This window comes from Nocardia sp. CA-136227 (assembly GCF_050955695.1).
Lineage (GTDB): Bacteria > Actinomycetota > Actinomycetes > Mycobacteriales > Mycobacteriaceae > Nocardia.
In genome coordinates, this window is record NZ_CP192081.1 from 2,517,630 (window position 1) to 2,571,810 (window position 54,181).

Annotated in this window: 59 protein-coding genes (2 of these 59 only partly in view); 25 read left to right on the top strand and 34 right to left on the bottom strand. The window is 67.8% G+C overall.

The window, feature by feature from the left end; translation table 11 throughout:
• Positions 1 to 261, bottom strand: partial view of a Type 1 glutamine amidotransferase-like domain-containing protein gene (locus ACQP06_RS11380; protein WP_433672183.1) — the start only. The gene continues 402 nt to the left of window position 1, outside the view; the window shows 261 of its 663 coding nt (coding positions 1–261); it begins with the start codon at positions 259 to 261; its stop codon lies beyond the left edge, outside the window.
• 100 nt (positions 262 to 361) lie between these two features.
• Positions 362 to 763 (bottom strand): winged helix-turn-helix transcriptional regulator, encoded by a 402-nt coding sequence (locus ACQP06_RS11385; protein ID WP_433673293.1) that lies wholly within the window; start codon positions 761 to 763, stop codon positions 362 to 364.
• Between the two features lie 113 nt (positions 764 to 876).
• Between ACQP06_RS11385 and ACQP06_RS11390 the strand changes: the two genes are divergently transcribed.
• Together ACQP06_RS11390 and ACQP06_RS11395 are read left to right on the top strand one after the other, a co-directional pair.
• A complete protein-coding gene (locus ACQP06_RS11390; protein ID WP_433672184.1) occupies positions 877 to 1,812 on the top strand; it encodes an alpha/beta fold hydrolase in 936 nt (311 codons plus the stop codon).
• 181 nt (positions 1,813 to 1,993) lie between these two features.
• Complete coding sequence (locus tag ACQP06_RS11395; protein WP_433672185.1) at positions 1,994 to 2,164, top strand: hypothetical protein; 171 nt, start codon at positions 1,994 to 1,996, stop codon at positions 2,162 to 2,164.
• A 7-nt stretch (positions 2,165 to 2,171) separates the two neighbouring features.
• Here ACQP06_RS11395 and ACQP06_RS11400 read toward each other — a convergent pair whose 3' ends face one another.
• Positions 2,172 to 3,023 carry an alpha/beta fold hydrolase gene (locus tag ACQP06_RS11400; RefSeq protein WP_433672186.1) on the bottom strand — a complete coding sequence of 284 codons (852 nt, stop codon included), beginning with the start codon at positions 3,021 to 3,023 and terminating at the stop codon, positions 2,172 to 2,174.
• 85 nt (positions 3,024 to 3,108) lie between these two features.
• Between ACQP06_RS11400 and ACQP06_RS11405 the strand changes: the two genes are divergently transcribed.
• Positions 3,109 to 3,888, top strand: a complete 780-nt coding sequence (locus ACQP06_RS11405; RefSeq protein ID WP_433672187.1) for an MBL fold metallo-hydrolase — start codon at positions 3,109 to 3,111, stop codon at positions 3,886 to 3,888.
• A gap of 60 nt (positions 3,889 to 3,948) precedes the next feature.
• Here the strand turns inward: ACQP06_RS11405 and ACQP06_RS11410 are convergent, their stop codons facing one another.
• The 8 genes from ACQP06_RS11410 to ACQP06_RS11445 form a co-directional block, all read right to left on the bottom strand.
• Positions 3,949 to 4,473, bottom strand: coding sequence for a DUF4334 domain-containing protein (locus ACQP06_RS11410; protein WP_433672188.1), 525 nt, complete (start codon positions 4,471 to 4,473; stop codon positions 3,949 to 3,951).
• Between the two features lie 167 nt (positions 4,474 to 4,640).
• Entirely contained in the window at positions 4,641 to 5,546 is a 906-nt protein-coding gene (locus ACQP06_RS11415) for an ADP-ribosylglycohydrolase family protein (protein ID WP_433672189.1), read from the bottom strand.
• A 94-nt stretch (positions 5,547 to 5,640) separates the two neighbouring features.
• The gene (locus tag ACQP06_RS11420; protein ID WP_433671461.1) at positions 5,641 to 6,804 is read right to left on the bottom strand and encodes an IS30 family transposase; all 1,164 of its coding nucleotides are present in this window, start codon (positions 6,802 to 6,804) and stop codon (positions 5,641 to 5,643) included.
• A 144-nt stretch (positions 6,805 to 6,948) separates the two neighbouring features.
• Positions 6,949 to 7,692 carry a hypothetical protein gene (locus ACQP06_RS11425; RefSeq protein ID WP_433672190.1) on the bottom strand — a complete coding sequence of 248 codons (744 nt, stop codon included), beginning with the start codon at positions 7,690 to 7,692 and terminating at the stop codon, positions 6,949 to 6,951.
• 111 nt (positions 7,693 to 7,803) lie between these two features.
• Entirely contained in the window at positions 7,804 to 8,163 is a 360-nt protein-coding gene (locus ACQP06_RS11430) for a winged helix-turn-helix transcriptional regulator (RefSeq protein ID WP_433672191.1), read from the bottom strand.
• Positions 8,164 to 8,165: 2 nt separating this feature from the next.
• Positions 8,166 to 8,549 (bottom strand): hypothetical protein, encoded by a 384-nt coding sequence (locus ACQP06_RS11435; RefSeq protein WP_433672192.1) that lies wholly within the window; start codon positions 8,547 to 8,549, stop codon positions 8,166 to 8,168.
• Positions 8,550 to 8,587: 38 nt separating this feature from the next.
• A complete protein-coding gene (locus ACQP06_RS11440; protein ID WP_433672193.1) occupies positions 8,588 to 9,493 on the bottom strand; it encodes a class I SAM-dependent methyltransferase in 906 nt (301 codons plus the stop codon).
• Positions 9,494 to 9,555: 62 nt separating this feature from the next.
• Positions 9,556 to 10,458 (bottom strand): LysR family transcriptional regulator, encoded by a 903-nt coding sequence (locus ACQP06_RS11445; protein WP_433672194.1) that lies wholly within the window; start codon positions 10,456 to 10,458, stop codon positions 9,556 to 9,558.
• Between the two features lie 79 nt (positions 10,459 to 10,537).
• Here ACQP06_RS11445 and ACQP06_RS11450 point away from each other — a divergent pair, with 79 nt between their 5' ends.
• Complete coding sequence (locus tag ACQP06_RS11450; protein WP_433672195.1) at positions 10,538 to 11,194, top strand: SDR family oxidoreductase; 657 nt, start codon at positions 10,538 to 10,540, stop codon at positions 11,192 to 11,194.
• Between the two features lie 81 nt (positions 11,195 to 11,275).
• Here ACQP06_RS11450 and ACQP06_RS11455 read toward each other — a convergent pair whose 3' ends face one another.
• Positions 11,276 to 11,593 (bottom strand): DUF222 domain-containing protein, encoded by a 318-nt coding sequence (locus tag ACQP06_RS11455; RefSeq protein WP_433672196.1) that lies wholly within the window; start codon positions 11,591 to 11,593, stop codon positions 11,276 to 11,278.
• A gap of 55 nt (positions 11,594 to 11,648) precedes the next feature.
• Here ACQP06_RS11455 and ACQP06_RS11460 point away from each other — a divergent pair, with 55 nt between their 5' ends.
• Entirely contained in the window at positions 11,649 to 12,059 is a 411-nt protein-coding gene (locus tag ACQP06_RS11460) for a tRNA-dependent cyclodipeptide synthase (protein WP_433672197.1), read from the top strand.
• 26 nt (positions 12,060 to 12,085) lie between these two features.
• Here ACQP06_RS11460 and ACQP06_RS11465 read toward each other — a convergent pair whose 3' ends face one another.
• Positions 12,086 to 12,382 carry a putative quinol monooxygenase gene (locus tag ACQP06_RS11465; RefSeq protein WP_433672198.1) on the bottom strand — a complete coding sequence of 99 codons (297 nt, stop codon included), beginning with the start codon at positions 12,380 to 12,382 and terminating at the stop codon, positions 12,086 to 12,088.
• 175 nt (positions 12,383 to 12,557) lie between these two features.
• On the opposite strand from ACQP06_RS11465, the gene ACQP06_RS11470 reads away from it, so the two are divergent.
• Positions 12,558 to 13,865, top strand: a complete 1,308-nt coding sequence (locus ACQP06_RS11470) for a nitric oxide synthase oxygenase (RefSeq protein WP_433672199.1) — start codon at positions 12,558 to 12,560, stop codon at positions 13,863 to 13,865.
• Between the two features lie 83 nt (positions 13,866 to 13,948).
• On the opposite strand, the gene ACQP06_RS11475 is transcribed toward ACQP06_RS11470, so the two are convergent.
• Entirely contained in the window at positions 13,949 to 14,536 is a 588-nt protein-coding gene (locus ACQP06_RS11475) for a hypothetical protein (protein WP_433672200.1), read from the bottom strand.
• Positions 14,537 to 14,714: 178 nt separating this feature from the next.
• Here ACQP06_RS11475 and ACQP06_RS11480 point away from each other — a divergent pair, with 178 nt between their 5' ends.
• Entirely contained in the window at positions 14,715 to 16,073 is a 1,359-nt protein-coding gene (locus tag ACQP06_RS11480) for a lipase family protein (protein ID WP_433672201.1), read from the top strand.
• A 14-nt stretch (positions 16,074 to 16,087) separates the two neighbouring features.
• Here the strand turns inward: ACQP06_RS11480 and ACQP06_RS11485 are convergent, their stop codons facing one another.
• Complete coding sequence (locus tag ACQP06_RS11485; RefSeq protein ID WP_433672202.1) at positions 16,088 to 16,933, bottom strand: hypothetical protein; 846 nt, start codon at positions 16,931 to 16,933, stop codon at positions 16,088 to 16,090.
• Positions 16,934 to 17,020: 87 nt separating this feature from the next.
• On the opposite strand from ACQP06_RS11485, the gene ACQP06_RS11490 reads away from it, so the two are divergent.
• Positions 17,021 to 18,127 (top strand): serine/threonine protein phosphatase, encoded by a 1,107-nt coding sequence (locus ACQP06_RS11490; protein ID WP_433672203.1) that lies wholly within the window; start codon positions 17,021 to 17,023, stop codon positions 18,125 to 18,127.
• On the opposite strand, the gene ACQP06_RS11495 is transcribed toward ACQP06_RS11490, so the two are convergent.
• Positions 18,084 to 19,523, bottom strand: coding sequence for a carotenoid oxygenase family protein (locus ACQP06_RS11495; protein ID WP_433672204.1), 1,440 nt, complete (start codon positions 19,521 to 19,523; stop codon positions 18,084 to 18,086). The two genes, ACQP06_RS11490 and ACQP06_RS11495, sit on opposite strands and share 44 nt — an antisense overlap.
• A 90-nt stretch (positions 19,524 to 19,613) precedes the next feature.
• Between ACQP06_RS11495 and ACQP06_RS11500 the strand changes: the two genes are divergently transcribed.
• Positions 19,614 to 20,243: a TetR/AcrR family transcriptional regulator gene (locus ACQP06_RS11500; protein ID WP_433672205.1), complete on the top strand. Its 630-nt coding sequence runs from the start codon at positions 19,614 to 19,616 to the stop codon at positions 20,241 to 20,243.
• 209 nt (positions 20,244 to 20,452) lie between these two features.
• Here ACQP06_RS11500 and ACQP06_RS11505 read toward each other — a convergent pair whose 3' ends face one another.
• From ACQP06_RS11505 to ACQP06_RS11530, 6 genes are all read right to left on the bottom strand, one after another.
• Entirely contained in the window at positions 20,453 to 20,653 is a 201-nt protein-coding gene (locus tag ACQP06_RS11505; protein WP_433672206.1) for a DUF5988 family protein, read from the bottom strand.
• Positions 20,654 to 20,699: 46 nt separating this feature from the next.
• Positions 20,700 to 20,894, bottom strand: a complete 195-nt coding sequence (locus ACQP06_RS11510; protein WP_433672207.1) for a DUF1918 domain-containing protein — start codon at positions 20,892 to 20,894, stop codon at positions 20,700 to 20,702.
• 125 nt (positions 20,895 to 21,019) lie between these two features.
• Complete coding sequence (locus ACQP06_RS11515) at positions 21,020 to 21,949, bottom strand: DUF808 domain-containing protein (protein ID WP_433672208.1); 930 nt, start codon at positions 21,947 to 21,949, stop codon at positions 21,020 to 21,022.
• Between the two features lie 115 nt (positions 21,950 to 22,064).
• Entirely contained in the window at positions 22,065 to 22,952 is an 888-nt protein-coding gene (locus tag ACQP06_RS11520; protein ID WP_433672209.1) for a patatin-like phospholipase family protein, read from the bottom strand.
• 111 nt (positions 22,953 to 23,063) lie between these two features.
• Complete coding sequence (locus ACQP06_RS11525) at positions 23,064 to 23,996, bottom strand: alpha/beta hydrolase (RefSeq protein WP_433672210.1); 933 nt, start codon at positions 23,994 to 23,996, stop codon at positions 23,064 to 23,066.
• Positions 23,996 to 25,069, bottom strand: coding sequence for a saccharopine dehydrogenase NADP-binding domain-containing protein (locus tag ACQP06_RS11530; protein WP_433672211.1), 1,074 nt, complete (start codon positions 25,067 to 25,069; stop codon positions 23,996 to 23,998). Before ACQP06_RS11530 ends, ACQP06_RS11525 begins: the two co-directional genes overlap by 1 nt.
• Positions 25,070 to 25,131: 62 nt before the next feature.
• Between ACQP06_RS11530 and ACQP06_RS11535 the strand changes: the two genes are divergently transcribed.
• The gene (locus ACQP06_RS11535; protein ID WP_433672212.1) at positions 25,132 to 25,740 is read left to right on the top strand and encodes a TetR/AcrR family transcriptional regulator; all 609 of its coding nucleotides are present in this window, start codon (positions 25,132 to 25,134) and stop codon (positions 25,738 to 25,740) included.
• A gap of 28 nt (positions 25,741 to 25,768) precedes the next feature.
• Here the strand turns inward: ACQP06_RS11535 and ACQP06_RS11540 are convergent, their stop codons facing one another.
• Positions 25,769 to 26,383 carry a TetR/AcrR family transcriptional regulator gene (locus ACQP06_RS11540; RefSeq protein WP_433672213.1) on the bottom strand — a complete coding sequence of 205 codons (615 nt, stop codon included), beginning with the start codon at positions 26,381 to 26,383 and terminating at the stop codon, positions 25,769 to 25,771.
• Positions 26,384 to 26,445: 62 nt separating this feature from the next.
• On the opposite strand from ACQP06_RS11540, the gene ACQP06_RS11545 reads away from it, so the two are divergent.
• Positions 26,446 to 27,726: an oxygenase MpaB family protein gene (locus ACQP06_RS11545; protein WP_433672214.1), complete on the top strand. Its 1,281-nt coding sequence runs from the start codon at positions 26,446 to 26,448 to the stop codon at positions 27,724 to 27,726.
• Here the strand turns inward: ACQP06_RS11545 and ACQP06_RS11550 are convergent.
• On the bottom strand, positions 27,723 to 28,592 hold the full coding sequence (locus tag ACQP06_RS11550; protein WP_433672215.1) for a class I SAM-dependent methyltransferase: 870 nt from the start codon (positions 28,590 to 28,592) through the stop codon (positions 27,723 to 27,725). The two genes, ACQP06_RS11545 and ACQP06_RS11550, sit on opposite strands and share 4 nt — an antisense overlap.
• 175 nt (positions 28,593 to 28,767) lie before the next feature.
• Between ACQP06_RS11550 and ACQP06_RS11555 the strand changes: the two genes are divergently transcribed.
• Complete coding sequence (locus tag ACQP06_RS11555) at positions 28,768 to 29,229, top strand: PaaI family thioesterase (RefSeq protein WP_433672216.1); 462 nt, start codon at positions 28,768 to 28,770, stop codon at positions 29,227 to 29,229.
• 3 nt (positions 29,230 to 29,232) lie between these two features.
• Here ACQP06_RS11555 and ACQP06_RS11560 read toward each other — a convergent pair whose 3' ends face one another.
• A complete protein-coding gene (locus tag ACQP06_RS11560; protein WP_433672217.1) occupies positions 29,233 to 29,970 on the bottom strand; it encodes a nuclear transport factor 2 family protein in 738 nt (245 codons plus the stop codon).
• Between the two features lie 60 nt (positions 29,971 to 30,030).
• Here ACQP06_RS11560 and ACQP06_RS11565 point away from each other — a divergent pair, with 60 nt between their 5' ends.
• On the top strand, positions 30,031 to 30,630 hold the full coding sequence (locus ACQP06_RS11565; RefSeq protein WP_433672218.1) for a TetR/AcrR family transcriptional regulator: 600 nt from the start codon (positions 30,031 to 30,033) through the stop codon (positions 30,628 to 30,630).
• Between the two features lie 8 nt (positions 30,631 to 30,638).
• On the opposite strand, the gene ACQP06_RS11570 is transcribed toward ACQP06_RS11565, so the two are convergent.
• Positions 30,639 to 31,784: an RNA polymerase sigma factor gene (locus tag ACQP06_RS11570; protein ID WP_433672219.1), complete on the bottom strand. Its 1,146-nt coding sequence runs from the start codon at positions 31,782 to 31,784 to the stop codon at positions 30,639 to 30,641.
• Positions 31,781 to 32,188: a YciI family protein gene (locus tag ACQP06_RS11575; RefSeq protein ID WP_433672220.1), complete on the bottom strand. Its 408-nt coding sequence runs from the start codon at positions 32,186 to 32,188 to the stop codon at positions 31,781 to 31,783. The genes ACQP06_RS11570 and ACQP06_RS11575 overlap by 4 nt, the downstream gene beginning before the upstream one ends.
• A 1,120-nt stretch (positions 32,189 to 33,308) precedes the next feature.
• On the opposite strand from ACQP06_RS11575, the gene ACQP06_RS11580 reads away from it, so the two are divergent.
• The gene (locus ACQP06_RS11580) at positions 33,309 to 34,031 is read left to right on the top strand and encodes an SDR family oxidoreductase (protein WP_433672221.1); all 723 of its coding nucleotides are present in this window, start codon (positions 33,309 to 33,311) and stop codon (positions 34,029 to 34,031) included.
• An 18-nt stretch (positions 34,032 to 34,049) separates the two neighbouring features.
• Here the strand turns inward: ACQP06_RS11580 and ACQP06_RS11585 are convergent, their stop codons facing one another.
• The gene (locus tag ACQP06_RS11585; protein WP_433672222.1) at positions 34,050 to 34,322 is read right to left on the bottom strand and encodes a hypothetical protein; all 273 of its coding nucleotides are present in this window, start codon (positions 34,320 to 34,322) and stop codon (positions 34,050 to 34,052) included.
• A gap of 178 nt (positions 34,323 to 34,500) precedes the next feature.
• On the opposite strand from ACQP06_RS11585, the gene ACQP06_RS11590 reads away from it, so the two are divergent.
• Entirely contained in the window at positions 34,501 to 34,962 is a 462-nt protein-coding gene (locus ACQP06_RS11590) for a phage tail protein (protein WP_433672223.1), read from the top strand.
• Between the two features lie 31 nt (positions 34,963 to 34,993).
• Here ACQP06_RS11590 and ACQP06_RS11595 read toward each other — a convergent pair whose 3' ends face one another.
• Entirely contained in the window at positions 34,994 to 35,767 is a 774-nt protein-coding gene (locus ACQP06_RS11595) for a metal-dependent transcriptional regulator (RefSeq protein ID WP_433672224.1), read from the bottom strand.
• A 174-nt stretch (positions 35,768 to 35,941) separates the two neighbouring features.
• Here ACQP06_RS11595 and ACQP06_RS11600 point away from each other — a divergent pair, with 174 nt between their 5' ends.
• The 5 genes from ACQP06_RS11600 (at position 35,942) to ACQP06_RS11620 (ending at position 43,687) form a co-directional block, all read left to right on the top strand.
• On the top strand, positions 35,942 to 36,901 hold the full coding sequence (locus ACQP06_RS11600) for a bifunctional riboflavin kinase/FAD synthetase (protein WP_433672225.1): 960 nt from the start codon (positions 35,942 to 35,944) through the stop codon (positions 36,899 to 36,901).
• Positions 36,902 to 37,034: 133 nt separating this feature from the next.
• A complete protein-coding gene (rpsO, locus tag ACQP06_RS11605) occupies positions 37,035 to 37,304 on the top strand; it encodes a 30S ribosomal protein S15 (protein ID WP_213556830.1) in 270 nt (89 codons plus the stop codon).
• A gap of 448 nt (positions 37,305 to 37,752) precedes the next feature.
• Positions 37,753 to 40,014: a polyribonucleotide nucleotidyltransferase gene (locus ACQP06_RS11610; protein ID WP_433672226.1), complete on the top strand. Its 2,262-nt coding sequence runs from the start codon at positions 37,753 to 37,755 to the stop codon at positions 40,012 to 40,014.
• 148 nt (positions 40,015 to 40,162) lie between these two features.
• The gene (locus ACQP06_RS11615; protein WP_433673294.1) at positions 40,163 to 41,452 is read left to right on the top strand and encodes a M16 family metallopeptidase; all 1,290 of its coding nucleotides are present in this window, start codon (positions 40,163 to 40,165) and stop codon (positions 41,450 to 41,452) included.
• Between the two features lie 84 nt (positions 41,453 to 41,536).
• Positions 41,537 to 43,687, top strand: coding sequence for a protein kinase domain-containing protein (locus tag ACQP06_RS11620; protein ID WP_433672227.1), 2,151 nt, complete (start codon positions 41,537 to 41,539; stop codon positions 43,685 to 43,687).
• A gap of 168 nt (positions 43,688 to 43,855) precedes the next feature.
• On the opposite strand, the gene ACQP06_RS11625 is transcribed toward ACQP06_RS11620, so the two are convergent.
• Positions 43,856 to 44,176 (bottom strand): ArsR/SmtB family transcription factor, encoded by a 321-nt coding sequence (locus ACQP06_RS11625; RefSeq protein ID WP_379278789.1) that lies wholly within the window; start codon positions 44,174 to 44,176, stop codon positions 43,856 to 43,858.
• Between the two features lie 91 nt (positions 44,177 to 44,267).
• On the opposite strand from ACQP06_RS11625, the gene ACQP06_RS11630 reads away from it, so the two are divergent.
• From ACQP06_RS11630 to ACQP06_RS11640, 3 genes are all read left to right on the top strand, one after another.
• On the top strand, positions 44,268 to 45,491 hold the full coding sequence (locus ACQP06_RS11630) for an MFS transporter (RefSeq protein ID WP_433672228.1): 1,224 nt from the start codon (positions 44,268 to 44,270) through the stop codon (positions 45,489 to 45,491).
• Between the two features lie 205 nt (positions 45,492 to 45,696).
• A complete protein-coding gene (locus ACQP06_RS11635) occupies positions 45,697 to 47,106 on the top strand; it encodes a pentapeptide repeat-containing protein (RefSeq protein ID WP_433672229.1) in 1,410 nt (469 codons plus the stop codon).
• 84 nt (positions 47,107 to 47,190) lie between these two features.
• Positions 47,191 to 47,928 carry an LppU/SCO3897 family protein gene (locus ACQP06_RS11640; protein WP_433672230.1) on the top strand — a complete coding sequence of 246 codons (738 nt, stop codon included), beginning with the start codon at positions 47,191 to 47,193 and terminating at the stop codon, positions 47,926 to 47,928.
• A 4-nt stretch (positions 47,929 to 47,932) separates the two neighbouring features.
• Here ACQP06_RS11640 and ACQP06_RS11645 read toward each other — a convergent pair whose 3' ends face one another.
• Positions 47,933 to 48,586: a class I SAM-dependent methyltransferase gene (locus ACQP06_RS11645; RefSeq protein WP_433672231.1), complete on the bottom strand. Its 654-nt coding sequence runs from the start codon at positions 48,584 to 48,586 to the stop codon at positions 47,933 to 47,935.
• A 74-nt stretch (positions 48,587 to 48,660) separates the two neighbouring features.
• Here ACQP06_RS11645 and ACQP06_RS11650 point away from each other — a divergent pair, with 74 nt between their 5' ends.
• Together ACQP06_RS11650 and ACQP06_RS11655 are read left to right on the top strand one after the other, a co-directional pair.
• A complete protein-coding gene (locus ACQP06_RS11650) occupies positions 48,661 to 49,776 on the top strand; it encodes an alcohol dehydrogenase catalytic domain-containing protein (protein WP_433672232.1) in 1,116 nt (371 codons plus the stop codon).
• A gap of 104 nt (positions 49,777 to 49,880) precedes the next feature.
• On the top strand, positions 49,881 to 51,032 hold the full coding sequence (locus ACQP06_RS11655) for a serine hydrolase domain-containing protein (RefSeq protein WP_433672233.1): 1,152 nt from the start codon (positions 49,881 to 49,883) through the stop codon (positions 51,030 to 51,032).
• Positions 51,033 to 51,080: 48 nt separating this feature from the next.
• Here the strand turns inward: ACQP06_RS11655 and ACQP06_RS11660 are convergent, their stop codons facing one another.
• The 3 genes from ACQP06_RS11660 to ACQP06_RS11670 all read right to left on the bottom strand — a co-directional run.
• The gene (locus tag ACQP06_RS11660; protein ID WP_433672234.1) at positions 51,081 to 52,649 is read right to left on the bottom strand and encodes an esterase-like activity of phytase family protein; all 1,569 of its coding nucleotides are present in this window, start codon (positions 52,647 to 52,649) and stop codon (positions 51,081 to 51,083) included.
• An 82-nt stretch (positions 52,650 to 52,731) separates the two neighbouring features.
• Entirely contained in the window at positions 52,732 to 53,589 is an 858-nt protein-coding gene (locus tag ACQP06_RS11665; RefSeq protein ID WP_433672235.1) for a sterol desaturase family protein, read from the bottom strand.
• An 88-nt stretch (positions 53,590 to 53,677) separates the two neighbouring features.
• Positions 53,678 to 54,181: the 3' portion of a TetR/AcrR family transcriptional regulator gene (locus ACQP06_RS11670; RefSeq protein ID WP_379278778.1), read on the bottom strand. The gene runs 90 nt beyond the window's last position; only the last 504 of its 594 coding nucleotides appear in the window; its start codon lies beyond the right edge, outside the window; its stop codon occupies positions 53,678 to 53,680.

The window sequence follows — 54,181 nt, forward strand, 5'->3', positions numbered from 1 at the left end:
CCATCGCTGCGCGCCGATGGTGGGCAGTGCGGAAAGCTCCAGGACGCCGAGCGATGCCCAACCCAGGCCGGTGAGGTGCTGCCATCTGGGCTCTGCGGCAACGAATCCCCGCACCGATGTCGGAGTGCACCCCGGGTGACCCCACTGTGCTGTCGGGACGCACAAGGCGTGGCATTGGGAGATCGGCTTACCGAGGAGCTGCACGAGTTCGGATTGGATGCTCGGGTTCGTGACGCCACCTGACGTGAGCAGGAGCTTCACACGTGCCTCCAGATTCGTGCGCGGAAGGTGGATGTGCCTGAAGACCAGGACCGATCCGGGGCTCATCGTAATTCGCGCGTCTGTTCGGAGGTTCCTCAGGTTATTCGGTGGCGGCCGGGTCGGCTTGTGCGTCGTTGACGGTGTTGGCGTAGTCGATCTCGGCCATATGATCCTCCGCCCAGGTGCGCAACGCCGCCAACGGAATCTCCAGGGAAAAGCCCAATTCGGTGAGCCGATAGTGCACGCGCGGTGGCACTGTCGGCTCGACTCGACGGATGACCAGACCGTCCCGGACCAGGTTGTGCAGGGTCACCGACATCATCTTCTGGGATACACCGGGCATCCGCCGCCGCAGGTCGGCGAACCGCACCTCGCCCGGGGCGGCCTGCGCGAGGACCTTGACCGCCATCGACATCCATTTAGTTCCGATGCGGTCCAGCAATTGACGTGTCGGGCATTGGGAATCGAACAGATCACCGCGATCCGGCGCGTTCGCATGCACTGATCGAGTAGTCACCTGGACCTCACCACCTGTAGTCGAAGTGCCTTCTTGGCAGGGCAACTGAGGTTACCTACCGTTTTCTGGTAACCAATGGTAACCAGCTGGAGGTCTCCATGCCGCCCACGTCACCGCTACATGCCACGTCCATCGAGCTGCGCCGGATCGAGACAAACGGCATCCGCGCCAATGTCGCCATTGCAGGCTCCGGCCCCGCAGTCGTTCTGCTGCACGGCTTTCCGCACACCTGGCGACTGTGGAGCGAAATCATCGGCCCGCTGTCCGCGCATTACCGGGTCATCGCCCCCGACCTCCGCGGGTTCGGCGCCACCACCCGCGCGCCGGACGGCTACGACGCCGGCACGCTGGCCGCCGATATCGCCGGAATCCTCGATGCCCTCGGCGAACCCACCGCGTCCGTGGTCGCGATCGATGCCGGCACCCCGGTCGCGGTCCTGCTCGCCCTGCGCCACCCCGACCGGGTACGACGGCTGGTGGTCATGGAGGCACTGCTGGGCAGGCTCCCCGGCGCCGAGGACTTCCTCGCCGCGGGTCCGCCGTGGTGGTTCGGATTCCACGCCGTCCCCGGTCTCGCCGAAACGGTCCTGCTCGGCAACGAGGCGCGGTACATCGAATGGTTTCTCACCACCGGCACCCGCGGCCGGGGTGTGCGGGCAGATATCCACGACGCATTCGTCGACGCCTACACCGGAGTTGACGCCCTACGGTCCGCCTTCTCCTACTACCGAGCACTGTCGACCACCGCCCACCAGCTCGATCAAGCCGTGGCGGCCAACCGCCTCACTACGCCCACCTTGGCCATCGGCGCCCACCCCGTCGGTGACGCGCTGGAGCGGCAGCTCCGCCCCATCACCGATGACCTTGCAGGACAGGTCATTCCGGATTGCGGCCACATCATCCCCCTGGACAGGCCCCACGAACTGCTCGACCTCATGATGCCCTTCCTCGCCACCAACAACGCAACCGCATCAGCGGAAACCCCAACGATCACTGAACCACGGCTGGTCGAGACGCCGCGTCCGCACGAGTGATTTCCGGGGCACCGAGCTGGACCCGCACCCGCAGCACCGTGCCATCCGCCGCGATATCGCGGAACACGGGGCTCAATGCGCTCTCCGGCGTACACGCTCATCGGCAGTAGGGTGCGTTCGATGGGAGCCCGACCGGCATCGACGGGTCCGCCCACTGGCGGTACCCGAAGGAAGGGGATGAATGGGATTCACTGTGCAACATCGTCGTTCGACAGCGGCCGCGATCTGGCGCCGCCTGCGGACATGGACGCTCATCATGCTGGGAATCGCGTTGATGCTGGGCATATTGCTGGCCCCACTGGTCTTCGTGCTGCACAAACTTCTGGGTCTGGTAGGTGAGCACTTGTCATAGCGGCGTCCTAGCCCGGGGGCGTATTGGCCTTGGCGAAGCTGAAGTGCTGCCGCAGAGCATTCGCGATTTGTGCGGGTGCTTCGATCATCGGGATGTGTCCGACGCCGGGCAATGCCACCTCGCGGATGTGGTTGGGGAGGTGGTCGAGGATCCGACGGATGTGCGGTGCCTGGTTGGGGTAGATGTCGAACTCGGAGACCATGATCGAGGTTGGAACACGGACCTGGTCGAGGTCGACGACAAGGCCGTCACGTGCGAACGCCAGCATCGAGGACAGGTATGTCGGGCAGCACGCGATAGCGCGCACCATGTCGGCAGCGTCAGCGGGGTCGATCCCGGACAGGTCGTGAGCGCTGTTGGCCAGCACCGGTTTCTGAAAACGAGGATCAGTGGCCACTCGGTCCCCGAGCATGCGGGTCGCGAGGACGAGACGATATTGCAGGATGAACAAGAGGCCGACACGGATTCCGGAGGTGTCGAACCGCTTGGCTCCGATGCCGGAGTTGATCGCGGCCAGTGAGCGTGCACGCCTACGGCGTTCGAGTTCGAAGGCGATATGTCCGCCGAGTGAGTTCCCGACGATATGGCAGGTTTCCCAGCCGAGTGTGTCGAGCCGGCGCTCGATGCCATCGGCGATTCCGCGCACGCCTTTGTCGTGCTTGGTCAGGGGTGGTCCGCCCCAGTGGCCGGGCAGGGTTGGCGCGAGAATGTCGTACTCGGCCGACAACTCGGTCACCGTGGCACGCCACACATGGTGTGACAGGGTGAACCCGTGCAGCAGTAGTACCGGTTCGCCGGCACCTTCCCGAACGAATGCTGACATCAATTTCCCCCGAAATCTGCTGCGGTGCAGGCTCATACGCACCGTAATCCATGAGTAGCACTCTGAGATTGCACTGTCCAGATAGGTGCACGCTGACACCAATCGAGCCAGAATTCATCTCATGAAGGTTCACCATCTGAACTGCGGCACCATGAGCGCGTCCAACGCGACGCTGGTCTGCCACGTGCTGCTGATCGAGACCGCCGAGGGACTCGTGCTCGTGGACAGCGGCTTCGGGCTGCTGGATATCGCCGATCCCGTGGGGCGGGTCGGGGTGGAGCGCATGTTGATCCGCCCGGTGCTGGATCCCAGCGAGACCGCGGTGCATCAGATCCGGGCGCTCGGGTTCGAGCCCGAGGACGTCCGGCACGTGATCGCCACCCACCTCGACTCCGACCATGTCGGCGGGCTCGCCGATTTTCCGCACGCCGCACTGCATCTCACCGCAGCCGAGGCACTCGCCATGCGCCGGCCGACCGACGGGGATCGGCTCCGGTTCAATTCGATGCTGTGGGAGCACGATCCGACGATCGTCGAGTACCGGCCGGAGGGGGAGAGCTGGCGTGGATTCACGGCTCAGGAGCTGACCGATATCAGCCCCGGCATTGTGATGATCCCAATGCCCGGCCACACCCGCGGCCACACCGCGGTCGCGGTCGATGCCGGACACCGCTGGGTCATGCACTGCGGTGACGCCTTCCTGCATTCGGGCACCGTGGATGGTCGCTCCCCGGTGCCGGAGATGCTGGCCGCCGCGGAGAACATGCTCGCCCACGACCGCGAGCTGGTCCAGGACAATCACGCGCGCCTGGCCGACCTCTATCGATCGAGCGGTCCGGACCTGCTGATGGTGTGCTCGCACGATCCCGGCATGTTCGAGCGGGCCGCGGCCACCTCGTGATCGATGCCATCCGGACCACATAAGGTTGTCATCGGCACGTCAGTGCACGAGATGGCACATCTAGACCCGCTCGAGATAGAAGTATGCGTATCGGCCGCCGTCGAGGGCGTTCTTGCCGTCCATGATGCCCATCACGGCGTCGTCGTCGATCTTCTTGAAATGGTCGTGAACGGGCTGCCCGTCGAACACCATCGTCGCGGTGACCTCGCCGCGGAACTCCTCCATCCAGAGGCTGCCTTCGCCGTTCTCGGTGTTCGAATACTTGTTGCCGTCGGCGTCCAGGCAGATCAGAGGCTGCACGTCGGTGGCCGAATGGAAGGTCTTGCCGAACCAGTTGATCTGGGCCAGCGTTCCGTTTTCGCGATGGCCGGTGTCGAACTCGCCACCCTCCCATTCGCCGATCATGAAGTCGATGGTCGCGGGCTCCAGCGTGGCCCAGAACTCGTCGAGGTCGGCGTCGGGGATGAGGAAACGCTGTGGTCCGGTCACCAGACGCTGGCCGGCGCGTTTCTTGAGCTCGGAGAATTTCTCGCGGGCCGGATCGTCGCTCACGGTGCTCTCCAATCCAACGGCGGAGGCTCGCATTCACGATACCGCCGTGTGCCGGAGCAATCTACTGGCAAACTCATGGCCGAAGCGAAGTCGGGCATGCGGCGTTGTCGTTGACGCTGGTTCAATCGGCGCGACCAGCGGCAGATGAGTGCGTTCCCGTCCGGTGGATCATTTGATCGCCACGAAGCGGTGGAATCTGATCAGAGGATCGCCCACGGTGGGAGAGGCTCTCTGGCGGAAAGCCATTCGTGCGGTACGCCTCTGACGTCGCCCCGGTCTCCGATGCCGGTATGCGCGGCCACGATGCCGCCGGCGATGGCGGCGGTGGTGTCCGCGTCACCGCCCGCTTGGATGCAGGCGGTGATGGCGGCGGGGTAGTCGTGCAGGTAGGTGGCCGCGACCCAGAGGGTGAAAGGAACTGTGTCCTGGGCGCTGACGCGGGCACCGTTCCCGAGCTCGTAGGCGGCCTCGGCGACTGTGCGGCCCAGCAGTTCCCGGGCTCGGCGAATACCCGCGGTGGTGTGTCCGTCGATCAGGTACGGGTCGACCGCGGCGAGCAGTTCCGCTGGTGTGCAGCCTGTTTCGCGAGTGGCGGCGGCGTGGCTGGCCGCGACGGCCACGGCCATGGCGCCGAGGATCGCCTCGGGATGGCGGTGAGTGATCTCGGCCGAGAAGGCCGCTTGAGTGGCGGCCTGGTCCGGGTTGCCGGCGAAATGGGCTCCGAGTGGGGCGACGCGCATGGCCGCGCCGTTGCCCCAGGAACCACGTCCGTCGAATGCGGCCGCGGCCGCTTCGTCCCAGGGACGCCCGTCACGGATCTCATGCAGCACAACGACTGTGCCGGCGCCGTAACCACGGTAGGGCTCGCAGCGGTCGGCGAACGCGGTCGCGAGCGCGTCGCGATCGATGCCGCCCCGGGTGCGGATCTCGGTGTGCACCGAGCAAGCCATCTCGGTGTCGTCGGTCCAGGGCCACGGTCCAACGGGTGGCCGTCCGGCGAGAAGGTCGGGAATCGAACTGCCGGGCACGAAGAACTGGGCGCCCAGTGCGTCCCCCACGGACAGACCGTCGAGGCTGTCACGAGCGATATCGGATAGATGTGGCATACCCGGGCAATACTGCCAACCATGATCGGCATCTGCAATGGCCGACAACCCATCGCCTGCCAGCGCATGCTCTATTCGGTGCGGGCTCAGGCGGTCATCGCAACACTTCGTCGAGTGCTTCTGATGGTGTGCGGAATCCGAGGGTTTGTCGAGGGCGTCCATTGAGTTCGTCGGCGATGGCATCGAGATCGGCTTGGCTGTAGGTGCGCAGGTCGAGGTGGCGGGGAAGGTATTGACGGAGCAGGCCATTGGTGTTTTCGTTGCTGCCGCGCTGCCAGGGGCTTTTCGGGTCGCAGAAGTAGACCGGGACACCGGTGGCGACGGTGAAGGCGGCGTGTTCGGTCATCTCGATGCCTTGATCCCAGGTCAGAGTGCGCCGTAATGCGATCGGTAAGGTGCCGATCCTGGCGGCGAGTGCGGCCGCGACGAGGTCGGCGCGGTGCCCTTCGGGCAACGCGACCAGCATGAGGAACCGGGTGGAGCGTTCGACCAGGGTGGCGATCGGAGACATTCCCCGACCGAAGACCAGGTCGCCTTCCCAATGCCCCGGCACCGCTCGATCGGCGGCCTCGGCGGGGCGTTCGCTGATATTGAGCACGCCGCGGCGCTGTCCGCGTCCGTCGGGCTGGCGTGCTGCGCGGGGCCGGCGCATTGCGCGGTGGCTGCGCAGATACCGGGTCAACTCGTGACGCAACTCGCCACGGGCCTGAATGAACAGCGAACGATAGATCGTCTCGTGCGACACATAACCCATGCTGGCCTGTGGATTTCGGCGCAGCCAGCCCGCGATCTGCTGCGGCGACCAATGTTGAGTGAGTCTGTCGGCCACCCACTGCGCCAGCTGCGGATTCTTCGACAATATGGTCGGTTTCGGTCTCACCGCCCGAGCCCAGGCCGCCCGGTCGGCGGCAAGAGCCCGATAGGCCAAGCGTCCACCTCGACCGGCGACCTCACGCGAGATCGTCGACGGCGCCCGCCCCAGCTGCCGGGCAATGGCGCGCAGCGATTCGCCGGCGGCCAACCCTCGCGAGATCTCTTCTCGCTCGGCCAGACTCAGTCGAATCGTGTTCCGAAGCCGCGGTGGGCGACGCACCCCGCCGCATCGTTTGAGTAGCTCGCGCACCGTCGAGGGATGCCGACGCATCTCCCGAGCCAGCACCTTGATCGCCTGGCCCGATCGCCACCGCCGCCACACCTCCTCGACCTCGGCTTCGGACAACGGTGTTCTCTTCTCCGACAACGGTCTTGTCGAGGCCATCGCGCATCACATCCTCGTTCACCAGGACCAACTCAGTGTTGCGCTAACCCATTGAGACCACAGGCATGACCGGATGTCTCGAGCCGCGTCCCGTGCTGCCTTGGTGGGGCCGCGCCCAGCTGCGATCACGGGATGGGCTGGGCCTCAGAGGTTTTGTTCGCTTGTGGGAAGTTCTAGTTGCTCGTCGGGTGCGAGCAGTTCGCCGCCGGGAGGGGGGAGCGGGTTTCGGCGGGTTCCGAACAGGTAGTCGCGGAAGGCTTGCAGGTACTCGTCGAGTTCGCTCTGATCGGTGAACCTGATTTCGGTCGGATCGAACCATTCGTCCGGTGTCGGGCGCCACTCGATCATGAAGTCGAGGGCTTCGCGCACCAGGGCACCGTAGGTCGGATCCGTCGCGCAGGCGTCGCGTAGCACCGGGGCGTAAAGCCGCATTCCAGGGCCGCCGCGCTCGGCGCGGTGCATATCCCTCAGTGGCCACAGCAGTCCATCGATATGCGGGATTTCGCCCCACCATGTGGTTTTCAATCGCAGGTTCGCGTTAGCGCGCACTCGGCCGCGTGACGCGGTGACAGGCGTCGGGTACTCGTAGGGTGCTCCCCGTCGGTCGATGTCGTGGGTCGGCCCGATTCCGAGGTTCACGGGTGGATACCAGACGCCGCGCCACACCGAGACGCCGAAATGGCGGCGATTCACCGGTAGTGGCTCTGCCAGCGAGACGTCGACGGTAATTCGGTGCACGGGTGGCAACAGTCCATCTGGGAACAGATCGGCGACCATCGACAAGCAATCCCGCACGTCGAAGCCGGTCACGCCGACACCCTTCCAGAGCCAGGCGTTGATGGACTCGTGCGTGTCGAATTCGATCCAGAACCGCCGCGTCGTGGTCATCCGCGATTTCCTCCCACCGGCACTGGTGTCGAACGTCGACCCGATGATCCCAGAGCAGATCAGCGTCCACCACTCGATAATCGGCAGGAGCGTATGTTCGGGGTCGCCGGGCTACCGCCCAGCTTGGGGTGCTGACTCGGCCATCGTCGTCTGCCACTCGTCCGCCCACTGCGTCAGTGGTGCGAGCCGCTCGACGAGTGCACGCCCGGCGCTGGTCAGCCGGTATCCGTCCGCATGTTCGATGAGGCGCGCCTCGACGAGTTCGGCCAGTCGGCGGGTCAGCACGCTCGAGGAGAGGTCGCCGCAGGCGGTCCGTAGTTCGCGGAAGGTGAGAGGGGTTGGGGCCTGGTCGAGTTCCCAGAGCACGCGCAGTACCCAGCGCCGCCCGATCAGGTCGAACAGGGCCATGATCGGGCGGCCGGTGGTCGATCCGCGCACCGGGATTCCGGGGCGCGGTGTTCCGGTCGGCACGATCAGATCTCCTGCGGCGCGGGTGAATTCTCCAGTTGCCGTGCCATTTCCGCGATGGCCGCGCGCAGTGCCCGGTATGGGCGCAGGAACAGTGTCACGTGGGTCAGGCGGCCGTCCTCGGCGAGCTCTTCCCGCAGCACTCCCTGAAGTTCCTGGTCGGCGAATCGGGCCGTGAAGGCGAACATCTTTTCTCGGCCGTCGGTCCACTGCCGGGTCTGGTGCACCGAGTCGAGCACCGTTGCGATCGTGGCCAGCAGGTGCGCTGCACGGGCGCGGCCGTGGTAGTCGGCGACCGGACTCGAGAACGTCGCCTCCTCGGCGAGCAGGTCCGGCAGCCGCGTGGGGTCTTTCGATTGCCACACCGGCAGGATGAGACTCTCGGTCATGCCTCTATTTTAGAGGCACCCGGCGCCGATTGGCCAGATCAGGCAGGGGTGCGGGATCGGCTTGCCCGCAGTAGGTGGACCGGGCGCAGGGCCTGGGGTGGTTCGCCCTCGAATTCCGCGGATTCATCCAGGTATCCAGCGATGAGGTCCGCGGCGGAATGGTCTTCGACGTCGGTGAAGCCGAGTGCGCGCAACTGGGCGGCGAGGTCGTCGGGAGTGAAATAGCTGAGCCAGGGTTCGCCGACGGCTGCTGCTCGGTGTTCGCGGGCCCGCAGCTTCGCGCGGTCCTCCTCGGTGTCCGCGGCCTGCAGGTAGTCGAAGATCACCTCGACCGGCTCCGATTGGCCGGCAATGTATTCGAGGGTGGTGCGGGCGGCGTCGGGAGTCAAATAGAAGACGACACCGAGCCACACGAACACGGCCGGGTCTGTCCGGACGAATCCGGCCGCCTCCAATCGCGTTGCTAGGGAGTCGGTTTCGAAATCGACCGGCACGAAAGTCAATCGGTCGGGCGGGTCGATGCCGGATTCGGTGAGGCGTTGGCGTTTCCACGCTTGGGTGGCGGGATGGTCGACCTCGAATACACGCAGGCTCGGGTGCGGGTTGCGGTAGGCGAAGGTGTCCAGGCCCGCGCCGAGAATCACGACCTGGCGCACCCCGGCAGCGACGGCCTCGGCCACACGATCCTCGGCGAAACGGGAGCGGGCCGCAAAGAACAAGCGGCGTGGACGATCACTGACACCCAGACGCAGAATTCCGCCCCCCGCATCAGCCCCGGGACGATCCTCTGAGGGCTGTCCGAATTCGGCGAGCTCATCCGCGCTGACACCCAGCAGGCGTGCCGCCAGTGGATCGGTGAGAATCCTTGGCCGGTCAGCAATTTGATGATAGGCACGGGCGTAAGCAGTCACGAGCGCCGTCCGGCTGGGTCCCTCGTTCTCCATACCCGAGAAACTACCGGCTATACCCCAATCGGTGTTCGGACCGGACCGGCGGCGATCCGTGGTCAGCTGAGTTTCACTCTGATCGGTGGATGCACGGGTACACCGCGGGCGGTGAGGTCGGACGTGAACCGGCGGACCAGCGGGTCGCTGGGCGCTCCGAGGAGACACACCAGCTCTCGGGTCAGGCGGGGATCGAGGTGTTTCAGGTCTGCGGGTACGGCCGTGGCGAGGGCGGTGGTGGGGACCAGGGCGATGCCGAGTCCGGCCGCGGCGAGCTGGGTGGCGGTGGCGGCCTGGCGGGTGCGCATGATCGGGGTGAGGGTGACGCCGTGGCGGGCGGCTTCGGTGTCGAGCCAGCCGGACAGGCCGTTGTCGCGGTGGTAGTGCACGATCGGCTGGTCACGCAGATCGTCGAAGCTGAGCCGATCATGGTGGGACAGTGGATGATCGGTGGGAAGAACAGCCACGATCTCCTCGAGGCCGATGAGCGCGGACGCCCCCGTCCAGCGCGTCGGCTGCGGACCGACCGCGAGGTCGGCTCGACCGGATTCGATGGACTGGGCGAGCGCGTCGGCACTGGTGGCTTCGGCGACCAGCACCTCGATATCCGGCGCGCGTCGCCGCCAGGCGCGCAGCACCGGGGCGAGCAGGCTCACGGTCAGACTCTCCGCGCAGGCCAGGCGTATCCGTCCGACTTCGCCGCGCGCCGCGGCGCGCCCGGCACCGACCATGCGGTTGGCGGCGGCTAGAGCCTCGCGCGCGTCGGCCTCCACCGCCCGGCCGACAGTGGTCGGTCGCACCCCGCGCGGCAGGCGTTCCAGCAGCGGCGCCCCGATCTCGCGTTCCAGCGCCGCCAGCTGATGCGACAGCGCCGGTTGTGACATGTGCAGTGCTGCCGCGGCTTCGGTGATCGACCCCGCATCCAGGACCGCGACCAGGCATTCCACCGCCCTCAAAGTAGGCATTCGCAAATTCTATGGCAAGCATCGAATACATTCAGGTCGCGAAGGGATGATCCGTCCGCGGCACGGTGCTGAAGCAAGCATGACAACACTGCAGAACAAGAAAATGGTTGTGGTCGGCGCCGGATCGGGAATCGGCCGGCGCATCGCCTCGGATGCGACAGCGCAAGGCGCACAGGTTATTTCGGTCGGCCGTCCGGAACTCGACCTCACCGACGAAGCGACGATCCGCGCCCTCGCCGAGCGCGTCGGCGAACTGGACTATCTGGTGTCACTCGCCGCCGACCACGCCAACGGCCCGGTGACCGAGTTGGACCGCGACGCCGTCCACCGCGCCTTCGACGCCAAGGTGATCGGTCCGATCCTGCTCGCCAAACACCTCGCTCCGAACTTCCGGCCCGACGGCGCGATCCTGCTGTTCTCCGGTGGCGCGGCGTGGCGGCCCGCGCCCGGACGGGTGGTGATGGCCGCGACCAACGCAGCCGCCGCCGCGGCCGCCGCAGCCCTCGCGGTCGAACTCGCGCCGCTACGCGTCAACGCGCTGGCCCCCGGCATCGTCGACTCGGGCATCTGGGACGGACCCGGGAAGGACTCGTTCCTCACCGCCATCGCCGAACGCAACCCCGCTCGCCGGGTCGGCACCCCGGAAGACATCTCCGCCGCGGCCCTGCTCGCGCTCACCAACCCGTTCATCACCGGGACAACCCTGCATGTCGACGGCGGTGGCCGTCTGGCGTGACGCCTCCGGTCGGTCCGCGACGCGGTGGGTGGCGTCGCGGACCACGCCGACAACTCCTCGGCCAGGGCGGCGATGCCGACCTCAGCTCGCCGCAGTCAACGCCCTCCACGCCTTTCTGGAACGTGAGCGAACCTGTGGCGCGGCGTATTCGATTCGCCGCCGTGCCTCGGACGCACTGATCCGCAACAGATCACTCAATAGCTCCGCGGTATCGCGGTACCCGGTATCGGCGGCGAGACCCCGCCTTTCAGCCTCGGCGACAGCCGCGACCATGGCCGCGCCCAGCCGCCGCCGGTGCCGTTCGGTCTCGACGAGGGTGCGCAGCAAATCGACATCAGCCAGTTCCGACCATCCCCGTGCCGGAGCGCTCTGGGCCAGTGCAGTCGAAGGTGTCTTCACCCGACCGAGAATACCGCACATTCGAACATGTGTTCTAGTTTTGGCTGGGCAAGGTATGTCGTGCTCAGACGCTCGCCTGACAGCGGGCGCAAAGGTCGGCATTCACGACTTCGCCGACTTCGCGGACGACCCGCAATACCTCCAGTTGCACGAGGAGGTGACCCGCGCCTACGACCACGACCACGCCTTCCGGCGCGCGTGCGTGGACATGAGCCGACACGCGGTCACCAGCCGCCTGCGTGCCCTGGGCGACGAAGCGCGGGTCGACGACACCCAATCGGCGACAGCCGTCCCCTACCTGATCGACGAGCTGCCGTATTTCCTGGGCGCCGCCGACATCCTCGGCCACGAGGAGTCCGCGATCGTCTACCACCGCCCCTGGGTCCTGTGGAACCGCATCAACCACAGCGAATTCCCCATCAAGGTCCGGCCCAACCAGGGCTTCTTGATACTGAACGAACCCTGATCAGCCCCGCTCCGACGGCAAGCCGATCAGATCGAGCCGGGAACCTCGAAGACCTGTTCCTGGGGCGGTCCGGCCAACAGCTCGGCCCCCGCCGCGAACGCCTCCTGCAGATGCGGGCTGTTCAGATGCGCCTCGAAAGCCGCACGGCTGTCCCAGGTTTCGATGACGACCCAGCTCCCGGACCGAGTCGGGTGCTGATAGGGCTGGTAACTCACGCACCCGGGTTCTGCCAGCGACGGCTCGATCAGCGACAGCGCCTGCGCGCGCACCAGCTCTTCCTTACCGGCGCGAGCTTGCAGCGTGGAGATTGCGGTGAGAGTCATGGGCCTGGTCAACCCATCACGATCGAAATCTCTTCCCGGGGAGCTGTTGGATTCGTGAGCAACCCGCCCGCACCCTCGGCGAAGTGTGCGATATTCAGCGGCGGGAAAGGAAGTCAGGAAGGGGCCGAGGCTGGATATCAGGCGAGATTGAATCGAGCGCGAAGGCGACAACTTCATGACGATCTCCACCGCAGTATCTGGATCACGGCGGAGCAGAACACCCGCGACCGGCCGACAGCCCGAGGACGCGACAGTCGGTCACGCCGACTCACCCTCCGCGACCGGCGCGGATGGTGAGCGCCTGCGCGAGTGCGCGGAGTTCTTCGCCCACCCCGAACTGGCGCACCTGCCCTCCGACCGGGTGAAGACCGCACTGCGCGAGTTCCGGAGTACCGGCACGTACGGGCACACCGTGGACGAACTCCGCGTCGGCGCCCGGCTGGCTTGGCGCAACCACGATCGCTGCGTCGGTCGAAAGCACTGGCGCGCACTGGAAGTCCTCGATGCGCGCGGCGCGCGCACCGCGGCCGATATCGCGCAGGCCTGCTGGCAGCATCTGCGCCGCGCCACCAATGGCGGCGCGGTCCGCTGCTTCATCACCATCGGGCCGCCCGCCGATCCCGAGGGACGGGCATTCCGAATTCTCAACTCCCAGCTCATTCGATACGCGGGTTATCGAGTTCCCGGCGGCCTGCTCGGCGATCCCGCGAATGTCGAACTCACCGATCTCGCGATGGCCAGAGGATGGCGGCCTCGCCGCCAGGGCCGATTCGATGTGCTCCCGCTGCTGATCCAGTCGCCCGATGGGCAAGTGCACCTGTTCCCGGTGCCCGCGGATCTCATCCTCGAGGTTCCGCTGACTCATCCCGACCACGCCTGGTTCGGCGACCTCGGCTTGAAGTGGCATGCGGTGCCCGCGGTGTCGAACATGGACCTGGAGATCGGCGGCATCAGCTATCCGTGTGCGCCGTTCAACGGCTGGTACGTCTCCTCGGAGATCGGCCGCAATCTCGGCGATTCCGACCGCTACGACCTGCTCCCGAAGATCGCCGAGCACGCGGGAATGGACTGCTCGAACGAGCGGACCCTGTGGCGCGACCGCGCGCTGATCGAGCTCAGTCGCGCAATCCTGCACAGTTACAAGCAGTCTCGCGTCCATTTGGTCGACCACCACACGGTCGCCAAGCAGTTCATCGACCACGTCGAGCGCGAAGCGGACGCGGGCCGGGCATGCCCGGCCGACTGGAGCTGGATCAACCCGCCGCTGTCGGCGAGTCTGACCCCGACCTTCCACCGGTACTACGACCCGCCGGACTCTCGGCTGCGGCCGGCCTTCGTACGGCGAGCGCCGCTGGAGGCGGATGCCTCGGCTGCGGGGTCGCGGTGCCCCTTCACCTCGGCCGAATCAGCAGCGACGACCGAGGGATCGGATGAGGATCCGAAGCGTTCGTGGGTGCGGAAGCTGGTGTCATTGCGGCACTGAAGCCGGCGCAGACCTCGTTCGCGAAGCGGGGTCTGCGCTCATCGCGCGCTCGCCGGCCGCACTTCATTCAAGTCTGCGCACCGCTAGGCGAATAGCTCCGCTTTCAGATCCGGTTGGTCCCGCTCCTCCGCGAACTCCAGTGCGCGCCCGTACAAAAGGTCCACGAAGTACGCGTAGGGCGCGTCGTCTGCTTCGACAGCCATCATGAACAGCGACACGAGTAGATCGTTTGCGGATTCCTCCGACCATCGGAAGCCGATCGCCGGGCCGAACCCATCGAAGATCGGCACCCCGTTGCCCGGCGAGTTGAACCAAACGCCCTCGACTCGCCGCACCATCCACTCACCGATGTAGGTGATGAATTGATCAGCGAAATAGCTGTTTTCGGCTATGTACCGCCCGTTCTCGTCGAGCACGGCCGCATCGATCTGCGAAACGACCCAGTCGAACGCGCCGGCACTGAACCGGTCATCCAACGACGGGCGACCATCGCTGCCCCGCTCCGCTTCCAGCCTCGGCAACGTCTCGCCGAACAATGCCTCGATCCGCCCATCGATCGCAGCCCGGTCGCTCCACGCGAGCCAAGCCGCGGACTGCTGCGCTTCACCGTCGAACAACCCGGGATCCAGTTCCGTATCGGCCGGAGTTGCCCGCCTCGCCTCGCTCGCCACATTCCCTCGCATGTATGCCGTTGATGGTGAGTCGGACGATAGCCGATCCCGTTCTGCCGCAACGATCGAGCCGAGCAAAGTGCACAGTCCGACCGGGTGAGAGCTGGAAGATTCACCGTTGATCCAGGCCGGCGCGCCACCCTACATTACGAAGAGCTGTCCCAGACAACGTTGTCGTGTGGTCGCCAAGGAGGTCGGGATGCGTAGAACCGGAATTCGTCGAACGGTGTTCTCGGCGTTGTCGCTGTGTCTCGTGATGACGGCGGGGGTCGCGTGGGCCGAGCCGGAGTTTCCGCCGTCGTTCCCGCCCGATCAGAATCAGTTGCCGCAGTTGCCGGCGGAACCGGATCTGTATGGGCGGCTGCCGATTCCGACCCCGGATCAGGATCCGTGGTACGAAGCGCCCTCGGACCTGGCTGATTACGCGCCCGGGCAGATCGTGCGGAGTCGGGAAGTGCAGACGCGGCTGCTCGGGATTCCGTTCCCGGTGTACACGAAGCAATTGCTGTTCCGGAGCAATGATGACCATGACAATCCGATCGTCACCGCTACGACGGTGCTCGTGCCCGGTATCCCGTGGATCGGGAGTTCGCGGCCGGTGGTGTCGTTCCAGGAAGCGATCGATTCCACCGATTCCTCGTGCAATCCGTCGCACACCCTGCAAGTCGGAACGATGAAAGAGTCCCTGCTGCTGCAGTATTGGCTTGAGCAGGGGATGGCGATCAATATCCCGGACTACGACGGCAAGGCTGTCACCTGGATTACCAATGCCGAGGGCAAGATGGTCCTGGACAGTCTGCGGGCGATGAAGAACGACGCCGGCCTCGGTCTCGCTGATTCCGGGATCGCGCTCTACGGCTACTCCGGCGGCGGGTCGGCCACGATCCACGCCGCGGAACTCCGGCAGAGCTACGCCCCCGATGTGCGGCTGCTCGGATCGGCTTTCGGTGCCGCGCCGACGAACCTGACGTCCCTGCTGAATTACGCGACCAGCCCCGAGCCCGGCCTCACCGGCACCGTGAGCTTCGGCGCGTGGATCGGCCTCGCCATGTGGTCGCGCGCCTACCCTGAACTGGCACCACGCATCGATGAACTGCTCACACCCGAGGGCCGTCAGATCCTCGCCGACATCCAGCATCGCTGCTATGCCACGCTCGCCCTCAGCGGCGCCTATCGCCCGATCACCGAGTATCTGAAAGACCCAGCCACCAAGCTCGAGGACGTGCCCGAGTTCGCGCAAGTGCTGGCGGAGAACAGTATCGGCCGCCACGTTCCCGACACTCCGCTGCTGTGGTGGCACGGCATGTGGGACGAGCTCATTCCGCCCAGCATCATCCTGCCCACGGTCGACGCCTACTGGAATGGCGGCGCGGATCTGCGTTTCTACACGGTCCCTGCGCCCGAGCACATCGTGAATGCGGTCATCGGCTGGATCCCCGCGACAGCCTGGACCAGCGCCATTCTGCGCGGCCTACCGCCCGGCCCCACGTTCAAGGCCGACTACCAGCCTCTCCCGCCCGGATTCCCGGGAGCGTGAGCGCGGTGTAGCGCTCACCAGCTGCCGTTGAAGAAGGCGGCCAGCGCCGTCGTGGAGTTCATCGCCGCCGAAGTGTTCGCCGCCAGCAGGACGAGCGAGGCCAGCGACAGCAAGGCGATGACGAACCCGGACGCGCACAAGAGACGCCTACTCCGGGTATTCGCAGACCGCACGAACCGTCTCCACGACACCACGGTGAGGCCGACGGCGGTGATCGCGAGTACAGCGGCGATGACGGCAACGGTGACGTGGTAGCGGGCGAAATCGCCGACCATGTCGTCCACCGGCGGTGTGGTGCTGGTGGATTCGTTCAGCTGCTGCCGGATCTGGTCGAAGGCGGAGGCCAGCTCGGGGTCGTTCGCGCCGGACGGCAGCATCGGCAGCAAGGAGGAGAACGGCGCCACTGCCCCTTGGACGTTCGCGATCACCACCAGAAGCGCCCCGAAAGCGAACAGGCTGACCAAGGCGCCAGCCGTCGCCAGTGCGGACCGTTGACCGACGCCGAGCGCACCAGCGCGCAGGTAGGCCTTCCAGAGCAACATCGCCAGGGCGATGAGCGTGACCAGCAGCAGCGCCGCGATCACGCCCTTGACCACATGAAAGCGGAACCAATAGTCGATGACGCTCGTCAGAGCCGGCGGCCGAGTCGAACCACCCGAATTCCAATACGCCACAAAGCCGTCACGCAAGGCCTGCCGCAGCGTGTCCTGATCGGCGAAGCCGCGGTTCCCGGTGTCGGCCAGCGGGGGAGGAGCCAGAACCAGCGCGGTGACGAGGGCCAGCGCAAGAGCGGTCAGCGCGCCCAAAGCGCGACCAGGAACGATCGTCCCGGAGCGCACCGGAGCCGTGGAGCTGACCACAGAAATTCCTTCCACTCGGATCCACCAACCCCTCCCATTCTGTGTGCGATCCAGCAGCCTCGCCACGACCGCTGGCAGACTTGTCCGGTGACGGCCTCCAGAAAAGAGCGGCACCAAAGACTTTCGGATCAGCTGGGATACCGAAGCGACAGCGAGCTCACCGAGCTCATAGGCAATGGTCGGCCCGTCAGCGTGGGAGTGGGCGGCAGTGCAGCGGTCCTCGACGTCGACGGCGTACCGGTATTCGCCAAACGCATCCCGCTATCCGAGCGGGAACTGGCCAATCCGACCTCCACCGCGAACCTCTTCGACCTCCCGCTGCACTGCCACTACGGAATCGGCGGCCCGAGCTTCAACGTATGGCGTGAGCTGGCCGCGAACAATATGGTCACCAACGCGATCCTGGCCGGCGAAACCAAGTCATTCCCCATGCTCTACCACTGGAGGGTGCTGCCGGGCCGCCCACCGATCGCAGCCGAACACGCCGACATCGACAAGGTCGTCGCCGCCCAAGGCGGGTCGCCAGCGGTTCGCACCCGCATGGAAGCGGTAGCCGCAGCCCCCTCCTCGCTGGTCCTGTTCTCCGAATACATCCCTCACTCGGCATCGAACATGTTGAGCGACAACCCAGTCGACAAGGCCGCGACGATCGAACACCAGCTCTCCGAGATCGTGACCTTCTTACGAGACCACCAGCTCCTCCACATGGACGCCCACTGGGGCAACATACGCACCGACGGTGAGCAGCTCTATCTCACCGACTTCGGCCTGGCCACCTCCCCACATTTCGACTTGTCCCCCGACGAACGTGACTTCGTCGAACGCCACACCACCCACGACGCCGCCTACATAGCCATGCGCCTGGTCAACTGGCTGGTAACCGAAGTCTGCGGAATCCCGACCCCCGCGACCGGCGGCCCAATAGCCCGCAACGAATACGTAGTCCACTGCGCCGCCGGTCACACCCCCTCCGAAGTCCCGCCCGCCGTAGCCGAAATCCTGACCCGCCACGCCCCGGCCGCCGCAACCATGAACGCCTTCCTCTGGAAGCTGTTCGACGGCGAACTCCACACGGCCTACATCCCAGGCCGAATCGACCCGGCGTTTTCTCGCCGCGGTATCCGGCCGGACTGCGTTTGTGGGGGAGTGGTCAGGGGTGGAGGGGTGGGGTTGGTTGGGCGAGGCGGGGGGTGAAGGTGCCGTGGAAGCCCCAGGGGATGTGGTGGTTGAGCCAGGCGGTGGTCAGGGGGCCTTGTTCGGGGGCGCGGGCGTCGAGGATCAGGAGTTGGGAGCGGTTTTCGGTGAGGTCGTGGTTGAGGGCGAGGAGCCATCCGTCGTCTTCGGCGGCGTCGGGGGTGCGGGGGACGAACAGGGGTTCGCCGACCGAGCTGGCGCCGAGTTCGCAATTCGTGGTGGCGCCGGTGTGGTGGTCGATTTTGGTGATGGCGTTGAACAGTCCGGCGGGGCCGCCCGCGCCGGCGAGGTAGGTGTAGCGGTGTGCGCGGGTGGAGCGGCGCCAGTCGTACTGGGGGAATTCGCCTGGGCGGTCCGAGAGTTCGCGTTCGATGACGGTGCCGGACTTGGTGATCCGGTATTGCATGAGCCGGGAGTCCGGGAATTGCGGGGTGTCGGGGGTGTCGAGGTTGACCATGCCGGTCATGGCGCGGAAGCGCTCCCACTCGGTGTTCAGGCGCACCAGTTCGATGACGACGTCGTCCCCGTCGTCGTAGGCGTTGGTCAGGTGCACGTGCAGTAGGGCTTCGTGTTCGACGATGCGTGGGCGGCCGCCGTGTTTGGGGACGAGCAGGAATCGAGTGGCCTTGGCGGGCTTGAATTCCAGGGAATCGATGAACGAATCGGTGGCCAGCGCGATCTTGGGGATGTTCGGGAGCACGGGGTCGAGCACGAACACCATGTAGGAGGAGGTGAGCGCGAAGTCGTGATTCCAGGGCAGATCCCACATGGGTACCGTCGCCAGCCGGTGGCACCGACCCGCGTGGTCGATGCGGTAGGTGCGCAGGCGGGGCGTGGGTAGCAGGTCGAGTCCGAAGTTGTACATGTCACCGGTGACCGGATCCCACTTCGGGTGCGCGGAGAACGCTCCGAGGAATCCGAGTCGACCGCCGAAGTCGGTGGGGCCCAGGGTTTCCAGGGAATCGGGGTCGATGCGGTGCGGGTTGCCGATCTCCCACAGGGCCAGGAGCCCACCGGCGTAGTTGACGATATTGGTGTTGGCCACGTTCGCGGGGAGTCGCCCGATATTGGCGAGCGGGCCGCCGGGGATCTGGTCACCGACACCGCGGTAGCGCACCCGGTCGCTGGTCTGCCCGTGCTCGAAATGACGGGTGCGCACATACCGGTTGCGGAACCGCACCGACGAACCGTCGAGCACGAACTGCGAGATCATGCCGTCGCCGTCGAAAACGTTGTGCAGCAGGGATTTACCGACCTGGAACTTGCCCGGTCCGATGCGGTACAGGGTGCCGGTCAGCTCGCGGGGCAGCCGCCCGTCGATCTGCTCGATCATGTAGTCGTGCTCGTCGAGCAGGGGTGCGGTGGTGGCGCGATACGCGGCGAGGCTGGCGGTCATCACGGATTCTCCTTTGAATCGCTAATCTGATGACGACTGTCATCTGATGACGTATGTCTGCCAATGTAGGGAGGGGTTAGAGTGCTGTCAATGGCCAGATCAGCAACCGCTCGCAGCTACGGCGGCATCAGCGCCGAGGACCGCCGCACCGAACGCCGTACCCGGCTGCTCGCCGCGGCGCGAGAAGTCTGGGGCGAGTCCGGACTGTCCGCGGTGACCGTGCGCGGAGTGTGCAAGCAGGCCGGGCTGATCGACCGCTACTTCTACGAGCACTTCGCCAATCGCGACGAACTCCTCGCCGCCGTCGCCGACGAGCTGCGCGAGGAATTGCTGTCCGTGCTGGTGCGATCCGGTCTGACCGCCGACGGGACCGCGGAGGACAAGCTCCGCGCGGCGCTGGGTGCCTTCTTGCAGGCCATCGCCGACGACCGGCGCATTCACCGCATCATCGCCAGCGATTTCACTGCCGTGCCGGTCCTGGCTCAACGCCGCCACGAGGTCCTGGCCACCATCACCGACCTCGTCGTTCAGAATGTCCCCGACGCCCTGCCCGGCGACTACGACCCCGAAGCGCTGCGCCGCGCGGCCCTGTTCATCACCGGCGGCGTCAACCAGCTCATCGAGACCTGGCTCGACCACGCCACGGACCTGACCGCCGACCAACTCGCCGCGTCCTGCGCCCGCATGTGCGTCAGCGTCGTCGAGCAGGCGCGACGCTGATCGCATCGCTACCGGTCGGTTCCTCTTTTTCTCGACAGTTGTTCTGTTCCAAGCGAATTGAGCGTGCTACGGCAGGTGCGGGACCGGGCTCGTGAAAGCCACTGCCGCCGACCGAAATCTGGGCAATCAGCAGAATGTCAGCTTCCTGGCCTTCAGCCTGTAGCCGCCGACGGGAAACTACTCGTGGAACCGATGGTCGCGGAGTCCCGTTATTCCGCGATCTCGGTTCGTCGGCACCACAGGTACACGGGCAGCCGGCCTTCGGGAGTCTCGATATGTCCGGGGGAGTTCTCGAAATGCTCGTATCCGCCGCGGTGCTGAATCTTCACCTCTTCACCCGGTGGCGGGAGCGGAACGATTCGAGTGGGAAGGTCGGCCGGTCCGCCTTCGAGGAATGCCATCGGGTCCATCACACGCTCCTTCGGTGCTCGATCAGGTCCGCGTCATTCCGTCGGTTCAGTCTCCGGTGCTGATGTGCCGGACGGTGGTGTCGGGCCCCGGACTCATGATGGTCTCGTGCCCGTCGTCGTATCGGACACGGTACGGCGGCGAGCCTTCCTGTCCCATGACCTCGATGACTTCGGCCGTATGGTCGGGCTGTCCGACGGTCCGGCCGTGAACCAGAAGCTGGTCACCTACGCTGGCTTTCATAACGAACCCCTTTTCGGCGAGTGCTGATCCGGTGTTTGCTTACCCCGATCCGGCCGTAAAGATTCTGGCGAAAACGGCTATAGCTGGAGACTACCGTGGCTGGTCCACGAAGACTCGTTTCAGCTTCAGTCAGTGCTTTTTCTCGAGGGCAGCACCTGCACGATCAGCACCACGATGGTGCCGACGACGAATCCGATGACCGCCGAGGCGGCCGTGTTCGTCAGCCACGCCATCAGTCCGCCGACGCCGGGGACGGCATCGCGGACGGCCTCCTCGGCGTGGTGCACCCACGAGTACGGCGTGTGCCAGCCGAGCGTGTCGGTGCCGCTGAGCAGGATGTGCCCGCCGACCCAGAGCATCGCGACCGTGCCGATGATCGACAGCGCCGACAGCAGTTTGGGCATTCCCGTCACCAGTCCGCGGCCGATGGCCTGCACGAACGTCGATGAGCGCTGGGCCAGGGACAGCCCGACATCGTCCATCTTCACGATGACGCCGACTACGCCGTACACCGCGGCGGTGATGACGACGGCGACGATGGCCAGGATGATCAGCCGAGGCACGAACGACTGGTGGGCCACCTCGTTGAGGGCGATCACCATGATCTCGGCGGACAGGATGAAGTCGGTGCGGATGGCGCCCGCGGTCATCGCCTTCTCATCGGCGGCGCCCTCGGTTTCGGTGCCGTGGCTGTCGTGGTGCAGGAACCGGCCCAGCACCTTCTCGGCGCCCTCGAAGCACAGATAGCCGGCGCCGACCATCAGGATCGGCGTGAGCAGCCACGGCGCGAACTGGCTGAGGATCAGGGCCGCCGGAAGAATGAAGACCAGCTTGTTACGCAGCGATCCGATCGCGATCCGCTTGATCATCGGAAGTTCGCGGTCGGCGGTGATGCCCTGCACGTACTGCGGTGTCACGGCGGTGTCGTCGATGACGACACCGGCGGCCTTGGCGGTCGCCCGCCCGGTGGCCGCGCCGATGTCATCCAGGGAAGCAGCCGCGAGCCGGGCCAGCACGGCCACGTCATCGAGGAGTCCGAACAGGCCTGCGCTCATGCCTGGCAGGTTACCGGCCATTCCGCCGGGAACCGCTATTCGGAGATCCCTGCGCCGATCACGGGCGAACCATCAAGTCTGTCGACCGGCCGGTCCGATACCGGACTCGCGACGATCAGGGCCTCGGTGACTGCCAGCCGGCGTCGATCAAGCGCTGTGCCAGGTCCTCGGCCTGGCGGACACCCGCTCGAAACGCCGCCGGCCAGCTCGCGAGGACGTCCGGATTGGTGGCGGCCGAGTTGAATACGTCGATCATGGCCGCGTCGGGGACGAATCGGACGACGGTTCCGGCCGCCGTGGTCGCGAGTTCGGACTGGAGCAGTTGCGGCGGGAATCGGTGTGCCAGCGGTTCGACGACCAGCAGGATGTCGGAGTCCGCGGCGAGGTCGGCGTTGGTGGGGGACCAGACGCCGCCGTCGATGTAGTGGCGGTCCGCCACGACGACGGGCGGGAAGGTTCCCGGGAAGGAACGGCTGGCGGCGACAGCGGTGGCCAAGGGGACTCCGCTGCCGCTGTCCCAGGTCCGGCGCTCACCGGTTGCCGCGTCCAGGACGACGATCCGCAACTTGTCGTCCGGCCAGTCGTTGCCGCCGACCAGCCACTCCATCGGGGCGATATGCGCGGGTAGAGCGGGCTCGACTGTCATTGCGAGACGGCCGATCTCGCGGCGCGCGGACTCGCGATCCAGCGACCGGTCCGCCATCAGCGAGAAGACCTTGGCGATCAGCTCGGGTTGCATCGTGTTCGGCGATTCCGCGCTGCCGGGACGGCGTGGATCGTCGGCGAACGAATCCAGATCCCGCCCCACGACCAGCGCGGCCCCGACGATCGCGCCCGCGGATGTGCCGACGATCGAGTCGGCCGCGGCCAAATCGATTCCCCGGCGGCGCGATTCGGCGGCCAATCCCGCCATCCACGCCGAACCGGGGACACCGCCCCCACCCAGAACAACCGAACGCCGCACGGCCCCACCCGACATGTGATCGACACTGTGACTCCCCATGTCGCGATCCTAACGACATTCGCCATCGCCGCCGGGTGGGCGATACGGCGGGATTGAACATGCGTGCAGGCTGCCCGCCACCACAAGCAATATTTGTGGAAGTCGAGTCACTCACGCTTCTGCGGCGTGACCTGCTCGTTCGCCGCTGGTGGCGTGCCTGTTCAGAAACTCCAGTTCGACGCGGAGCACGTCGGTGTGGCCGAGCCCGCCCGCGTAGACGTCGTAGTGCCCGCCGCGGCTGCGGTAGAGCTCGGCCCGGGGAGCGCGGGCGGCGGCCCGGGTAGCCGGTCCGGTGGGGGCCATGGAATCGGTTTCGGCGACGACCATCAGCAGGGGGCAACGGATTCGACCGGCCGCCAGGACCGGACGGTGCACGGCGATGTCGAGCAAGGAACGCGCGGTGATGCGATTGGGCCAGGGCTCGCCGTCCGCCGGGGTGAGCCGATCCAGTCCATCGAGGGCGTCGTTCGTGGCGATCACGCCGTGGCTGCCGGGTCCGACACTGACCGGCAGGTACTTCGGCGGCTTGCCCGCCATGCCCGCGAACAGGTCGGCCACCGCGGTAGCGGTCAGCCGCACCGCGCGAGCCGGGGGCACCTTCGCCATCCCGGCCGGACCGTCCACGAGCGGGCACTGCGCGATGGCTCCAGCCAATCCGGGATCGTCGGCGGCGACATCGAGGATGTGCATGCCGGCGAAAGACGTTCCCCAGATGAACAATCGATCGTTGTCGATCGAATCATGGCGGCGCGCCCAGGACAGTGCCGTGTGATAGTCCTCCCGCTGTCGGCGGATCGACAGGAGTTCGCGCGGGGTGCCGCCGGACCGACCCCAGTGCCGGTAGTCGAACACCAGGGCCGCGAAGCCGTTGTCTGCGAAGGCTTCCGCGAACGGCGCCAGCCCCGCCGCCTTGACTCCGCCGATGCCGTGGGCCATCACCACCGCCGGATGTGGTCCCGGCGTCGACGGGAGGTACAGCCAGCAGTCCAGTTCGGTGCCGGCGCCTGCCGGGATACGCACGTGCTCTCGGTTGAAGCCGGTCATCACAGCTCCTCGGCCGTCGGGTCGACAGTGATTGTGCCGCCCGCGGATCGGGCGAGATCGGCGCCGAACAAGGCGCCGGGGGTGAACGCGCCGGGGCGGCCGTCGCCGTCGGCCAGCCGGGCTGCGACCCGGGCCGCCACACGGCTGGTGAACGCGTAACCCTCACCGGTCCGCAACCACGCCTGGCGGGTCTGTCCGCCCTCCCATTCCGCGTACGCGTATGCCCACGATGTGTCGCCCTGCGCGCTCGGCGGAGTCAGCTTGAAGCGATCGATGAGCCGAATCACGCCGCGCCGCACCGCATCGACCCGCAGTATCGCGCCCACGACCGGCAGCATGGCTCGGGTCGCACGACCGGTCGGCACCTCGCTGGAGGTCGCGATCACGTCACCGGCGCCGGAGGCACGGACCGCGGCCTCCAACTCGCCGGTCGGTACCGCCACGGTGGAACGTGTCGTCCCGTCGGGCAACGGAGTGCTTTGCAGGTGCGCGCCGAGCCGCGTCCGCTCGAGGCGGCCGCTGCGGTAGACCAGCCCGCCGGTCGCGGCCGCATCCACGACGCTGGCCAGGACCGCCGGTCCCAGGCCATCGACGACAGGCATCGCCGCGACCCGGACCCGGGTCGGAGCCGGGCGTCCCGCGCACAGCTCGTACACCAGCGCCTCAGTGGCCAGGACGCCGAATCCCGCACCGGTCACCAGCGTCGGCCCCGCGGCCCTCGCCGCCGAATCCAACTCCAGCAACGAACGCACAGGCTCGAATTCATTGGCCAGATCCACGTAGTGACTGCCCGCGGCCACACAGGCCCGCGCGGTCGGGACGGTCGTCGCACCGAATGGCCCGACCGTATTGACGACGACATCCGGCTTGTCCGCCGTGATTCGACCCGCCGGATCGTCGGTGGCCAGCGTCCGCGGCGGTGGCCCGCCCCGCGCCTCGATTGCGCCGGCGGCCTCGGCCAGCCGTTCCGCATTGCGGCCGACCAGCACGAGCTGGTGGCCACCGGTAGTCAACTCGGCACTGATGTTGCGTCCGGCGCGGCCGGTCGCGCCGATGATCCAGATTTCGCCCATGTACATACGCTACAACCTGTAGCGTATGTCCGGCAAGGGTCATTCGCTACACTTCGTAGCGTATGTCTGAGAAGAAGAAATCCGCCGCCATGGGCCGCCCTCGAAACGCGGCCCTCGACGCCGCCATCACCGACGCCGTCGAACAGTTGCTGCTGTCCGACGGCTACAACGCGGTCACCGTCGACCGAGTCGCCACCCTGGCCGGCACCACCCGCACCGCGCTGTACCGCCGCTTTCCGGGGCGCGTCGCACTGCTCACCAGTGCCATCGCCGCGCACTTCGGGACCGACCCCGCGCCCGACACCGGCAACTTGCGCGACGACCTGATCGAGCTGCAACGCCGGCAGGTCGAGTTCTTCCAAACCCCGGTCGTCGCAGCGGGTATCGCCGGACTGCTCGGCGATCTGAGCGGCGACCCCCAGTGGAGCGCGCTGTTCCACGAGGGCTTCATGGCGCCGCGGCGCCGCTCGACCGAGGCGATGTTCCAACGCGCCGTCGATCGCGGCGAGATCCCGCCCTTCACCCACTCGACGCTGGTCTCCGACATCCTGACCGGCCCGCTGCTGCTGCATGCCATGCTTCCCGCCACGGGACCGCTCGACGATACCCTCGTCACGGCCACCGTCGACGCCGCCATGAACCTGCTGAACAATGGCCTGAGCGACACGTAATCAACTGCGCCGCAGCGGTGTCGGACGATCAGGTTCCCGCGGCGAGCCAGTCGCCGAACATGTTCGCGGTCTCCTCGATGAGCCGGTCCGGGTCGAGTCCCTCCGGCGGATGCAGCGCGATCCGCAGGCTGGCGGCCAATCCCGCGTTCACCATCACGAAAGCGCGGGTATCGAGTTCGTCGTCGGGGCGCGGGCCGAGTTGCTGCAGCAGGTAGCCGCGGGTCAGCACCAGCAGCCGACGTTCCAGACCGCCGAAACCGATACCCGCCACGGTGGCGTCGGCGGCCAGCGCGCGCACCAGGCCCTGTCGGGCGGTCAAGGCGCGCATGACGGCCCGCATGCTGCTCTGCACCGACTCGTGCAGCGGAAGCCCCAGGCTGCCGAGCACCGCTTCGGTGAAGCACTCTTCCAATTCGGTGAGCAGCCGGTTGCGCAGGACATCGACGATCGCGGCCTTGTCGTCGAAATATCGGTACAGCGACCCGATACTGATATGGGCGTGCGCGGCGATGCGATTCGTGGACACATCGGCGACGCCGTGCTCGGCGAAAAGATGAGCGGCGGAGTCGAGAACCCGCTCCTTGGTCTCCCGGGCGCGCTCCTGGCTCGGCTTCTTGCGCCGTGCGGCCGGGGTTTCAGCCATGAGCACCCCGCCGCCGCAGAAGTGAGTAGAAAGTGAGCACGAGCTCATTTTACGCTGGCCGCATGACCAGGGACAAGGTTCCGGCAACCATCGATGTTGCTGCGGCAGGCGCGATTCCGGCCGAATTCCGATACTGGGAGCAGCTCGACGATCCGAGAGTCCAGCGCGCCCGCCGCGCCTGGCGCACCGCCTTCCGCTTCGACCCGCAGCCCGCCGACGACCTGGTGCGCACCTTCGGCGAGTCCTACTACCAGGCCGACCCGGTCGCCGAAGCCTTCGTCGACGAGGTGTACCTGGGCGAGATCGGCCCGAAAGCGGGCCGGGCCATGCTGGATCAGGCCCTCGCCCACGGCATCGAATCGGTCCCGGACGCGCCCCCGACCCTGATCCGCTTGTTCGAGGAGTTCGAAACCGACCCCGAATGGCTCGACCCCGACCTGGTCGCCCGGGGCGCGAAGGTGTTCCGCCGCTGGGGCACCTCGGTTTTCAGCTTCGCCACCACCAGCACCCTGGAGATCTACTCGGAGAGCTCCGTCGCCAAACCGCTCTCCTACACCGGCGGCTACGCCGGAGACCGCGCGCACAAACGCCAACTGGAAACCGTCCGATTCTGGATCGACGTCTCCGACCCGGGCGGCCTAGACCCCGGCGCCCGAGGCCGGCAGACCGCCATGCGAGTCCGGATCATGCACGTCTTCATCCGCCGCAAGCTCATGCAGCGTCCCGAATGGGACCACGCCGCCTGGGGCGTCCCGATCAGCATCGGCGACGCGACCCTCACCCTCCTGGCCGGAAGCGTGGTCCCCGGCCTCGGACTGTGGAGCATCGGCCACCAGACCACCATCACCGAAATCGAAGCCACCCTGCACTTCTGGCGCTACGTGGGTCACCTCCTCGGCGTGCAGCCCACCTGGTATCCGCGCAACTTCCAGGAGTCCGTGCGAATCATGTTCGCCGCCTTCGTCAAACGCGCGTACACGGCGGGCGCGGACGGGGAGGAGCTGGTCGAGTCCTACCTCCCGGCCTTCGAACCGAACCCGGACAGCCCATGGCCCAAGCGAATTCGCGACCACATCAACTACCGGATCCAGATCGGCTACACGGCCTTCTGGCTACCCCCGGCGACCTACGCCCGCCACACCATGCCGCGCCGATTCCCCTGGGTCCTGCACCCGATCCTCCAAGCGCCGCTGATATTCGGCGCCGAGACGCTCCGCCGCACCATTCCCGGCCTCGACGCGGTCGCCGACCGCGTACAGCGCCACCGCCGAGAACAGTGGTACCGCAACGAAGTCGGCGACCGCGAAGCCGAGTTCACGCCCGTGGAGGAGTTCCGCCGCTAGCGCGTGCGGGCCCCGGATCGAGCGGGAGTCAGACGGACGACACCGCTGTAGGGCTGGTCGCCGGGCACCCGCGGGTCCGGCTGCTGGGCTTCGAGTTCCTCGGGGGAGACCGGGAGCGCGAGCCGATCGAAGCGAGCGGCGGCGACGACAATCGATGCGAGGTAGGTCGCGTCCCAGCCGAGGTTCTCGAAGTAGGCGACGCCGTCGGCGGGCAGGAACGTCCACGGTGCGCGGCGCAGCAGGCCCTCGTTGCGGTCGGTCATCAGGTGCGCGACACCGGCCGAGCTGAAGTCGAGACACCATCCGGCGATCTCGGGCCGGGTCAGCGCCGCGGACAACGCGGTCACGTCGGCCTCGCGCAGGTACATCACCAATCCTTCGGAGATCACCAGCGCCTGGCGGACATCGGTGAGCACCGAGTCGAGATAGGTGGTGACAGCGCCGGAATCGGTGACGTCCAGGGCGGTCCTGGTCAGCCGGCACCGCGGCGTCTCCGCCGCGAGCAGCGCGTTCTTCTCGGTGATGAGGCCGGGCAGATCGGCTTCGATCCACCGCAGCTCAGCCGGTAGATCCATCCGATACGGCCGGGTGTCCAGTCCCGCGCCGAGATTCAGCACGAGATCGCAACCCGCCGCGACCGCCTCGGTGATCTGGTCGTCGATCAGCCGGGTGCGGGTGACCAGGAACCAGTCGTCCGCCATCGACTGCCCGGCGGCCGCCGCGATCTCGCGGCCGATCGGACCGGCCAGACGGTCGGCCAGCGGGTCGCGGAACAGCGCGTCCGGCCGGGCGGATTCGATGGCGCGGTGCGCGGCCACCCACCGCGCGGTGTCGGACACGTGAGTGACCAGTGGTTGCAACGACATTCGGCTCAACTCCTTCGCCCGCCCGATCCGTATCGGGTTTCCTCTACATTTATAGAGGATCCAGGTGGGGGAGTGGGTGTGGGTTGTGCCACGCCGGAACCGGCGAGTCCCGCATTGGGTCCAAATTTGACGCCGAATTCAAGTTCGGGTCAGATTCGGGAGGTACGGTAGCGGTATGAGCGAGTGGGAGACGGCGAATCCGGAAGTCCTACAGGCCGTGCGGGCGGTGGTCCTCAGCATGCCGGCGGCGAAGCACCTCGGGTTCTCGTTCGGCCGGGTGGCCGCGGGGGAGGCGGAGATCATTCAGCCGTTCCGCGCGGAGCTGACCGAGCACAACGGGAACTTTCAAGGCGGGGTGATCGGTTCGCTCGCGGACTTCGCGGGTGGGTCGGCGGCGGGCACCCTGCTGCCGGTCGGGTGGGTGAACATGACCGTCGACTACACGGTCAAACTGCTCGCGCCGGCACGCGGTGAGATGATCGTGGCGCGTGGGCGGGTGGTGAAACCCGGCAAGGCGATCACGGTCGCGGCGGCCGACGTCTTCGGCGTCGACCAGGGCGAGGAGACCTTGTGCGCGACCGCGTTGATCACCATGCGCAATATCGAACTCCCCGCCGCCGGGAACGCGTCGAAGTGAGAGTCAGCGGGCGCTGCGGCCGAGGGCCGTTGCCGCCCGCGTCGCGAGGGCTGCGCCGCGCATCATCCACCGGAAGGAGCCCGTCTTCGGGCCCGGCAGCAAGCCGGCCGTCTGCACGGCGTCGACCAGGTCGTAGAGGGTTTCGCCCTCGTACATGAGGTGGTCGGTGTTGAAGTGGTAGCGGTCCACGGCGGTGCACTGGACGAAGGCGCCATTGCCGGGGATGGAGACGGCGTCGTCGCCGTACGGGTGCAGTTTCAAGGGCCCGCGCAGATGGCCGCTGCCGTAGTAGCGCACCACTATTCGCACCTCGCCGCCGGGCGTGATGTCGACGAAGGACTGGCCGGGGATGGGGTCGTAGCGCCAGTCGGGGATGGCGTCGAAGAAGGCGAAGTTGTAGGCCACGAACTCGTCGAGGCCGACGATGGTGGCGCCCAGAGTGGTGACGTCCTTGTAGCGGAGGTCGGGGGTGTAGAGCTCGTGGTTGTAGCTCATATCGCGGGCTTGCCAGCTCCACCAGTACTTCTTGGCCCAGTCCAGGGTCCAGGCGATGTCCAGGCCGTGGTCGGCGTAGAACGCGATCTTCTGCTCGTATTCGTCGAACCACCGGGTGGTCATGGCGGTCAGAGCCTGCTCGTCGAGGACTTCGACCGGGGCGGCTCGGTTGCCCAGGATCTTCGGGATCGGTTGGGCCAGGCGGGATTGTGCGAGGGCCTGCTGGAACTGGTGGTCGGTGAACATCGCGACTCCATCGGGAAGCAACTGCTTTCTGAAGCAGATGCTTCCTGATATCGTCTCGGTGTGTCAAGGAGCTATGGCGGACGCAGCACCGACGACCGGGTGGCGGACCGGCGCGTCCGGCTCATCGAGGCCGGGACCGAGATCGTCGGGACGGAAGGCGTTGCCGCACTGGGCATGCGGGCCGTGTGCCGTGCGGCCGGGTTGAGTCAGAAGTTCTTCTACGAGAGCTTCGCCGACATCGACGACCTGCTGCACGCCGTGTACATGGCGGCGCTCGTGCGACTCGAGGAGGCCATCCGGCCCGCCATCGGCGCCCGCGATCTGGCCGGGCTGTTCGACGCGGCCGCCCGGCTGATGGAGTCCGACCCGCGAATCTGCCGGATCCTGCTGATGGAACCCGTCGCCGACGCCCGCCTGCGCCGGTACGTCCGCGACACCCTTCCGGCCATCACCACCGCCGCGCTCGGCGATCTCGTCGCCGGATCACCCGACGACCCCGCGATCCGGATGCAGTTCTCCGCGCTGTTCGGGGCGATCATCTCCCTGTTCGTGGAGTGGACCGAAGGCAGCCTCGGCACCGACCGGGCCGCCTTCGTCGAGCATGTCTCCACTGTCGCAACACAACTCGTGCCACAGCTCGGAGCCGTCACCCGGTCCTGATCACGGGCTCAGGAACGCAGCGCCTGCCGTACCCGGGCCGCCTCCCGGGTGAGGTGGTCACGCTCGGGCACGGTGGTGGCCACACGGGACGCCTCCGCGTAGAGGTCCGCGGCCTGTCCGAGGTCACCGGCACGTTCGTGGAGGTAGGCGCGAGCCGCGGTGTGGCGCGGCAGATTCGGGTCCAGGTCGGCCAACTCCGCCAGCCCGGCGCGCGGCCCGTCCGCCTCGCCGACCGCCACCGCGCGGTTCAGCCGCACCACGGGAGTGTCGGTGAGCTGCAGCAGTTCGTCGTACCACTCGACGATCTGCACCCAATCGGTCTCGGCGGTGCTCGGGGCATCCGCGTGCAGGGCAGCGATCGCGGCCTGGGCCTGGTACTCGCCCAACCGGTCGCGGGCCAGGGCGGCTTGCAGAATCGCCACGCCCTCGGCGATCAGGACTGTGTCCCAACGGGATCGGTCCTGCTGCGCCAAGGGCACCAGCCGACCGTCCGCCCCGGTGCGGGACGCGCGGCGCGCGTGATGCAGCAGCATCAACGCGAGCAGGCCCGACACCTCGGGCTCCTCGGTCGCCGCGACCAGCTGCCGCGTGAGCCGAACGGCCTCGGCCGCCAGGTCGACATCCCCGCTGTACCCCTCGTTGAACACGAGATACAGCACCCGCAACACCGTCCCCGGGTCCCCGGGCCGATCCAGCGGCTGCCCCGTGATCCGCCGCTTGGCCCGGCTGATCCGTTGCGCCATGGTCGCTTCCGGCACCAGATAGGCCGCCGCGATCTGCCGGGTCGTCAACCCGCCGACCGCCCGCAGCGTCAATGCCACCGCCGACCCCGGCGACAGCGAGGGATGCGCGCACAGGAAGTACAACCACAGCGAGTCGTCGATCGCGGAGACCGGCCCCGCCGCGGGCTCCTCCTCCACGGCGAGTTCCCGTCCCCGCCGCGAGGTTTCGGCCCGCGCGGCATCCAGGAACTTCCGCCACGCGACCGCGACCAGCCACCCTTTCGGATCCCGCGGCGGATCGGCGTCCCACGTCTCCAACGCCCGGATCAGCGCCTCCTGCACCGCGTCCTCGGCGGCCGCGAACTCGGCCCCGCGGCGCACGAGCACGCCGATCACCGCGGGGACGAGCTCACGCAGCAGCGCCTCGTTCACTCGGTCGCCGTCGCCGACTCGTTCAGGAACGGCCGCAGCTCGAGCCACTCGTGGATCGGCTTCCCGCCCGCTCCCGGCGCCGCCGACAACTCCCCGGCCAGCTCGATCGCCCGCTCGTAGGAGTCCACGTCGATCACCATCCACCCCGCGATCAGATCCTTCGTCTCCGCGAACGGCCCGTCGGTCACCGGCGGCTGCCCCTCCCCGTCGGACCGCACCCACGTCCCGGTCTGCGCCAGCGCCTGCGCGTCCACGAACTCCCCGCTCCGCTCCAGCCGATCCGCGAAGTCCCGCATGTACTGCACATGCGCGGTCACCTCCTCCGGCGTCCACTGGTCCATCGGCACGTCATTGACCGCCGCCGGCGCGCCCCGATAGTGCTTGAGCAGCAGATACTTGGCCATGATGTCTCCCTAGGTTCGCTTCGACCAGCCAGGTCGAATGTGTCTGTCACCCCTGGGACGGAGCCACCCGCCCATTCTCGACACCCACCGCACACAAACTTCGGAAGCGACCGAAATGCGTGTCAGCGACCGCATCAGCCCGCCAACCAGGCTCACCGCCATTACCCCTCCCGCGCCGACCCGAGTCGGCGCGGGCAGCCGCGGTTCGCTGCTCATGTCGGTTCAACCGCCCGCAGCGGTCGCCGTAGTATCGGCCGAGTATCGGGCGGACTTGGCGTAGTGGCTGGCGGAGAACGGTTTTCGTCGACTTCACCCTCGGAAGTGGTCGGCGGTTTCGACAAGGCCGAGGGGCTGATCGTCCATTACCTCGAGTGGTCGGGAGGCCCGGATGAAAGCGCCGGCAATGTTCACACCGCCAACAACACGGGCAAGTCCCACACCGTCGGGCTTCGATCCGCCGGGACCTTGCCGGCGACCGGATGGAACAGCGACGGGCAATGCGACGTAGCTGCCTGGCGGGACGTCGTAGCAGTCGCCGCGGGCTGGCGTCGCACACTCGGAGTCCTTGCCGATGGCACGGTGCTCGCAGCCGGTAGGGCCGCAGAAGGAGCGTGCGGAGCGACACGCGTGTGGCGAGTACACCGGATTCGGGCTGGTCCGGAGCCGCTGCTATAGCCCCGAGTTTCGGGGGCGTGCTGGGGTGGGAGTGGTCTGGCCCAATAGGTTTCTCGATAGTGAAAGGGGGACCGGACATGGTGGTCGGGGTGGAGATCGAGTTCGACGGGGTGACGCTCGAGCAGTACGCGTGTGTGATGGAGATGGCGGGGGCGCCTGCCGGTGGGGCGATGCCGGATGGGGGGTTGTTCGGGTGGGTTGTGGCCACGGAGAACGGGATTCGGGTTGTGGAGGTGTGGGAATCGGAGGGGGCGTTTCGGCGGTTTGTTGCTGAGCGGCTCATGCCGGTTGCCGGGCGGGCCGGGATTGTCGGGGAGCCTCGGATCACCTTTCACGCGGTGAACGGGTTGCCTCGATCGGGTGATCGGGGGTGTTAGGTCGGAGCTAAGGCGGGTTCGGGGAAGCGTCGTGGACCGGGGGCGTCCGCGGCGGTTGGCTGAATGGCATGACGGAAAACGGGATTGGGCGCGCGGTTGTGGTGGGAGGTGGGTCGGGAATGGGGTTCGCCATTGCCGATTCGCTGCTCTCGGAGGGGTATGAGGTGGTGATCGTCGGAAGGTCGGAAGAACGGCTGGCCGATGCCGTGCGGGAGTTGGGGGACGGGAAGGTCAGCGCCGTCGCGGCGGATGTCAGTGATGAGGGGCAGGTTTCGCGGGTGTTCGAGACGGTGGGGACCGTCGACCATGTGATCAGTACCGCGGCGGAGGTGGCGGGGGCCTATGGGCCGATCTCGACGTTCGATTTCGAGAAGGGGCGCGGATTCATCGAGACGAAATTGATCGGGTCGATGTTGCTGGCGAAGCATGCGCGGCTCAGCGAGAACGGGTCGCTCACTGTTGTTTCCGGTATCGCGGCGTATCGCCCGGCGGCAGGTGGGGCGATGGTGGCGGCGGTCAACGCGGCGCTGGAGGGACTCGTGCGGGCGCTCGCGGTGGAGTTGGCTCCGGTCCGGGTGAACGCGGTGTCACCGGGGTGGGTGATGACCGGGATCTGGGAGGCGATGCCGTGGCCGGACAAGGAGGAGCGGTGGCGGGCGATGGCGGAGAAGTTGCCCGCGCGGCGGCTGGGGCAGCCGGAAGACATTGCGGTGGCGGTGGTTTCGCTGCTGAGGAGCGCGTTCGTCACCGGGACCGTGGCGCACGTGGACGGCGGGCACCGGCTGGTGTGAGCCGGTGCCGGGCGCACATCAGAGTGTGATGTGGGTGCAGTCCACCGACAGCCCGCACGCCACCGCGGAAGGGGAGAGCAGCGCGTAGCTGAGCAGGTTGCTCGCCAGCTCGGGGATGCCGCCGTGCTGGTAGGCGTACTCCAGGACACCGACGCTGCCGCCCCCGCCGCTGCCGCTGTCCGCGACCGGGGCGGGAGCGGGCTCGAGGGCGAGGGGAGCGGCGGCGGCCGAGGCCACGGTGCCGAGGGTGAGGGCGGCGGCGGCCGCGCCGGTGACGAATGCGCGCTTCATACGGGTCCTTCGGATATGGCTGTGCTGCACCGGCATCTGGGTGATGCCGCGGCAAAGAGTACTTATCGGACGTCCCGGGCGCGGGTTAACCGGGACAGCCGTCCGAAGAAGTTAGGATTGCGCAGAATTCGAGAGCAGGGTCCGGCACGAAACGACCGACACGTTCAGGAGATTCGGCATGCCCTATGCGGTGGATTTCACCACGGTCTCGACCGTCGGCCTGGAGTCGTCCCCGGTCGCACCCGCCCTGGCGGGCCTGCGGGCCAACGAAGCCCGCTACTTCAAGAACAAATACGACCACGTCTTCACGGTCGAGCCCGCGAGCAAGGCGAAGAAGACCATCGCCTGGGTGAGCAGGATTCTCGCCGACGAGCGCGGGATCGTCATCGAGTCGAAGCCGCTCGAGGCAACGGAATTCGAGGTCGAGGGCATTCGCATGGCCTATGTCTTCTACGAGAGCGGCCTGTCGATCAACGTGATGTACACCCTCGCGGACTCCGGCAAGCGTGCCGTCGGATTCAAACTCTCCGACGGCATGGAAATCCCCGAGGAGCTGGACTCGTTCAAATTCGCCCGGCAGAAGTCGAAGCTGGCGGGCACCATTCGAGGGTCCTTCTTCGTCATCAAGGGCGAGTACTGACCCTCGCCGAGATGGCGGCGTCCGACCCGGATTAGTGGGCTTCGCTCAGCCAGATGGCCTCGGCGGCGATGCTGCCCAGATCGATGGTCCGCTCGTCGACCCGCACCGCGATGGTTCCCGCGAAGTCGCGTCGCTCCACCACCGCGATCGGCGTATCCAGCGCGATACCCAGCGAATCGAAGTACCGCAGCATCGCCGGATCGGAATCGGAAATCCGTGCCACCCGCCCGGATTCGCCCGCGCCGAAATCGCTGAGCTGCCGTGCCGGGGGAGTGGGCACCGCCCCGTCCACCGACGGAATCGGGTCGCCGTGCGGATCCCGGTCCGGATGCCCGAGTTTGGCGTCGATCCGCTCCATCAAGGTCTCCGACACCGCGTGCTCGAGCACCTCGGCCTCGTCGTGCACCTCGTCCCACCCGTAGCCGAGCTCGTTGACGAGGAAGGTCTCGATCAGCCGGTGCCGCCGCACCATGGCGATGGCGGCCCGCCGCCCGTCCTCGGTCAAGGTGATGGCCCCGTACCGGGCGTGCTCGACCAGGCCCTGATCGGCCAGCTTGCGTACCGCCTCGGACACCGTCGACGCCGACACGCCGATCTTCTCGGCCAGCAGCTTCGTCGACACCTTCTCCTGCGACCACTCCTGCGCGGTCCAGATCACTTTCAGATAGTCCTGGGCCACCGACGACAGCACCGGTGCGACGCTGGACGCCCCGCTCGCGGCGGTGAGGGTGGTCCCGTGAAGTTCGGAAGGTGCGGACGGATCGGCCAGCTCGCGGCGGGTGGCGATGTCTCGTTTTCCGGGCACGTAACCGAGCTTAGGCACATGCCGCGCGGTTTCACACATCGGCGCGCTCGCTGGTAGAGGCACCCGCCACCGAGCGCCCCGGACCGGTGAACACACGGTGACGGGCATGCTTCCGGCCGTGGTCTTCCGCACGGCGGAATATTGTCCGAGACGCGCTTTGCGTAGGCTTCCGGTGTGCAGAGATGGCGAAGCCTCGAGGAGATGCCCGCGGACTGGGGCCGGTGTGTCCTCACCATCGGGGTGTTCGACGGCGTGCACCGCGGGCATACCCAGCTGATCAGCCGCGCGGTGAAATCCGCTGCGGTGCGCGGCGTTCCGTCGGTGCTGATGACCTTCGACCCGCATCCGGTGGACGTGGTGCGCCCGGGAACGCATCCGCCGCAGCTCTCCACCCTGGACCGGCGCGCGGAACTGGTCGAGGAACTCGGCATCGACGTCTTCGTGGTGATGCCGTTCACCCGCGACTTCATGAAGCTCACCCCCGAGGAGTACGTCGAGGAACTGCTGGTGAACCGCCTGCACGTGTCCGAGGTCGTGGTGGGTGACAACTTCACCTTCGGCAAGCAGGCCGCCGGCACCCTCGACACCATGCGCGAGCTGGGCAACCGCTACGGCTTCGAGGTCGACGGCGTGCAGCTGCTGGGCGAGCACGCGGTCACCTTCTCCTCCACCTACATCCGCGGCTGCCTGTCCGAGGGCAATGTGGGCGCCGCCGCCGAGGCGCTGGGCCGCCCGCACCGCGTCGAGGGCGTGGTCGTGCACGGCGACGGCCGCGGCAAGGGCCTGGGCTTCCCGACCGCCAACGTGGCCCCCACCATGCACGCCGCCATCCCCGCCGACGGCGTCTACGCGGGCTGGTTCACCGTCCTCGAGCCCGGCGACCCGCTGGCGGGCGAACGCCACATGACCGCCATCTCGGTCGGCACCAACCCGACCTTCGACGGCCGCAACCGCACCGTCGAGCCCCATATCCTCGACTTCGACGCCGACCTCTACGGCAAGCACGTGGCCGTCGACTTCGTCGAGCAGCTGCGCGGCATGCGCAAGTTCGAATCGATCGAGGAACTGGTCGAGGCCATCCGCCGCGACTGCGATCAGGCCCGCAAGGTCCTCGGCGGCGAAGTCGAGGAGTAGGGCACGCCAGGGCCGATTTCCGCGACACCAGGTGCTCCGGTAAGCTGGCCCGTCGGGTTTGCTGCGGTCCGCGGTGGCGCCCAACCGGGTTTTCCCGGTCACTTCCGAGCGCGGTCTGAAACAAGGAGTATCTGTGGCTCTCACCACTGAGCAGAAGTCGGCCATTCTCGCCGAGTACGGCGTCCACGAGAAGGACACCGGTTCCCCGGAGGCGCAGATCGCGCTGCTGTCGAAGCGGATCGCCGACATCACCGAGCACCTCAAGAAGCACAAGCACGACCACCACACCCGCCACGGTCTGATGGCGCTGATCGGTCGTCGCAAGCGGCTGTCGAAGTACCTGCAGGACAAGGACATCAACCGCTACCGTTCGCTGATCGAGCGTCTCGGCCTGCGTCGCTGAATTCAGTGGCGCTCTCTCGGTCCGCCGAGGGATACTCTCTCGGCCAGCCGAGGGACTTGACCTCTGTTCGCAGAGGTAGTTGACGAACCGGCCAACGGGGAGGCATAGAATCCTTCTCGTTGGCCTTTCGTATATGTGGCCGGAGGTTCCCCACGAGGGGGAACACGGCCGGGTATACGCCAACACGAGCCGTATGCACCCGTCGCGTGGCGTCGGTCTTCGGTAGTGGCTTTTCGGGGCGCGAAGTATGAGATGAACCATGCGCGCCCGGAGGGCTTCGATCGATGACCGCCTCCGCGTCGCCGTATCCAAGGGGATACCGGCCGGGTGTGCGTTGCGGCAGCCACGAGGGCTGCCACGCGCCCATGCCGGGTACGGCTGCCTGCCGGTGGGCACGTGAACGAACACGTGCCGGATCCGGCGAAGACGAGAGGTTGAGATAACAAAGATGTCCGACACCCAGACCAGTTCCGCTGCCGAGGTCGAGCCCGGCGTATTCGAGTCCGTCGCCCTGATCGACAACGGCGCCTTCGGTACTCGCACCATCCGTTTCGAGACCGGCCGCCTCGCCAAGCAGGCCGCGGGTTCCGTCGTCGCCTACCTCGACGACGAGACCATGCTGCTCTCGGCCACCACGGCCTCCAAGCAGCCCAAGGATCAGTTCGACTTCTTCCCGCTGACGGTGGACGTCGAGGAGCGCATGTACGCCGCGGGCCGCATCCCCGGCTCGTTCTTCCGTCGTGAGGGCCGCCCCTCCACCGACGCGATCCTGACCTGCCGCCTGATCGACCGGCCGCTGCGCCCGTCCTTCGTCGACGGCCTGCGCAACGAGATCCAGGTCGTCGTGACCGTCATGTCGCTGGATCCGAAGGATCTGTACGACGTGGTCGCGATCAACGCCGCCTCGGCGTCCACCCAGATCGCGGGCCTGCCCTTCTCCGGCCCGGTCGGCGGCGTGCGCGTCGCCCTGATCGAGGGCCAGTGGGTCGCCTTCCCGACCGTCGAGCAGCTCGAGAACGCCGTGTTCGACATGGTCGTCGCCGGCCGCGTGGTCGACGGTGACGTCGCCATCATGATGGTCGAGGCCGAGGCCACCGACAACGTGCTGGCCCTGATCGCCGACGGCGCCTCCGCCCCGACGGAAATCGTTGTGGCCGAAGGCCTCGAGGCCGCCAAGCCGTTCATCGCCCGCCTGTGCAAGGCGCAGGCCGACCTGGCCGCCCTGGCGGCCAAGCCGACCGAAGAGTTCCCGATCTTCCTGCCGTACCAGCCCGATGCCTACGAGGCCGTCGAGGGCACCGCCAAGCGTGAGCTGAACGAGGCGCTGTCCATCGCGGGCAAGCAGGAGCGCGACGAGCGCACCGACGAGATCAAGCTGGCCGTGCTCTCCGAGCTGGCCGAGTCCTTCGCCGGTCGTGAGAAGGAGCTGGGCGCTGCCTTCCGCTCGGTCACCAAGAAGCTGGTCCGCCAGCGCATCCTGACCGACAGCTTCCGCATCGACGGTCGTGGCCTCGCGGACATCCGCGCGCTGTCGGCCGAGGTCGCCGTGGTGCCGCGCGCGCACGGTTCGGCGCTGTTCGAGCGTGGCGAGACCCAGATCCTGGGCGTCACCACCCTCGACATGGTGAAGATGGCGCAGCAGGTCGACTCGCTCGGCCCGGAGACCTCCAAGCGCTACATGCACCACTACAACTTCCCGCCGTTCTCCACCGGTGAGACCGGTCGCGTGGGTTCGCCCAAGCGTCGCGAGATCGGCCACGGCGCCCTCGCCGAGCGCGCCCTGATGCCGGTGCTGCCCTCGCAGGAGGAGTTCCCCTACGCCATCCGTCAGGTGTCGGAGGCGCTGGGCTCCAACGGTTCCACCTCGATGGGCTCGGTCTGCGCCTCGACCCTGTCGCTGCTGAACGCCGGTGTGCCGCTGAAGGCCCCCGTCGCCGGTATCGCCATGGGCCTGGTGTCGGACACCGTGAAGAACGACAAGGGTGAGGACGAGGTCCGCTACGTGGCCCTCACCGACATCCTGGGCGCCGAGGATGCCTTCGGCGACATGGACTTCAAGGTCGCCGGTACCCGCGACTTCGTCACCGCCCTGCAGCTCGACACCAAGCTCGACGGCATCCCGTCGCAGGTGCTGGCCGGCGCGCTGAACCAGGCCAAGGACGCCCGCGACACCATCCTGGACGTGATGGCCGAGGCCATCGCCACCCCGGACGAGATGAGCCCCTACGCTCCGCGCGTCACCGCCATCAAGATCCCGGTCGACAAGATCGGCGAGGTGATCGGACCCAAGGGCAAGGTGATCAACCAGATCACCGAGGACACCGGCGCCAACATCTCCATCGAGGATGACGGCACCGTGTTCGTCGGTGCGACCGACGGCCCGTCGGCGCAGGCCGCGATCGACGCGATCAACGCCATCGCCAACCCGCAGCTGCCGAAGGTCGGCGAGCGCTTCCTGGGCACGGTCGTCAAGACCACCGCCTTCGGCGCGTTCGTGTCGCTGCTCCCGGGCCGCGACGGTCTGGTCCACATCTCGAAGCTGGGCAACGGCAAGCGCGTCGCCAAGGTCGAGGACGTGGTCAACGTGGGTGACAAGATCCGCGTCGAGATCGCCGACATCGACAACCGCGGCAAGATCTCGCTGGTTCCGATCGACGAGGATTCGGACAACTCCGCGACCTCTGCTGCGGTCGACGCGAACGCAGAGTAATCATTTCTCTGTGACGAAGAAGCAGTCCGCGGTGCGCGCGGGTTCCGCGCGCACCGCGAAGGACTCCTCGCAGAACAACGCCCCCTTGCTCCACAACCTGGAGCAGGGGGGTTCTGCGCTGGCGATCGACCGGAACGAGTCTCCCGTAATGGATATCGGAGTGCGCCGGACCGTCCTGCCCGGCGGCCTGCGAGTCGTGACCGAGCACGTGCCGGGCGTGCGCTCGGCCTCGATCGGGGTATGGGTCGGTGTCGGTTCGCGCGACGAGGGCCCGACCGTGGCCGGCGCCGCGCATTTCCTCGAGCATCTGCTGTTCAAGGCCACGCCCTCGCGCTCGGCCCTGGACATCGCCGAGGCCATGGACGCGGTCGGCGGCGAGCTCAACGCCTTCACCGCGAAGGAACAGACCTGCTACTACGCCCACGTGCTCGACGAGGACCTGCCGCTGGCGGTGGACCTGGTCAGCGACGTGGTGCTCAACGGGCTGTGCCGCGCCGACGACGTGAACGTGGAACGGCAGGTCGTGCTGGAGGAGATCTCCATGCGCGACGACGATCCCGAGGACCTGGTCGGCGATGCCTTCCTGACCGCGCTGTTCGGCGACCACCCCATCGGTCGTCCGGTGATCGGCAGTGTCGAGACCATCGAGGCCATGGGTGCGCACCAGCTGCGCTCGTTCCACCTGCGCCGTTACCGGCCCGACCGGATGGTGGTCGCGGTCGCGGGCAATATCGAGCACGAGCACGTCGTCGAATTGGTGTTCCGCGCCTTCGAGAATCGGCTCGACTCCGGACTGGAGCCGGCGCCCCGCCGCGAGGGCAGGTTCCGGCCGCGCGGCAATCCGGAACTGCTGCGCATCAACCGGGACAGCGAGCAGGCGCACCTGGTGTTCGGCTCCCGGGCCTTCGGCCGGCACGAGGGTGAGAAGCGCTGGCCGTTGTCGGTGCTCAACACCGTGCTCGGCGGTGGCCTGAGTTCGCGGCTGTTCCAGCGCATTCGGGAGGAGCGTGGGCTGGCGTATTCGGTGTACTCCAGTGTCGACACCTTCGCCGACACCGGCGCGTTCTCGGTGTACCTGGGCTGCCAGCCCGAAAACCTCGGTCGCGTAGCCGCTCTGGCGCACGGCGTGCTCGAGGAGGTGGCGGCCGATGGCATCACCGACGCCGAATGCGCTCGCGCCAAGGGTTCGCTGCGCGGGGGACTGGTGCTGGGGCTCGAGGACTCCGGATCGCGGATGAACCGCATCGGGCGGTCGGAGCTCAGCTACGGCAATCACCGCAGTGTGTCCGAAACCCTCGCTCGCATCGACGAAGTCACCACCGAGGAGGTGTCCTCGATCGCGACGAGCCTGCTGGCGCGACCGTTCGGGGCGGCGGTGGCCGGACCGTACCGGCGCACCCGCGACCTGCCCGCATCCGTGCGGAATCTGGTCGGCTGAAATACTTACTCGGCGGTAATCTCCAGCCGCCGGTGAGGTATGCCCGTTTGTGGCTATGATCACCTCGCCGGAATGGGAGGGGTCGTGGTCGAACCAGGTGAGAACTTCGCCGGGTATGTCATCGAACGTGAGCTCGGACGCGGCGGGATGGGTGCCGTGTACCTGGCACGCCATCCACGCCTGCCGCGTTGGATCGCACTGAAGCTGTTGAACGCGGAGTACCACGGCGACAGCGAGACTCACGCTCGATTCGAACGCGAGGCCGACCTCGCGGCCCGGCTGAATCACCCCGGTGTGGTCACCGTCTACGACCGCGGCGTCGAGGACGGGCGACTGTGGATCGCCATGCAGTACGTCGACGGCATCGAAGCCGAATCGGTCACCGACATGACCGCCGAGCGTGCCGTCGAGATCGTCGCCGCCACCGCCGACGCCCTCGACTACGCGCACCGGGTCGGCGTGCTGCATCGAGATGTCAAGCCCGCCAACATCATGCTGGCCCGCGAGACCCGCGAACAGCAGGCGGGCGTGCTGCTCACCGACTTCGGCATCGCCCGACTACAGGAGGACACCGGCCGCCTCACCGGGTCCGGTTCGGTCATGGCAACCCTGGCCTACGCCTCCCCGGAGCAGTTGCAGAACCAGCCGGTCGACCACCGCGCCGACCAATACTCTTTGGCCTGCACCCTGTTCCGCCTGCTGACCGGGGTGCCGCTCTTCCGTGCGAACGACCTCGGCGCGATCGTCAAAGCCCACCTGTACGACAACCCGCCCCCGATCGCCAGCCTGCGGCCCGACCTACCGGCGACCCTGGATCCGGTCCTGGCCCGCGCCCTGGCCAAGAACCCGGACGACCGATACCCGACCTGTTCGGACTTCGCGGCGGCCGCGCAACGCGCGCTGGCCGAGGGGACCGCGGTCGAGAGCTCGCACGCACCGCCGCGCCGCGGAGGCGCAGATCCGTCCGCGCGACGGACCGCGACGCCGTCCACCGGCCGCCGGGGGACCCGGAACACGTCGGGTTCGCGAGCGGCGCAAGCGGATTCAGCGGCGGGTCGATGGCAGCAATCGGACCCCAGCGCGGTGCGGCGGGGGCAGCAGTCCACTACGCCGCCACCCTGGCCCGGGCAGCAGTCCGACTCCTCGGGGACGCGGCGGGGCCAGCAGTCGAACACGGCGCCACCCCGGCCCGGGCAGCAGTCCGACACGTCGGGGATGCGTCGGGTGCAGCAGCCGGACACACCCGCGGTCTGGCCGGGCCAGCAGTCCGAGGCGTCGGGGGCGCGACGCGGATCGCAACCGGATTCCTCCGCGCGCCGAAGACATCCGTCGGAGACCACCGGCGCACGGCGCGTGCACCCGTCGGAGACCACCGGCGCGCGACGTGTCCATCCCTCGGAGACCACGGGGGCGCGGCGAGTCCATCCCTCGGAGATCACCGGAGCCCGGCGAGCGCACCAGCCGGACGCCACCGGGGCGCGGCGGACGTCGCCGTCGGAAACGACCGGGGCGCGGCGGATTCCGCAATCGGCGGCGGTGCGTTCGGGCCGGCTGACCGACATTCCCGCCCTGTCCGGGCCGCGCACGGACCGGCATCAGTCGCCGCCACCGCGCATGACCGCCCCGGGTACGGGCCGGTGGCTCGGCGGCCTGCGCATGCTGGTGGTGATGAGCGTGGGCCTGGCGGTCGCGCTCGGTGTGGTGGTGTTCGTGATGAGCCCGTCCGGCCGCGGCGCCAAGCCGAAGGCGGCCGCCGCCGAGATCGCCCAGATCAGTGCGGCTTTCCCGGGGCTGGTGCCGCGTTCTCCGGAACTGGGCTCGGGATTCAACTCGGCCAGCTGCCGCGTGGTCGACCACGACACCAAGGACTTCCTGCCGCCCTTCGCCTTCGAGGGCTGGGCCGCGGCCTGGGACTGCCAGTACTCCGCCGACCACGAGGTCCGCGAGTACATCGTCTTCGCCTACGATTCCGCCGCGGTGGCGCGCTCGGCGGCCCGCCGGATCCGCCCGGCCGGAAGCGCTTTGGAGGATCTGACCTTCAAGGAGTTCTGCGGCGCGAAGCAGTACGTCAACCACCGCTTCGACGCCACCCCCGACGTCCCCTCCACGGTCTTCGCCACCTCGTTCTTCGACGACCCCAAGCGCGACAAATTCCTCATGTACACCCGTGGCATCCCCACCACCCCGACCGGCGTCATCGACTGGTGGAAGTCCTTGCCGCTCACCCAGTCCTGACCCGTCGCGGGCGAGGGGCCAGCGCCACCGAAGTGGCGCGTGGTCGAAACCTTCACGGGCGCGGCCAGTTTCCCGTGCCCCGTCGACACCGTCCTGGAAGTTGGCGGCTGTCCTTCGCCGAGGAGTAGTCAGCGCGCGGTCGATCGCCTGGCGCGGCGGCCGGGCGCGCTACTCCGGCGCGTGTTCGCGGTTCGCGGCGGCGAGGACGGCGGGAAGCAGACCCGGGAGGGCGGCGTCGAGGTCGTCGGCGCGGAGGCGCAGGTGGGTGTTGCCGTCGATGGTGACGCGTTCGGTGACGCCGGCTTCGCGGAGGATCTTGAAGTGGTGGGCGGCGGTGGACTTGCTGACGCCGTCGTAGGTGAGACCGCAGCGCAGGGGGGTGCCGGCGTCGGCCAGCCGGCGGACGATTTCCAGGCGGACGGGGTCCTGGAGGGCTCCGAGCACCGCGGGGAGCGGGGCCACGGCGGGCAGCGCGTCGGTGTCGGTCATGACCTACCTCACGGGAAAACTAGTTTGATAACTGTCGAACCTTGGATACGGTGAGTTCGATAAGATTCAAACTTACCTGATGGAGGCCGGCATGGCATCGGCAACGGCGGTGGAGACCGACGCGGAGCAGGGCACTCAGAGCTGGGCGTACGCGCTCGTGCTCGCGGCCAGCGGCGTCGCACTCGGCGTCTCGGGGGCACCGGCCCCGCTGTACGGGCTCTATCAACGCAGCTGGCATTTCTCCCCGCTCACCACGACCTTCGTCTTCGCCGTCTACGCGGTGGCCGCGCTCGGCGCGGTCCTGGTGTCGGGCCGGATCTCGGACGTGGTGGGTCGCAAGCCGGTCCTGCTCGGCGCGTTCGCGACCATGATCGTCGGCCTGGTGGTGTTCCTGCTCGCCGACAATGTGGCCATGCTGCTGCTGGCGCGGGCCCTGCACGGGGCCGCGGTCGGCGCGATCGTGGTGGCGGGCGCGGCGGCGCTGCTGGATCTGCGGCCGCAGGCGGGCGCGCGCTCGGGCCAGCTGTCCGGGGTGGCCTTCAATGTCGGTATGGCCGTGGCGATTCTGGGCTCGGCGGTGCTGGCCCAGTACGCGCCCTATCCGCTGCGGACCCCGTACGTGGTGATCACGCTGGTGTGCGTGCTCATCGCGGCCGGTGTGCTCGCCCTGCGCGAGCCGCACGGGGCGCGTGCCCAGCAGCGCATCACCATTGCCAAACCGGCCGTGCCGCAGGAGATCCGCGGCGACTTCTGGTTCTCCGCGCTCGGCGTGATGGCGGCCTGGTCGGTGCTGGGCGTGCTGCTGTCGCTGTACCCCTCGCTGGCCTCGGCCGAGACCGGCATCCACAACCTGGTCTTCGGCGGCGCGGTGGTGGCCTCCACAGCGACCGCGGGCGCGCTGGCCCAGGCCGTGGCGGGCGGGATTCCGGCGCGGCGCGCGGCCATCGCGGGTGACATCGGCATGGCGATCGCGCTGCTGCTCACCATTCCGGCGCTGAACACCCACAAGTGGGTCCTGGTGCTGCTGGCCGGTTTTGCCCTGGGCGGCACCTTCGGTCTCGGCTTCGGCGGGTCGCTGCGGCACCTGTCCAATGTGGTGCCGCAGCACAAGCGTGGCGAGACCATGTCGGCCTACTATCTGCTGGCCTACTCGGCCATGGCGGTGCCGACCGTGGTCGCGGGCTGGGCGGCCACCACCTGGGGCCTGAGCACCGTGTTCCCGTGGTTCGTCGCGGTGGTCGCGCTGGCCTGCCTCGGGGCGGCCGGAATCGGCCTGCGCCGCAATGTGGAAGCGGCCGCCGCGGCAGCGGCCTGAACGGTCGCCCGCTTCCTGAATGGTCGGATCCGCGTCCGCCCGGTGACCCCCTGGTCGCCGGGCGGACGCGGCATTCCGGGCGAAACGATCTGGTGTGCCCGGTTTTTCGGGTGCGCGAAGTCGGGGTGGAATTGCCGCATCCGATGCGTGACGCGTCCCGGATCGCTATTCTTCGGCTATGCGGCGGTGGAGGTTCGGTGGGGTGGTGAGCCGGACGGTACACCGGTCGGGTCTGTTGGTGTCGGTGCTGGCCGCGGTGGCGGGCGGGCTCGCCATCGCGGGCCTCACCTGGTGGGGGCTGTGGCGGTTCCTCGGCGCCAAAGCCGAGACGCCGAATCAGCTGGACCTGAGCCGGATTTCGCTCGCGGTGGCGGCGGGCATCGGCGGCGCGGTCGCGCTGGTGGTGGCCTACCGCAAGCAGCGCGACGCCGAGCGCGGCCGCTTCGCCGAGGTCTTCGGGGCCGCCGCCGGTCAGCTCGGCGACCCGGATGTGGCGGTCCGCATCGCCGGGGTCTACGCCATGGCCGGGGTCGCCGACGAGTTCTCGGCGCGCTGGCGGCGCCAGCAGTGCGTGGATGTGCTGTGCGGCTACCTGCGGCTGCCGTACCAACCGGAGGAGGGCGCCAGCCACCTGGTCTCCAAGTCCCAGCGCATCGAGGACCACGGCACCGCCGTCGAGCGCGTGTACACCTACCGCCAGAACGACCGGCAGGTCCGCGACACCATCGTCCGGGTAATCGCCGAACATCTGCGCCCCTCGGCCGAGACCCGCTGGAGTTCCTGCGATTTCGACTTCACCGACGCCGTCTTCGAGAACGCCGACTTCCGCTACGCGGTCTTCGCGGGCCGCAATACCCGCTTCACCAACGCCATGTTCCTGAGTGGCCGCACGGTCACCTTCGAGCAGGCGCGGTTCCTCGGCAAGCGGGTCACCTTCCGCGGGGCCATCTTCCGCAGCGCCGCCGTCTTCGACAAGGCGATCTTCACCCACACCGCCGTGCACCGCGCCGACCGTGACGACACCGCCGCGACGTTCGCCGAGGCCACCTTCGGCAGCGGCGGCAGCTTCGAGGGCGCCGAATTCCGGGGCACGCGAACGGCGTTCGACCGCACCACGTTCGCGGGGGAGCGGACCAGCTTCGCCAATGCCGTCTTCGCCGCCGATCAGACCACCTTCGAGCGCGCGGTGTTCGACGGTGACCGCATCACCTTCACCGGCGCGGAATTCACCGGCGCGCGAGTCACCTTCGCCGATTCCCGCTTCTACACCGAGTCCAGCTCCTTCGACTGCGCCCACCTGGGCACGCAGATCCGCTGGCGTACCGGCCGCACCCAGGAAGTGTCGTTCGCCCGCACCGAGTACCACGGCACGGTCTCCTTCGCCGACACCGTCTTCGGGGGCCGCAAGGTGGTCTTCGCCGGGGGTGACTTCTTCGGCGACATCTCCTTCCGCCGTGCCGCCTTCGACGCCCGCGAGGTCAGTTTCGACCGCCCGAAGGCGTGGGTCGGCGTCCACTTCGACTGGGACGAGAGCCCCGCCACCAAACCGTCGCATATCTCCCCGACGCCGTGGCCGCCGGTGCTGGCCGAATCCGCCTCCGAACTCGCCTCCTGAACCAACCGCGGGCCCGTCGCCCGTTTTGCCCGGAACTCGGCCGTGGGATAGCTTGCAGACGAGCGGAGTTGAAGGGGTTGGGTGGTGGGGAGCCACGGCGTCGGTTGGGTTGTCGCGGTAGCGGTTCTGCTGTTCTGCCTGGCCGCGGCCCTCGCGAGCCGGGCTGGTGCGGCACCGAAGCGGCGGCGGGTGAGCGCCCTGGCGCTCGCGGCGACCGGCTGGATCCTCGTCTTCGCCGCGGTGATGGCCACCCTCTCACCCATGACCCGGGAAGCCGTCGCGGGCAACCCGATCGGCGCGCCGCCCGAACTCGTGCAGGCCGGGCAGCCGACCACCTCGGCCAAACCCACCGCCCCCGATCCGATGGCGTCCCTGAAGCCGGGGGACTGCGTCGAGGTCCCCATCGAGCGAGCCAAGGACGCGTCGGGCGCCCCGACCTGGAAAGCGGGCACACCCGAACCGTCGGACTGCAATTCGGTGGACGCCAACTACCGGGTGCTGCAGAACGGGCCCGACCCCTGCACCGACCCGCTCTACACGCTCGATTCCGCTCCCAAGGACAAGACCGGCAAGCCGCGCTACCACCTGTGCCTGACCTTCGACTGGCGCACCGGCGTCTGCTACGACACCACCGCCATGGAGACCCCGTCGAAGGTCGACTGCGCGACATCCGGCGAGCACATCGTCCAGGCCACCGCCGTGCTGGCCAATGCCACCTCGGGCACGTCCTGTCCCCGGGACGGCCGCGGCGCGGTCTGGGTGATCTGGCGCAAGCTCGAACTCACCGTGTGTTTCCGCGGCGGTGACAACCCGGGGAACTGACGCGTCAGCGCCGGGCGCCGACGGTGATGACGTCCGGGATCAGCCACGACGGCAGCGGCCGCGCCACCTTGCGCTGATCGACGACCTCGAAACCGGCGTCGGTCAGCAGCTTGCGGGTCTCGCGCGGCGACGGCGCGTGCGCGGGGAAGCGCGGGCTGCGGGTCAACTGCTGGATCGGGCGCGATGCCGCACCGGAGGGGTGCATGGTCGCGATCGCGACCAGGCCGCCGGGCGCCAGCACCCGATGGAATTCGCGCAGCGCGGCCGGATGGTCGAAGAAGTGGAACGCGCTGGTGGTGACGACCGCGTCCAGTGCGCCGTCGTCGAAGGGAAGATGCTCGGCCGCGGAATGCCGCCACTGGACTTCGGCCGAGCGGGCGCGGGCCTGCTCCAGCATGCCCGCCGAGGCGTCCACGCCGTAGACCGCGTCGGGCCGCAGTTCGCGGTGGATGCGGGTGGTGAGAATGCCGGTGCCGCAGCCGATGTCGGCGATCCGGCGGGATCCGGCGGCGCGCAGCTCGGCGATCATCTGATCCTGCGGCGGGCGGTAGACGAGGTGTTGCAGGGCGGCGGTGTCGTAGGCGCGGGCGACATTGCCCCAGAACCGCGTCACCACATGGTTGAAGGCGCGATTGCCGGTGGTCAGCGAAGTGGTCATGTGTGCTCCTGTCCGGCTCCATGGAAACAGATTCCGGACTGTCTGGGAAGGTGCGATGGAGTAGCGTCGGGCGCATGAGGATTCGTGGTGCCGTCCTGGAACAGATCGGGGCGTCGACGCCCTTCGCCGACTCGAAGCCGATCACCATCAGCGAGCTGGACCTGGGCGAACCCGGCCCGGGCGAGCTGCTGATCCGGATCGAGGCGGCGGGCCTGTGCCATTCCGACCTGTCCGTGGTGGACGGCAATCGCGTCCGCCCCGTCCCCATGCTGCTGGGCCACGAGGCCGCGGGCCGCATCGAGGCGCTCGGCCCCGGCGACTCCGACCTGGCTGTCGGCCAGCGCGTCATCATGACCTTCCTGCCCCGCTGCGGCTCCTGCGCGGGCTGCGCCACCGACGGCCGCACCCCGTGCGAGCCCGGCAGTCTCGCCAACAATGCGGGCGAACTCCTCGCGGGCGGGCGGCGTTTGCTCCGCGACGGCGTGGAGGTCCATCACCACCTGGGCGTGTCCGGGTTCGCCACCCACGCTGTCGTCGACCGCCATTCGGTGGTGCCCGTCGACGACGACGTGCCCGCGGAGGTGGCCGCCGTCCTCGGCTGCGCCGTCCTCACCGGCGGTGGCGCACTGCTGAATTCGGCCAAGCCCGGCCCGAAGGACCGCATCATGGTGGTCGGTCTCGGCGGCGTCGGCATGGCCGCGGTGCTGGTGGGCGCCGCCCTGCGCGCGAGCACCGGCCAGGAGGTCATCGCGGTCGACACCGTCCCCGAGAAGTTGAAGACCGCACTGGAACTCGGCGCGACCGCCGCCTACACCCCACAGCAGATCGCCGCCGACAATATCCAGGCCGAAGTCGTCATCGAGGCCGCCGGCAACATCCGCGCCTTCGAAACCGCCGTGGCCGCAACGGCTCCCGGCGGCACCACGGTCACCGTGGGCCTGCCCGCCCCCGACGCCCGCGCCAGCATCTCCCCGCTGGCCCTGGTGGCCCAGGGCCGCACCATCGTCGGCAGCTACCTCGGTTCCGCCGTCCCGTCCCGCGACATCCCCGAATTCGTCCGCATGTGGCGCGAGGGCACCCTCCCGGTCGAGCGCCTCGTCTCCTCCCGCATCCGCCTCGACGAAATCAACCACGCCATGGACGAATTGGCCGCCGGCCACGCCCTCCGCCAGGTCATCGTCTTCGACTGACGCGCGGATCTTCCGCTCCAGCAGGCAGTGACCTGGGGGATCACCTTGTCTCGCAATTCCTGATATTGGTTCCGTCCTGAACTAGAACGTGTTCTAATTTGGCCATGAGCGGATTCGTGGAAGGCCAGGTCGACCCGGCATTCCGGGCGGTGCGGGAGGTGTTCGAAGCTAGCTTCGCGGACGGGGCGAACGCGGGCGCGGCCGTGGCCGTGTTCGTCGACGGCCGCCCGGTTGTCGACCTGTGGGGCGGCCTCGCCGACACGCGCGCCAAGCGGCCCTGGCTGCGCGACACCCCGGTGGTCACCTACTCGTGCACGAAGGGTGTCACCGCCACCGCCGCGCTCCTGGTGGCGCACGAGCGCGGCGTCGGCCTGGACGATCCGGTCACCGACTGGTGGCCGGGATACGGTGTCGGGGGCAAGGATTCGACGACCCTGGCCGATCTGCTCACCCATCGAGCGGGTCTGCCCGTCTTCGAGCGTCCCGTCTCCACCGCTGACGCGGCGGACCAGCGGGCGATGGCGGCCCGGCTGGCCGAACAACACCCGGTGTGGAAGCCCGGCACCGAACACGGCTACCACGCCCTGACCTTCGGCTGGCTGCTCGGCGAATTCGTCCGCCGCCACACGGGATTCACGGTCGGCGAGTACGTGCGCCGGAACTTCGGCGACCAGCTGTGGATCGGCGCGCCGCCCGAGATCGCGGAACAGGCCGCCCGCGTGGGCGCTCCGCCCGCCGCCGACCAGGCGTGGACCGACCCCGCCCCGATCAGCGCCGCGACGGTGGCCGAGATGGCGCGCGCCTTCCGGGACCCGCAATCGCTCGCGCTGCGCGCCTCCACCAACCCCCTGGGCTCCTACAACAATCCGGAGGTGCTGGCCGGCGGCTGGCCCTCGACCGGACTGGTCACCACTGCCCGCGCCCTGGCCCGCTTCTACGCCGACCTGGCGGCCGGTGACCTCCTGCCCGCGGACGTCCTCGCCGACGCCGTCCGTGAGCGCGTGCGCGGCCGCGACGCCGTGCTGACCCTGGAGAGCGCCTTCGGCCTGGGCTACATGCTGCCCTCGGAGAACATGATCCTGCCCGAGACCGCCCGCCCCACGGCCTTCGGTCATCCCGGCGCGGGCGGCGCGATCGGCCTGGGCGACACCGCGAATCGGCTCGCGATCGCCTTCACCCCGAACCTGCGCCGCGACTGGCTCTCCGGAGACCGCCGCGCCTACAACCTGATCGACGCGGCCTACGGCGCGCTGTGAGCGCCGTGGACCGCGTCGAATCCGGTGAACCGGCCGAATCCCGGTGACCTACTCGACCGTCAGCGTGACCGTCTTGGTCTCGGTCTTGGCGGGCAGCTTGGTGGTGTCGACCGCCAGGATCTCGCCGCTGTCCTGAACCCCGTTGGGCAGGATCTTGGCCTTGAGCCCGAACGGCGGCTGGTCTCCGGTGAGCCCCTCGATGCCGAAGTCGCTGTCGTTGGAGATGTAGAGGGTCTTGCCGTGGTCGTTGGTGGCCACGCCCTCGATCTTGTCGTGGCCGAAGAACTTGCCGTCGGCGTTGAGGCCGTCCAGCAGTCCGCCCAGGTCGAGGTTGGCGGTCTTGGCGACCGGCGTGATGCCCGCCTTCTTCAGCGCGGCGATGCCGTCGGCGGTGGTGACGGTGCCGACGTAGACCTCGAGCGGCTTGCCGTCGATCAGCAGGCCCTTCTCCGGGTCGTACTGCGCGCCGGGGACTTTGGCATCCGGGCCGATGTCGGTGGCGCCGGCGATGTCGACGGTCCACAGCTTCTTGTTGGCCTTGGGGGCCTTGTTGCCGTCGCGCTCGTCGACCAGGAAGGTGGTGTTGGACAGCGCGGTGATCTCGGAGATCGCCAGCTTCTCCTTGGGCGACTCGAGCGGCAGCGCGAACTCCTTGACCGCCTTGGTCTTCAGGTCCACGGTGACGATGCGGGTCATCGGGGTCTCCCGGGCATTGGTGACGCCCGGCTCGTTGAGCGCGCTCTGGATGACGCCGACCAGGGTGCTGCCGTCGGGGGTGACGGTCAGGCCCTCCATGCCCTGGTTCGGGGTGCGGAACGCGAGTTCCTTGGGCAGACCCCTGCCCGGCGCGAGCCGCTCGAGCTCCGCGCCCTTGGCGTCGAAATGCACCATGAACGGGCCGTATTCGTCGGAGATCCAGAAGGTGCCGTCGGCGAGCGCGACCAGGCCCTCGCTGTCGATGCCGTGATCGGTGGGCGGCAGCACCTTGCCGGTCAGGTCCTTCATGGTCTCGCCGGTGGTGGCGGAGGTGTCGACCAGGCCGTTGAAGGGCTGTCCGGCCGGGTTCTTCAGCAGGATGGTGGATTCCACCAAGGCCTTGTTGCCGACCAGCTTGAACTTGGCGATCTGCGGGGTGAAATCCGGGACCGGGGCGATCTTCTCGTTCTTGCCCTTGCCGTCCACGTTCGGGCCGCGGTCGGTGAGCCCGTAGAACTCGTCGGTGGAGCCCGGGACCGGGGTGAAGGCGGAGCCGTAGGCGCTGGCCTGCACCGGAACTCCGCCGAACTCGCCGATCGGCGGGATGTCGGTGGTGAACAGGCGGACCGCGTCGGTAGTGGTGACGGTGATGGAGTCCGAACCGGTGTACCCGGCCGCGGGGGTGTACACCAGCGCGCCGTCCAGGCGCCGGCTCAGGGTGCCGTGCTGCGGGTCGGCGACCGCGACGGCGGCGTGGCCCCCGGTCTTGTCCAGCAGCTGGTCCAGCGAGATCACCAGCGGCTGGCCGGCCGTGGCGGTGAAGTCGGCGGAGTCGGATCCGGAGGAGCAGGCGGCGGTGACGGCGGCCGCGCCGACGACGGCGGCGACGGCAGCCCGGCGGGCAACGGGACGAATTCTCACGAGAGATGCCTATAGGTCCGATCCGTCGCCGGGTTGGCCGTCACCTGAACACCTTCCGCCGAGCTCGTGAACCGGCCGCGCGTCAGGATCGGGTCTGCTCGGGCTCCCAGCCCGGCGGGGCGAAGATGTAGCCGAGCTTGTCGCGCCAGTTCGAGGTGCTCCGCACGTCCCGCACGATCTTGGCGTATTCGCCGTACTGCAGTGTCAGCAGATTGTAGGTGCCCACCGGCTTGGTGAGACCGTAGGTGGGACGCTGGATCTCGGGTTCGAAGGTGCCGAACATGCGGTCCCAGATGATGAGCATCCCGGCGTAGTTCTTGTCCAGGTACTGCGCGTCGCTGCCGTGGTGCACGCGGTGGTGCGACGGGGTGTTGAAGACGAGTTCGACCGGGCCCCAGAGCTTTCCGACGGACTCGGTGTGGGTGAAGAACTGGTAGATCAGGTTGATCGTGAAGGCGATGTAGATCGTCCAGGGCGTGAAGCCCAGCAGCGGCAGCGGCGCCCAGAAGATGGCCTCGGTCCACGGATTCCACTTCTGCCGCAGGGCGGTTCCGAAGTTGAAGTACTCGCTGGAGTGGTGCGCTTGATGCGCCGCCCAGCCGATCCGCACCCGGTGCACGAAGCGGTGGTTCCAGTAGAACGCGAAGTCGAGGACGAGCAGCAGCAGCGCCCAGCTCCACCAGACATCGGTGGGGAGGTGCCAGGGCGCGACATAGGTCCACAGGAAGACGAACAGCACCAGCGTGCCCGCCTTGAAGAGCGCGCTCGACATCAGCGAACCCACGCCCATGCTCAGGCTGGTCCGGGTGTCGCGGGCCAGGTATCCGGTGGCGTCGTGATCGTCACGCAGGGCCAGCGCCTCGGCGCCGATGGACAGTAGAAAGACGGGGACCGCGTACAGCAGCGGTGTGTTGATCTCATGCCAGACCTGCGAAAACATCGAACCTCCTCGAATTGCCCAATTCGTAAGTTACCAATTGGTCAATTCGAGGACAAGAGGCCGATTCGGACATCCTGGGTTGGCCGGGTCAGGTGAGGGCGGAGAACAGCCGGCTGCTGCGGGCGACCATGGCTTCGGCCGTCTCGCCGGGGTGGCTCAACCACCAGTCCACGAGCGCGGCGACCACGCCGGTCCAGACCGCGCGCAGCGCCGACAGGTCCTGCGGATCGGTCAGGCCGTGCAGCGACACGAACGCCGACACGCCCCGATCGGCCTGCGCCGAGATGCGGGCGCGCGCGGCCAGCGCCGCCTCGGCCGCGGGGCCCTCGTCCGGATGCGACTGGTCCTGCACGACCTTCCAGTCGTGCGGGCGCGGTTCCAGGACCGTGAAGATCGCAGCGAGCGTGCGTTCGGCCATATCGAGTGAGGCAGGGCCGGTGAAGGCCGCGTCGATGGCGTCCCCGAGCACCGCCGAGGCGCGCTGCACGCACGCCACGTACAGCCCGTCCTTGGAGCCGAAGTAGCCGTACACCAAGGGTTTCGACACCCCGGCCGCCGCCGCCACCGACGCGGGGGACAGGCCCGCGTAGCC

What these genes read in the sequence shown, in the direction of transcription:
- ACQP06_RS11390 (WP_433672184.1), top strand. Translation starts at nt 877, where the DNA reads ATGCCGCCCACGTCACCGCTACATGCCACGTCCATCGAGCTGCGCCGG.
- ACQP06_RS11395 (WP_433672185.1), top strand. Translation starts at nt 1,994, where the DNA reads ATGGGATTCACTGTGCAACATCGTCGTTCGACAGCGGCCGCGATCTGG.
- ACQP06_RS11400 (WP_433672186.1), bottom strand. Translation starts at nt 3,023, where the DNA reads ATGAGCCTGCACCGCAGCAGATTTCGGGGGAAATTGATGTCAGCATTC.
- ACQP06_RS11405 (WP_433672187.1), top strand. Translation starts at nt 3,109, where the DNA reads ATGAAGGTTCACCATCTGAACTGCGGCACCATGAGCGCGTCCAACGCG.
- ACQP06_RS11410 (WP_433672188.1), bottom strand. Translation starts at nt 4,473, where the DNA reads ATGCGAGCCTCCGCCGTTGGATTGGAGAGCACCGTGAGCGACGATCCG.
- ACQP06_RS11415 (WP_433672189.1), bottom strand. Translation starts at nt 5,546, where the DNA reads ATGCCACATCTATCCGATATCGCTCGTGACAGCCTCGACGGTCTGTCC.
- ACQP06_RS11420 (WP_433671461.1), bottom strand. Translation starts at nt 6,804, where the DNA reads ATGGCCTCGACAAGACCGTTGTCGGAGAAGAGAACACCGTTGTCCGAA.
- ACQP06_RS11425 (WP_433672190.1), bottom strand. Translation starts at nt 7,692, where the DNA reads ATGACCACGACGCGGCGGTTCTGGATCGAATTCGACACGCACGAGTCC.
- ACQP06_RS11435 (WP_433672192.1), bottom strand. Translation starts at nt 8,549, where the DNA reads ATGACCGAGAGTCTCATCCTGCCGGTGTGGCAATCGAAAGACCCCACG.
- ACQP06_RS11440 (WP_433672193.1), bottom strand. Translation starts at nt 9,493, where the DNA reads ATGGAGAACGAGGGACCCAGCCGGACGGCGCTCGTGACTGCTTACGCC.
- ACQP06_RS11445 (WP_433672194.1), bottom strand. Translation starts at nt 10,458, where the DNA reads ATGCCTACTTTGAGGGCGGTGGAATGCCTGGTCGCGGTCCTGGATGCG.
- ACQP06_RS11450 (WP_433672195.1), top strand. Translation starts at nt 10,538, where the DNA reads ATGACAACACTGCAGAACAAGAAAATGGTTGTGGTCGGCGCCGGATCG.
- ACQP06_RS11460 (WP_433672197.1), top strand. Translation starts at nt 11,649, where the DNA reads ATGTCGTGCTCAGACGCTCGCCTGACAGCGGGCGCAAAGGTCGGCATT.
- ACQP06_RS11465 (WP_433672198.1), bottom strand. Translation starts at nt 12,382, where the DNA reads ATGACTCTCACCGCAATCTCCACGCTGCAAGCTCGCGCCGGTAAGGAA.
- ACQP06_RS11470 (WP_433672199.1), top strand. Translation starts at nt 12,558, where the DNA reads ATGACGATCTCCACCGCAGTATCTGGATCACGGCGGAGCAGAACACCC.
- ACQP06_RS11495 (WP_433672204.1), bottom strand. Translation starts at nt 19,523, where the DNA reads ATGACCGCCAGCCTCGCCGCGTATCGCGCCACCACCGCACCCCTGCTC.
- ACQP06_RS11500 (WP_433672205.1), top strand. Translation starts at nt 19,614, where the DNA reads ATGGCCAGATCAGCAACCGCTCGCAGCTACGGCGGCATCAGCGCCGAG.
- ACQP06_RS11505 (WP_433672206.1), bottom strand. Translation starts at nt 20,653, where the DNA reads ATGGACCCGATGGCATTCCTCGAAGGCGGACCGGCCGACCTTCCCACT.
- ACQP06_RS11510 (WP_433672207.1), bottom strand. Translation starts at nt 20,894, where the DNA reads ATGAAAGCCAGCGTAGGTGACCAGCTTCTGGTTCACGGCCGGACCGTC.
- ACQP06_RS11515 (WP_433672208.1), bottom strand. Translation starts at nt 21,949, where the DNA reads ATGAGCGCAGGCCTGTTCGGACTCCTCGATGACGTGGCCGTGCTGGCC.
- ACQP06_RS11520 (WP_433672209.1), bottom strand. Translation starts at nt 22,952, where the DNA reads ATGGGGAGTCACAGTGTCGATCACATGTCGGGTGGGGCCGTGCGGCGT.
- ACQP06_RS11525 (WP_433672210.1), bottom strand. Translation starts at nt 23,996, where the DNA reads ATGACCGGCTTCAACCGAGAGCACGTGCGTATCCCGGCAGGCGCCGGC.
- ACQP06_RS11530 (WP_433672211.1), bottom strand. Translation starts at nt 25,069, where the DNA reads ATGGGCGAAATCTGGATCATCGGCGCGACCGGCCGCGCCGGACGCAAC.
- ACQP06_RS11535 (WP_433672212.1), top strand. Translation starts at nt 25,132, where the DNA reads ATGTCTGAGAAGAAGAAATCCGCCGCCATGGGCCGCCCTCGAAACGCG.
- ACQP06_RS11540 (WP_433672213.1), bottom strand. Translation starts at nt 26,383, where the DNA reads ATGGCTGAAACCCCGGCCGCACGGCGCAAGAAGCCGAGCCAGGAGCGC.
- ACQP06_RS11545 (WP_433672214.1), top strand. Translation starts at nt 26,446, where the DNA reads ATGACCAGGGACAAGGTTCCGGCAACCATCGATGTTGCTGCGGCAGGC.
- ACQP06_RS11550 (WP_433672215.1), bottom strand. Translation starts at nt 28,592, where the DNA reads ATGTCGTTGCAACCACTGGTCACTCACGTGTCCGACACCGCGCGGTGG.
- ACQP06_RS11555 (WP_433672216.1), top strand. Translation starts at nt 28,768, where the DNA reads ATGAGCGAGTGGGAGACGGCGAATCCGGAAGTCCTACAGGCCGTGCGG.
- ACQP06_RS11560 (WP_433672217.1), bottom strand. Translation starts at nt 29,970, where the DNA reads ATGTTCACCGACCACCAGTTCCAGCAGGCCCTCGCACAATCCCGCCTG.
- ACQP06_RS11575 (WP_433672220.1), bottom strand. Translation starts at nt 32,188, where the DNA reads ATGGCCAAGTATCTGCTGCTCAAGCACTATCGGGGCGCGCCGGCGGCG.
- ACQP06_RS11580 (WP_433672221.1), top strand. Translation starts at nt 33,309, where the DNA reads ATGACGGAAAACGGGATTGGGCGCGCGGTTGTGGTGGGAGGTGGGTCG.
- ACQP06_RS11585 (WP_433672222.1), bottom strand. Translation starts at nt 34,322, where the DNA reads ATGAAGCGCGCATTCGTCACCGGCGCGGCCGCCGCCGCCCTCACCCTC.
- ACQP06_RS11590 (WP_433672223.1), top strand. Translation starts at nt 34,501, where the DNA reads ATGCCCTATGCGGTGGATTTCACCACGGTCTCGACCGTCGGCCTGGAG.
- ACQP06_RS11610 (WP_433672226.1), top strand. Translation starts at nt 37,753, where the DNA reads ATGTCCGACACCCAGACCAGTTCCGCTGCCGAGGTCGAGCCCGGCGTA.
- ACQP06_RS11615 (WP_433673294.1), top strand. Translation starts at nt 40,163, where the DNA reads ATGGATATCGGAGTGCGCCGGACCGTCCTGCCCGGCGGCCTGCGAGTC.
- ACQP06_RS11625 (WP_379278789.1), bottom strand. Translation starts at nt 44,176, where the DNA reads ATGACCGACACCGACGCGCTGCCCGCCGTGGCCCCGCTCCCCGCGGTG.
- ACQP06_RS11630 (WP_433672228.1), top strand. Translation starts at nt 44,268, where the DNA reads ATGGCATCGGCAACGGCGGTGGAGACCGACGCGGAGCAGGGCACTCAG.
- ACQP06_RS11645 (WP_433672231.1), bottom strand. Translation starts at nt 48,586, where the DNA reads ATGACCACTTCGCTGACCACCGGCAATCGCGCCTTCAACCATGTGGTG.
- ACQP06_RS11650 (WP_433672232.1), top strand. Translation starts at nt 48,661, where the DNA reads ATGAGGATTCGTGGTGCCGTCCTGGAACAGATCGGGGCGTCGACGCCC.
- ACQP06_RS11655 (WP_433672233.1), top strand. Translation starts at nt 49,881, where the DNA reads ATGAGCGGATTCGTGGAAGGCCAGGTCGACCCGGCATTCCGGGCGGTG.
- ACQP06_RS11665 (WP_433672235.1), bottom strand. Translation starts at nt 53,589, where the DNA reads ATGTTTTCGCAGGTCTGGCATGAGATCAACACACCGCTGCTGTACGCG.